The 54,631-nt window shown below is 67.5% G+C and carries 54 protein-coding genes and 3 pseudogenes (1 of these 57 cut by a window edge); 25 read left to right on the top strand and 32 right to left on the bottom strand.

The genetic code is table 11. From position 1 onward, the window contains the following. Positions 1–9: 9 nt before the first annotated feature. From AC1DYD_RS25115 to AC1DYD_RS25135, 5 genes and pseudogenes are all read left to right on the top strand, one after another. Positions 10–249 (top strand): annotated as a pseudogene (locus AC1DYD_RS25115) (IS701 family transposase); the annotation flags it as partial. A gap of 592 nt (positions 250–841) precedes the next feature. Continuing rightward, a complete protein-coding gene (locus AC1DYD_RS25120) occupies positions 842–2,032 on the top strand; it encodes a cation:proton antiporter (protein ID WP_478175478.1) in 1,191 nt (396 codons plus the stop codon). Between the two features lie 287 nt (positions 2,033–2,319). Further along, positions 2,320–2,472, top strand: coding sequence for a hypothetical protein (locus AC1DYD_RS25125; protein ID WP_478175479.1), 153 nt, complete (start codon positions 2,320–2,322; stop codon positions 2,470–2,472). Positions 2,473–2,625: 153 nt separating this feature from the next. Continuing rightward, a complete protein-coding gene (locus tag AC1DYD_RS25130) occupies positions 2,626–4,107 on the top strand; it encodes an arylsulfatase (protein WP_478175480.1) in 1,482 nt (493 codons plus the stop codon). A gap of 5 nt (positions 4,108–4,112) precedes the next feature. Continuing rightward, entirely contained in the window at positions 4,113–5,345 is a 1,233-nt protein-coding gene (locus AC1DYD_RS25135; protein WP_478175481.1) for a class I SAM-dependent methyltransferase, read from the top strand. Between the two features lie 125 nt (positions 5,346–5,470). On the opposite strand, the gene AC1DYD_RS25140 is transcribed toward AC1DYD_RS25135, so the two are convergent. The 5 genes from AC1DYD_RS25140 to AC1DYD_RS25160 form a co-directional block, all read right to left on the bottom strand. Beyond that, on the bottom strand, positions 5,471–6,343 hold the full coding sequence (locus AC1DYD_RS25140) for an ABC transporter ATP-binding protein (protein ID WP_478175482.1): 873 nt from the start codon (positions 6,341–6,343) through the stop codon (positions 5,471–5,473). Continuing rightward, on the bottom strand, positions 6,343–7,086 hold the full coding sequence (locus tag AC1DYD_RS25145; RefSeq protein ID WP_478175483.1) for an ABC transporter ATP-binding protein: 744 nt from the start codon (positions 7,084–7,086) through the stop codon (positions 6,343–6,345). The genes AC1DYD_RS25140 and AC1DYD_RS25145 overlap by 1 nt, the downstream gene beginning before the upstream one ends. Next, on the bottom strand, positions 7,083–8,063 hold the full coding sequence (locus tag AC1DYD_RS25150) for a branched-chain amino acid ABC transporter permease (RefSeq protein WP_478175484.1): 981 nt from the start codon (positions 8,061–8,063) through the stop codon (positions 7,083–7,085). The genes AC1DYD_RS25145 and AC1DYD_RS25150 overlap by 4 nt, the downstream gene beginning before the upstream one ends. Further along, the gene (locus AC1DYD_RS25155; RefSeq protein ID WP_478175485.1) at positions 8,060–8,944 is read right to left on the bottom strand and encodes a branched-chain amino acid ABC transporter permease; all 885 of its coding nucleotides are present in this window, start codon (positions 8,942–8,944) and stop codon (positions 8,060–8,062) included. Before AC1DYD_RS25155 ends, AC1DYD_RS25150 begins: the two co-directional genes overlap by 4 nt. Positions 8,945–9,016: 72 nt before the next feature. Next, complete coding sequence (locus tag AC1DYD_RS25160) at positions 9,017–10,255, bottom strand: amino acid ABC transporter substrate-binding protein (protein ID WP_478175486.1); 1,239 nt, start codon at positions 10,253–10,255, stop codon at positions 9,017–9,019. A gap of 172 nt (positions 10,256–10,427) precedes the next feature. Here AC1DYD_RS25160 and AC1DYD_RS25165 point away from each other — a divergent pair, with 172 nt between their 5' ends. From AC1DYD_RS25165 to AC1DYD_RS25190, 6 genes are all read left to right on the top strand, one after another. Then, complete coding sequence (locus tag AC1DYD_RS25165; protein ID WP_478175487.1) at positions 10,428–11,063, top strand: TetR/AcrR family transcriptional regulator; 636 nt, start codon at positions 10,428–10,430, stop codon at positions 11,061–11,063. A 109-nt stretch (positions 11,064–11,172) separates the two neighbouring features. Continuing rightward, a complete protein-coding gene (locus AC1DYD_RS25170) occupies positions 11,173–11,571 on the top strand; it encodes a VOC family protein (protein WP_478175488.1) in 399 nt (132 codons plus the stop codon). Between the two features lie 122 nt (positions 11,572–11,693). Next, positions 11,694–15,359: a PAS domain-containing sensor histidine kinase gene (locus tag AC1DYD_RS25175; protein ID WP_478175489.1), complete on the top strand. Its 3,666-nt coding sequence runs from the start codon at positions 11,694–11,696 to the stop codon at positions 15,357–15,359. Beyond that, a complete protein-coding gene (locus AC1DYD_RS25180) occupies positions 15,359–15,985 on the top strand; it encodes a response regulator transcription factor (RefSeq protein WP_478175490.1) in 627 nt (208 codons plus the stop codon). The genes AC1DYD_RS25175 and AC1DYD_RS25180 overlap by 1 nt, the downstream gene beginning before the upstream one ends. A gap of 107 nt (positions 15,986–16,092) precedes the next feature. Then, entirely contained in the window at positions 16,093–16,473 is a 381-nt protein-coding gene (locus tag AC1DYD_RS25185) for a response regulator transcription factor (RefSeq protein WP_478175491.1), read from the top strand. A gap of 37 nt (positions 16,474–16,510) precedes the next feature. Further along, positions 16,511–16,759, top strand: coding sequence for a hypothetical protein (locus tag AC1DYD_RS25190; protein ID WP_478175492.1), 249 nt, complete (start codon positions 16,511–16,513; stop codon positions 16,757–16,759). Between the two features lie 15 nt (positions 16,760–16,774). On the opposite strand, the gene AC1DYD_RS25195 is transcribed toward AC1DYD_RS25190, so the two are convergent. The 9 genes from AC1DYD_RS25195 to AC1DYD_RS25235 all read right to left on the bottom strand — a co-directional run bounded on the left by AC1DYD_RS25195 (position 16,775) and on the right by AC1DYD_RS25235 (position 28,306). After that, a complete protein-coding gene (locus AC1DYD_RS25195) occupies positions 16,775–18,253 on the bottom strand; it encodes an NAD-dependent succinate-semialdehyde dehydrogenase (protein WP_478175493.1) in 1,479 nt (492 codons plus the stop codon). A 38-nt stretch (positions 18,254–18,291) separates the two neighbouring features. Continuing rightward, on the bottom strand, positions 18,292–19,380 hold the full coding sequence (locus tag AC1DYD_RS25200) for a tartrate dehydrogenase (protein WP_478175568.1): 1,089 nt from the start codon (positions 19,378–19,380) through the stop codon (positions 18,292–18,294). 11 nt (positions 19,381–19,391) lie between these two features. Then, on the bottom strand, positions 19,392–21,020 hold the full coding sequence (locus AC1DYD_RS25205; protein WP_478175494.1) for an ABC transporter ATP-binding protein: 1,629 nt from the start codon (positions 21,018–21,020) through the stop codon (positions 19,392–19,394). Beyond that, positions 21,020–21,925 (bottom strand): ABC transporter permease, encoded by a 906-nt coding sequence (locus AC1DYD_RS25210; RefSeq protein ID WP_478175495.1) that lies wholly within the window; start codon positions 21,923–21,925, stop codon positions 21,020–21,022. The genes AC1DYD_RS25205 and AC1DYD_RS25210 overlap by 1 nt, the downstream gene beginning before the upstream one ends. A gap of 15 nt (positions 21,926–21,940) precedes the next feature. Then, positions 21,941–22,897: an ABC transporter permease gene (locus tag AC1DYD_RS25215; protein WP_478175496.1), complete on the bottom strand. Its 957-nt coding sequence runs from the start codon at positions 22,895–22,897 to the stop codon at positions 21,941–21,943. A gap of 28 nt (positions 22,898–22,925) precedes the next feature. Continuing rightward, entirely contained in the window at positions 22,926–24,548 is a 1,623-nt protein-coding gene (locus AC1DYD_RS25220; RefSeq protein WP_478175497.1) for an ABC transporter substrate-binding protein, read from the bottom strand. Positions 24,549–24,621: 73 nt separating this feature from the next. Beyond that, positions 24,622–25,917, bottom strand: a complete 1,296-nt coding sequence (locus AC1DYD_RS25225) for an NAD(P)/FAD-dependent oxidoreductase (protein WP_478175498.1) — start codon at positions 25,915–25,917, stop codon at positions 24,622–24,624. A gap of 31 nt (positions 25,918–25,948) precedes the next feature. After that, the gene (locus AC1DYD_RS25230) at positions 25,949–26,614 is read right to left on the bottom strand and encodes a haloacid dehalogenase type II (protein ID WP_478175499.1); all 666 of its coding nucleotides are present in this window, start codon (positions 26,612–26,614) and stop codon (positions 25,949–25,951) included. 210 nt (positions 26,615–26,824) lie between these two features. Further along, positions 26,825–28,306 (bottom strand): aldehyde dehydrogenase family protein, encoded by a 1,482-nt coding sequence (locus AC1DYD_RS25235; protein WP_478175500.1) that lies wholly within the window; start codon positions 28,304–28,306, stop codon positions 26,825–26,827. Positions 28,307–28,527: 221 nt separating this feature from the next. Here AC1DYD_RS25235 and AC1DYD_RS25240 point away from each other — a divergent pair, with 221 nt between their 5' ends. From AC1DYD_RS25240 to AC1DYD_RS25270, 7 genes are all read left to right on the top strand, one after another. Next, complete coding sequence (locus tag AC1DYD_RS25240; protein WP_478175501.1) at positions 28,528–29,406, top strand: GNAT family N-acetyltransferase; 879 nt, start codon at positions 28,528–28,530, stop codon at positions 29,404–29,406. A gap of 7 nt (positions 29,407–29,413) precedes the next feature. Continuing rightward, on the top strand, positions 29,414–30,349 hold the full coding sequence (locus AC1DYD_RS25245) for a 2-hydroxyacid dehydrogenase (protein WP_478175502.1): 936 nt from the start codon (positions 29,414–29,416) through the stop codon (positions 30,347–30,349). Positions 30,350–30,525: 176 nt separating this feature from the next. Beyond that, positions 30,526–31,929, top strand: a complete 1,404-nt coding sequence (locus tag AC1DYD_RS25250; protein WP_478175503.1) for an aminotransferase class III-fold pyridoxal phosphate-dependent enzyme — start codon at positions 30,526–30,528, stop codon at positions 31,927–31,929. A gap of 75 nt (positions 31,930–32,004) precedes the next feature. After that, positions 32,005–32,499 (top strand): Lrp/AsnC family transcriptional regulator, encoded by a 495-nt coding sequence (locus tag AC1DYD_RS25255; RefSeq protein ID WP_478175504.1) that lies wholly within the window; start codon positions 32,005–32,007, stop codon positions 32,497–32,499. Positions 32,500–32,519: 20 nt separating this feature from the next. After that, positions 32,520–32,900, top strand: coding sequence for a (2Fe-2S)-binding protein (locus tag AC1DYD_RS25260; RefSeq protein WP_478175505.1), 381 nt, complete (start codon positions 32,520–32,522; stop codon positions 32,898–32,900). Beyond that, the gene (locus AC1DYD_RS25265; RefSeq protein WP_478175506.1) at positions 32,897–34,300 is read left to right on the top strand and encodes an FAD/NAD(P)-dependent oxidoreductase; all 1,404 of its coding nucleotides are present in this window, start codon (positions 32,897–32,899) and stop codon (positions 34,298–34,300) included. The genes AC1DYD_RS25260 and AC1DYD_RS25265 overlap by 4 nt, the downstream gene beginning before the upstream one ends. Next, a complete protein-coding gene (locus tag AC1DYD_RS25270; protein ID WP_478175507.1) occupies positions 34,297–35,454 on the top strand; it encodes an NAD(P)/FAD-dependent oxidoreductase in 1,158 nt (385 codons plus the stop codon). Before AC1DYD_RS25265 ends, AC1DYD_RS25270 begins: the two co-directional genes overlap by 4 nt. A gap of 25 nt (positions 35,455–35,479) precedes the next feature. On the opposite strand, the gene AC1DYD_RS25275 is transcribed toward AC1DYD_RS25270, so the two are convergent. Then, positions 35,480–35,833, bottom strand: a complete 354-nt coding sequence (locus AC1DYD_RS25275; RefSeq protein ID WP_478175508.1) for a cupin domain-containing protein — start codon at positions 35,831–35,833, stop codon at positions 35,480–35,482. Further along, positions 35,833–36,531 (bottom strand): HAD-IA family hydrolase, encoded by a 699-nt coding sequence (locus AC1DYD_RS25280; protein WP_478175509.1) that lies wholly within the window; start codon positions 36,529–36,531, stop codon positions 35,833–35,835. Before AC1DYD_RS25280 ends, AC1DYD_RS25275 begins: the two co-directional genes overlap by 1 nt. Before the next feature lie 282 nt (positions 36,532–36,813). Here AC1DYD_RS25280 and AC1DYD_RS25285 point away from each other — a divergent pair, with 282 nt between their 5' ends. Beyond that, on the top strand, positions 36,814–37,020 hold the full coding sequence (locus AC1DYD_RS25285) for a hypothetical protein (RefSeq protein ID WP_478175510.1): 207 nt from the start codon (positions 36,814–36,816) through the stop codon (positions 37,018–37,020). A 25-nt stretch (positions 37,021–37,045) separates the two neighbouring features. On the opposite strand, the gene AC1DYD_RS25290 is transcribed toward AC1DYD_RS25285, so the two are convergent. The 15 genes and pseudogenes from AC1DYD_RS25290 to AC1DYD_RS25360 all read right to left on the bottom strand — a co-directional run bounded on the left by AC1DYD_RS25290 (position 37,046) and on the right by AC1DYD_RS25360 (position 49,029). After that, positions 37,046–37,525, bottom strand: a complete 480-nt coding sequence (locus AC1DYD_RS25290) for a hypothetical protein (RefSeq protein WP_478175511.1) — start codon at positions 37,523–37,525, stop codon at positions 37,046–37,048. Then, a complete protein-coding gene (locus AC1DYD_RS25295) occupies positions 37,525–37,845 on the bottom strand; it encodes a (2Fe-2S) ferredoxin domain-containing protein (protein ID WP_478175512.1) in 321 nt (106 codons plus the stop codon). Before AC1DYD_RS25295 ends, AC1DYD_RS25290 begins: the two co-directional genes overlap by 1 nt. A 123-nt stretch (positions 37,846–37,968) precedes the next feature. Further along, positions 37,969–38,268, bottom strand: a complete 300-nt coding sequence (locus AC1DYD_RS25300; RefSeq protein WP_478175513.1) for a ferredoxin family protein — start codon at positions 38,266–38,268, stop codon at positions 37,969–37,971. Further along, positions 38,265–39,575, bottom strand: a complete 1,311-nt coding sequence (locus tag AC1DYD_RS25305; protein WP_478175514.1) for an FAD-dependent monooxygenase — start codon at positions 39,573–39,575, stop codon at positions 38,265–38,267. Before AC1DYD_RS25305 ends, AC1DYD_RS25300 begins: the two co-directional genes overlap by 4 nt. Before the next feature lie 24 nt (positions 39,576–39,599). Beyond that, positions 39,600–40,700 (bottom strand): electron transfer flavoprotein subunit alpha/FixB family protein, encoded by a 1,101-nt coding sequence (locus AC1DYD_RS25310; RefSeq protein ID WP_478175515.1) that lies wholly within the window; start codon positions 40,698–40,700, stop codon positions 39,600–39,602. Beyond that, the gene (locus tag AC1DYD_RS25315; RefSeq protein ID WP_478175516.1) at positions 40,697–41,545 is read right to left on the bottom strand and encodes an electron transfer flavoprotein subunit beta/FixA family protein; all 849 of its coding nucleotides are present in this window, start codon (positions 41,543–41,545) and stop codon (positions 40,697–40,699) included. The genes AC1DYD_RS25310 and AC1DYD_RS25315 overlap by 4 nt, the downstream gene beginning before the upstream one ends. A gap of 12 nt (positions 41,546–41,557) precedes the next feature. Next, positions 41,558–41,896: a nitrogenase stabilizing/protective protein NifW gene (gene nifW, locus AC1DYD_RS25320; protein ID WP_478175517.1), complete on the bottom strand. Its 339-nt coding sequence runs from the start codon at positions 41,894–41,896 to the stop codon at positions 41,558–41,560. A gap of 6 nt (positions 41,897–41,902) precedes the next feature. Further along, on the bottom strand, positions 41,903–42,673 hold the full coding sequence (gene cysE / locus AC1DYD_RS25325; RefSeq protein ID WP_478175569.1) for a serine O-acetyltransferase: 771 nt from the start codon (positions 42,671–42,673) through the stop codon (positions 41,903–41,905). 29 nt (positions 42,674–42,702) lie between these two features. Then, positions 42,703–43,861, bottom strand: a pseudogene (nifV, locus tag AC1DYD_RS25330) (homocitrate synthase). 418 nt (positions 43,862–44,279) lie between these two features. Further along, the gene (locus AC1DYD_RS25335) at positions 44,280–44,615 is read right to left on the bottom strand and encodes a 2Fe-2S iron-sulfur cluster-binding protein (protein ID WP_478175518.1); all 336 of its coding nucleotides are present in this window, start codon (positions 44,613–44,615) and stop codon (positions 44,280–44,282) included. Between the two features lie 10 nt (positions 44,616–44,625). Then, entirely contained in the window at positions 44,626–46,500 is a 1,875-nt protein-coding gene (gene hscA, locus AC1DYD_RS25340; RefSeq protein ID WP_478175519.1) for a Fe-S protein assembly chaperone HscA, read from the bottom strand. Between the two features lie 18 nt (positions 46,501–46,518). Continuing rightward, positions 46,519–46,842 (bottom strand): iron-sulfur cluster assembly protein IscA, encoded by a 324-nt coding sequence (gene iscA / locus AC1DYD_RS25345; protein ID WP_478175520.1) that lies wholly within the window; start codon positions 46,840–46,842, stop codon positions 46,519–46,521. Positions 46,843–46,855: 13 nt separating this feature from the next. Continuing rightward, the gene (gene erpA, locus AC1DYD_RS25350) at positions 46,856–47,233 is read right to left on the bottom strand and encodes an iron-sulfur cluster insertion protein ErpA (RefSeq protein ID WP_478175521.1); all 378 of its coding nucleotides are present in this window, start codon (positions 47,231–47,233) and stop codon (positions 46,856–46,858) included. A 48-nt stretch (positions 47,234–47,281) separates the two neighbouring features. Then, on the bottom strand, positions 47,282–47,731 hold the full coding sequence (gene iscU / locus AC1DYD_RS25355) for a Fe-S cluster assembly scaffold IscU (protein ID WP_478175522.1): 450 nt from the start codon (positions 47,729–47,731) through the stop codon (positions 47,282–47,284). Between the two features lie 53 nt (positions 47,732–47,784). Continuing rightward, a complete protein-coding gene (locus AC1DYD_RS25360) occupies positions 47,785–49,029 on the bottom strand; it encodes an IscS subfamily cysteine desulfurase (protein WP_478175523.1) in 1,245 nt (414 codons plus the stop codon). Between the two features lie 317 nt (positions 49,030–49,346). Between AC1DYD_RS25360 and nifA the strand changes: the two genes are divergently transcribed. After that, a complete protein-coding gene (gene nifA / locus AC1DYD_RS25365; protein ID WP_478175524.1) occupies positions 49,347–51,053 on the top strand; it encodes a nif-specific transcriptional activator NifA in 1,707 nt (568 codons plus the stop codon). Between the two features lie 7 nt (positions 51,054–51,060). Here the strand turns inward: nifA and AC1DYD_RS25370 are convergent. Then, positions 51,061–51,177 (bottom strand): annotated as a pseudogene (locus AC1DYD_RS25370) (cysteine synthase B); the annotation flags it as partial. Positions 51,178–51,356: 179 nt separating this feature from the next. On the opposite strand from AC1DYD_RS25370, the gene nifB reads away from it, so the two are divergent. The 5 genes from nifB to AC1DYD_RS25395 all read left to right on the top strand — a co-directional run. Next, entirely contained in the window at positions 51,357–52,952 is a 1,596-nt protein-coding gene (nifB, locus tag AC1DYD_RS25375; RefSeq protein ID WP_478175525.1) for a nitrogenase cofactor biosynthesis protein NifB, read from the top strand. A 35-nt stretch (positions 52,953–52,987) separates the two neighbouring features. Further along, positions 52,988–53,182, top strand: a complete 195-nt coding sequence (locus AC1DYD_RS25380) for a 4Fe-4S binding protein (protein WP_478175526.1) — start codon at positions 52,988–52,990, stop codon at positions 53,180–53,182. 93 nt (positions 53,183–53,275) lie between these two features. Further along, positions 53,276–53,689: a HesB/IscA family protein gene (locus AC1DYD_RS25385; protein WP_478175527.1), complete on the top strand. Its 414-nt coding sequence runs from the start codon at positions 53,276–53,278 to the stop codon at positions 53,687–53,689. 16 nt (positions 53,690–53,705) lie between these two features. After that, positions 53,706–54,278 (top strand): hypothetical protein, encoded by a 573-nt coding sequence (locus AC1DYD_RS25390; RefSeq protein WP_478175528.1) that lies wholly within the window; start codon positions 53,706–53,708, stop codon positions 54,276–54,278. Next, on the top strand, positions 54,275–54,631 hold the 5' portion of the coding sequence (locus AC1DYD_RS25395; RefSeq protein ID WP_478175529.1) for a 4Fe4S-binding leucine-rich repeat protein. Its footprint extends 465 nt past the window's final position; only the first 357 of its 822 coding nucleotides appear in the window; its start codon is at positions 54,275–54,277; the stop codon falls past the right edge of the window. The genes AC1DYD_RS25390 and AC1DYD_RS25395 overlap by 4 nt, the downstream gene beginning before the upstream one ends.

The following is a 54,631-nucleotide window of genomic DNA, read 5'->3' on the forward strand; positions in this document are numbered from 1 at the left end:
TCCTGATGCCTGATGGCCGAACGCCTGATCGCCGACAAGCCAGTCGGCGGTAAAAAAAACTTCATCGAACGCCAAGTGCCTGCGTTTCCCGCGAATTACATCCCCCGCGGCAGTCCTGCGCGCGCAGCGCCACGTGGACCATTCGATCACGACACTGCGACTCAGCCTGAGCTATCTACTCATCGCTCGCCTCGGGCAGTGCCCTTGCTGCGGCAAGGCAAGCGCAAAGCTACTCTTGTGACACAGTAAGACTAGGGATGGTGTTCAAAAGGCATTGTCACGTTGTCGACAGGTCGCGGATCTCGTCGTCGACGGTCTCCATCCGCTTCGGGTAGAGCGTGCCCTCGATTACGCCTTGCGCGCGATGCACGCCGATTGAGTTGGATCAATTGCCGACGGGAGGCCGTTCTTGTTGGTCTTCACGAACGCTGTGACGTACTGGGGACTATCAAACGGTTTCCGCGCGGTGACTTGCAAGGACGGCCACAAGCGACAGGGAGGCCGCGGCGACGCAACGCTCCTGCTCCTGGCTTCGGCGACTGGCGCGATGTGGTGTGGGAATCGGAAGTCGCGCTCGCGGTCAAATCCGCGCATGCCAAATTCGTCAGATCGACGACGCAGTTGATCTTTGTCAACTGCCAAGTCGTCGCGCGATTCACGATGAAGTCCTTTCAACCAATCCAGACCGAGGAAGCTGCAGCAACTTCCGCCCACCACACGCCAGGGGTCGATGCATGACAGTCAGGTTCCGATCAGGTTGGTTGGCCTCGGCCGCTTTCGCTGCAGCAATGGTGCACGCATCGGCGCATGCAGAAATGAGCGTTTCCCGAAATAGATCGAGATGACGACCGGCCATCCTGTTTTCTGGCTGCTGCTGGTCGCAGTGGCCGCGCCGCTACTGGCTGAGATTCCGCTCGGCGTGCGCGTGCCGACTGTCGTGCTCGAAGTGCTGCTCGGGATCGTGATCGGCCCGGAGGTACTCGATCTCGCACGCTTCGAGGGATTCATCGCCACGATGTTCAGCTTCGGCATGGCTGTCACGCTCTTCATGGCTGGGATGGAACTTGACTTCAAGGAGGTCAGCGGCCGCCCCCTGACGTTGGCCCTGGCCGGCTGGATGCTCTCGGCGCTGCTCGCCCTCGTTGCGATCGCGTTGCTGCATGTCCTGCCGCAAGTGCATTCGCCGTGGCTGGTCGCGGTCGGGTTGTCTACAACCGGAATCGGAGTTCTCATTCCGATCTTTCGCGACAGCGGCCAGCTCGATACGTCGCTCGGGCGGATGGTGCAGGCTGCGGGCGCCCTGGGGGAACTCGGACCGATCATTGCAATGTCACTGGTGCTTTCGACGCGCTACAGCACTTGGCAGGAGATGGGATTCCTGGTCGTGTTCCTTGCGATCGTTGGCGCCGCGACGACAATCGGGGTGCGCGCGAGGCCGCCGAAGCTTCTGACAATCCTGAGCCGCCATCTCCACGCGAGCACGCAGTTGCCCGTGCGACTTTCGCTTCTGCTGCTTGGGGGCCTGTTCCTCCTTGCAGATCGGTTCGGATTCGACAGCATGTTGGGCGCCTTCGCGGCCGGGATGATCATCGGCCAGGCCACGCACGGCGAGTCCGGCGAGTCATTCCGGGAGAAGGTCGACGCCGTGGCGTTCGGCTGGTTTTACCCGTTCTTCTTCGTCGGCGCGGGCATCAAGTTCAACGTCGCGGCGCTCGGCGCCGATCTGACGACGATCCTCCTGGTGCCCGCGTTCACGGCGCTGTTCCTGCTCGTTCGCGGCGCGCCCGTACTGCTTTACCGTCAAGCGCTCGCAAAGGGCGAGCGCTTGACGTTCATACTGTCCTCGGCGGTTCCGTCGCTCTCCATCGTCATCGTCATCACCGAATTGGGTGTCCAGACCAAGGCAATGAACCCAGACATCGCCGCCGCGATGATCGCAGCCGCCTTGCTTGCGCTGCTGCTGTTCGCGGCGATCGCGAGCTCCCTGTTGGCTGCTCCGGCGGCCGGCCCCGTGAGGGCGAGCGACGAGTAGTTGCCCATCCCGTTGGACTGAACCGCCGCACGACGGTGGTGCTATGGGTATTGAATCAGCCGGGGCGTGGCCAGGCCCGGGAGTTCAAAAGCAAGAGGCGTGCCCGGCCGATGCTGGAATGAGCTTCGAGTTGCCCAGGCGCGTGCGATGAATTCCGACCGCGCCGCCACGTACGTGGCGTTGCGTGCGCGCCGGGATGGCGCAAGGCATGGCGACGGGCAAGAATGCTGCGCATGGAGTCGCCGCGCGCGAAGACTGTGTGCGATCTGTCGCAAGGAAAACGTCAAATGAAGAGCTTCCACTTCGGACTCGCCGCACTCGGCGCCGTCCTGGCCATTTCCGGACCATCGATCGCTCAGCAATCCTCGCAGAAGCCGATGCGGGTGAGGGGCGCTGGCGGCATGGTGAAGCCGCCGCCGGAGCCACCGGGCAGCAGGTAGGGGCAATGACGCCGCGTCTCCACTTGATCCAATCGTGCGATTCAGTCAGGAACTGCGCTCGGCTGGAGCGCGGTCACAGGGGGGATGCGGAACGGAGAGCAAGGCTGAACGACCTTGCCATGCACTTCAACTTCTCAACCGAAAGGTATCGACATGGCCACGAAGAAACCCAACATCCTGATTCTCTGGGGCGACGACATCGGCTTCTGGAACATCAGCCACAACAGCCGGGGCATGATGGGCTACAGGACGCCCAACATTGACCGCATCGCGGAAGAAGGGGTGACCTTCACCGACTACTACTCGCAACAGAGCTGCACGGCGGGTCGCGCCTGCTTCATCACTGGCCAGAACCCGATACGCACCGGCCTGACAAAGGTCGGCATGCCCGGCGCCACCGTCGGCTTGCAGAAGGAAGACCCGACCATCGCCGAGCTGCTCAAGCCGCTGGGCTACGCCACCGGCCAGTTCGGCAAGAACCACCTGGGCGACCGCGACGAGTTCCTGCCGACCGTGCACGGCTTCGATGAGTTCTTCGGCAATCTCTATCACCTGAATGCCGAGGAGGAGCCGGAGCTTCCTGACTACCCGAAGGATCCTGAGTTCAAGAAGCAGTTCGGCCCCCGAGGCGTGCTTCACTGCATTGCCGACGGCAAAGGCGGGCAGACGATCAAGGACACCGGCCCGCTGACCAAGAAGCGCATGGAGACCATCGATGAGGAGATCACCGACGCCGCGATCTCCTGGATGGAGAAGCAGGCGAAGGCGGACCAGCCCTTCTTCCTCTGGTACAACGCGACGGCCATGCACTTCCGCACCCACGTCGCGGAAAAGAACCTCGGCAAGAGCGGGCAGGACCCCTACAGCGACCGCATGGTCGTCCACGACGAGCAGATCGGCCAGATCCTGGCCAAGCTCGACGAACTCGGCATCGCCGACAACACCATCGTCATGTACTCCACCGACAACGGCCCGGAGAACGACACCTGGCCCGACGGCGCCAGCACCCCGTTCCGCGGCCAGAAGGACTCCAACTGGGAAGGCGGCTGGCGGGTGCCGTGCATGATGCGCTGGCCGGGCAAGATCAAGGCCGGCTCGGTGCTGAACGGCATCGTCTCCCACATCGACATGTTCCCGACACTGCTCGCGGCCGCCGGCAACGCGGACGTCACGAAGCAGCTTTACGACGGCTGCAAGGTGGGCGACAAGACGTTCAAAGTCCATCTCGACGGCTACAACCAGATACCCTACCTGACCGGCGCGGCGAAGGAGAGCCCGAGAAACGTCATCGTGTACTTCAGCGACGACGGCGACGTGATTGCGGTGCGCGTGGGGGACTACAAGTTCCATCTGGCGATGCAACGCGCCAACACGATGAGGCAGTGGGCCGAGCCTTTCGTGAAGCTGCGCGTGCCGTACATCATGAACCTGCGCCGCGACCCGTTCGAGCGGGCCGAACTGAACTCGAACACTTACATGGACTGGATGGTCGACCACGTGCCCCAGATGTACCAGATGCAGGCGGTGATCGCGGGGCAGATCGCGGATTTCGCCAAGTTCCCGCCGCGCCAGAAGCCCGCGTCGTTCAACCTGGACGCGGTGCTGGCGCAGGTGTCGGGTCACGGCAACTCCTGAGCGCGATGGGTGACCGCAAGGTGGCGCAGGAGGTGAGCGCTTTCTACGAGCGCCACCCCTACCCACCGCCGGTCGACGACCTGGAGCGCTACCGGCCATCGGGGAGCGATGACCGGCGGCGCAGCGATACCCTGCTGTTCTGGCCGGATGAGCCCTTTCGCGATGACCGGACGATCCTGGTCGCCGGCTGCGGCACGTCGCAAGCCGCCAAGCATGCGATGCGCTGGCCGCGCGCGAAGGTGGTCGGCCTCGATGTCAGCGCGACGAGCATCGAGAAGACCGGCGTGCTCAAGCGCAAGTACGGCCTCGACAACCTGGAGCTCCACCAGCTCCCGGTGGAGCGCGCGGCCGAGCTGGGTCGCACTTTCGAGCATGTGGTCTGCACCGGCGTGCTGCACCATCTGCCGGACCCCGACGCGGGCCTGCGGGCCCTTCGCAATGTGCTGGCGCCGAGCGGCGCGATGCACCTCATGGTCTACGCGCCCTACGGCCGCGCCGGCGTCTATTTGCTGCAGGACTACTGCCGCCGGCTCGGCATCGGCACGACGGCCGACGAGATCAAGGCGCTCGCGGCGAGTCTTCGTGCGCTGCCGCCGGACCACCCGCTGATGCCGCTGCTGCGCAGCGCGCCCGACTTCAAGAGCGAGGCGGGAATCGCCGACGCGCTGCTCCACCCCCAGGACCGGGCCTACTCCGTCCCGCAGCTGTTCGATTTCCTGCGAGCCGGCGGCTTGCGCTTCGGCCGCTGGCTGGGGCAGGCGGCCTATCTGCCCGAGTGCGGCGGCCTGGCGTCCTCGCCGCACCAGCCACTGCTGTCCCGGCTGCCGAAGGAAGATCAGTACGCCGCCGTCGAGCTCTTTCGCGGGTCGATGGTCCGGCACAGCGTGGTGGCATACCGCGACGACGGGCCGGACCATGCCCCTGTCAGCTTCCAGGGCGATGCATGGCTGGACTACGTGCCCTTGCGCCTGCCCGACACGGTCATGGTCCAGGAGCGGCTGCAGCCGGGCGCGGCCGCGGTGCTCATCAACAGGCACCACGCGTTCACCGATCTCTATCTTCCCGTCAATGCGCAGCAGAAGAAGCTCGTGGAAGCCGTCGACGGCCGGCGCACCATCGCCGAGATCGCGCCGGAGCCCGCACTGCGCAACGTTGCGCGCGTGCTGTTCGAGGGGCTCTGGTGGTACGACCAGGTCGTGTTCGACCGATCACGTTCTCGCATCAGGACGCAGATGTGACAGGCACCGGTTTCTCGACCCGCTGGGTCGCCGACCCGTATGCCTTCCTGACGTGAAGGACTTCAGCAGCGCCCTCTGGGTGCTCTACACCGGCCAGCTCCAGTCAACACCACCCGCGGTTGCGATCAGGAATCGGTCGACCGGGCGCCGAGAAACAGGCGCCCGACGTCCGGATTTTCGAGCAGCTCGGCGCCCGTGCCCGCGATGGCCACCGACCCCGAAACCAGCGCGTAGCCGATGTCGGCGAATTGCAGGCCCTTCTTTGCGTTCTGCTCGACGATGATGATGGCTTTGCCTTCGTCGCGTTGCAGGTCGGACAGGATTTCAAAGACCATATCGATGAAGCGCGGCTCCAGCCCGATCGAAGGCTCGTCCACCAGCAAGATGTGCGGATTCATCACCAGCGCACGCGAGATTTCGAGCAGACGCCGCTCTCCGCCCGATAGCACGCGCGCCGGCTGGTGGCGGCGATGGGCCAGGTTGGGGTACTTCGCAAACACGCGTTCGACGGCCTCCCTGGCCTGGTCGGGATGCGCCAGCAGAAAGCCTCCCATCAGGAGGTTTTCCTCCACCGACATGTCGGGGAACACCGAGTTGTCCTGAAGGACGTAGGCGATGCCGGAATGCTTGAGCTTCTGGTTCGGCGACATGCGCGTGATGTCCTCGCCGTTGACATGGATGCTGCCGCCGGTGATGCGCGTGAAGCCGTAGATGGAATGCAGCACCGTGGATTTACCGGCGCCGTTGGGGCCGATCATGCACAGCGACTGACCGGCGGCCACCTGCAGGTTCACGCCGTGGAGAACCTCCATCTTGCCGTAGCCCGCATGGAGGTTCTCGATAGACAGCTGCGGCTTGCCGCCGGCCAGCTCGGCGATGCGCTCGCGCGAAGGCCCCTCGCCGACCAGGAGCGCAGCCTCCCGCGCGACGTCATCGACCGAGAGCCAGTCTTCGTCCAGATCGGCGTCGTCGCGTTGCCCGTGCTTCTGGGTCGCCATCAGCGCGCCCCCAGGTAGGCGTCGATCACCCGCTGATCATTCTGGATGGCCTCAGGCTGTCCCTGCGCAAGCAACTCGCCATGCGCGAGGCAGTAGATGTATTCGGCCAACCGCATGATCACCCGCATGTTGTGTTCGATGACGAACAGCGTGACTCCGAACTCGCGGTTCACTCGGCGCAACTGGCTGATCAGGCCGTTGATCAGTGTCGGGTTGATGCCGGCCGTGGGCTCGTCGAGCAGCAGCATCCTGGGTTCGCTCATGAGCGCCATGGCGAACTCGAGCAGCTTCTGCTGTCCGAAGGAAAGCTCGCCCGCTTGAAGCTGGCGTTTGGCGTACAGGCCGACGAACTTGAGCAGATCCTCGGCCTTGCCGGTCTCGGCGGGCGAAACGCGGCGAAACATCGAGCGCCATCGATCGCCGGACTGAGGCACGCTGATGACCATGTTTTGAATGCAGGTCATCCTGCCGTAGATGCGCGTCTGCTGAAAGGTGCGCAACAGACCGAGACGGGCGATTTCGGGCACACGCAAACGAGAGATCTCGCGCGCCTGAAAGCGGATCGAGCCGGCGTCGATCGGGTGATGGCCGACGATCGAATTGAACAGCGTGGTCTTGCCGGAGCCGTTGGGGCCGATCAACCCGACGATCTTGCCCTCGGGCACGTCGAGACTGATCCCGTTGTTGGCGAGCACGCCGCCGAATGTCTTGCGCACGCCCTGGATGCTGAGGATCGCCGTCACTGATGGACCTCCGATCCTTCGATCCGGTGACCGAAGCGCTCCGGCCAGCGCTCGTGCACCCACCCGAGAATTCCGCGCGGGAAGAACACCACGATGATCACGATCAGCAAGCCCAGCGCCACGCGCTGCCAGCCGAGCAAGTAGGTCCAGAACACCTCCTTGGTCAGATGGAAGATCACCGCACCGATCACGGGGCCCCAAAGCGTTCCCTTGCCGCCCAGGATCGCCATCAGCACCATCCACACGCCGAAGGTCGTGCCGGCGAACGCGACCTCGCGCGCATCGATGAAGCCGATCATGTTGCCCACGGCAGCGCCGGAAAGTGCCAGAAACAACGCCGAGATGCACCACGCCGTGGTCTTGTACCGCGTCGTGCGCAGGCCCATCGCTTCGGCCTTGTCTTCATCGTCGCGGATGGCGTTGATCGCAAGGCCAAAGCGACCGGCGTACAACCAGCGCAGGAAAGGAAGGGTGATGGCCGCAAGGGCCAGGCAGAGGTAGTAGAAGAAGTTCTCGCGCCCGCCGATCGCGCCCGGGAACAGCGGCGGAACCATGCCCGCGCCGGCGCCGATGAACGCCCAGCCGCCGGCAAGTTCGCCCGCGGCAATGCCCAGACCCAGCGTGCCGATGGCGAAGTAGTGTCCGCGCAAGCCGAGCATGCCGGATCCGAGCAGTGCGGCCACGGCGACCGCAAGCACGGCGCCCGCGCCCATGCCAAGGAACAGCGCCGGAAAATAGCCGAGACCGGAGTCCCGCTGCACCACGGCACAGGCGTACGTGCCGATGCCGAAGAACAGGATGTTGCCGAAAGAGTTGTAGCCCATCTGGCCGCCTTGCAGGTCCCAGGTGAGCGCGAACACGATCATCACCCACAGGAACGCCAGCTGCGTGCGGTAGCCGGGCACCAGGATCGGCGCCAGCAGCGCCAGGACCGCGACGCCGGCATAGAGGGCCGGACGGGTGAACGCCGAGTTCATCGCAGGACCCTCCGCTGGCGACCGAGCGAGAACCGCCGTCCTACGAGAATGACGACCAGGAGCCCATAGACAAAGGCCGCCTGGTATTCGGCACCGAGGATGAACCCGGCGAAATTCTCGGCCGCGCCGAGCCCGAGCGCGGCGACGAACACGGCCATCACATTGCCGAGTCCGGCGAGGATCACGATCATGAACGAGCGCACCGTGTACGGCAGGCCCAGGTACGGATGCACGACCCAGGTCATTGCCACCAGGGCGCCGGCCGCCCCGCAGATCGCCGCGTTGATGCCGAAGGTCCAGGCGTACACGGCGTCTGTATCAACGCCCATGATGCGCGCGGCACGCGTGTTCTGGGCCGTGGCCCGGATCGCCCGTCCCATGCGCGAACGCTTGAGAAACCCCATCAACGCGGCCCCGACCGCCAGGGCCGCCACGAATGAAACCAGCTTGATCTCGGCGACAGTGACCCGCCCGCCGAACAGGAACAAGGTTCCGAAACCTGACTCGGCCGTGCGCAGATTCGCGCCGAACAGGCCGTTGGCGAGTTGCTGCAAGAGAATGCTGAGGCCGAAGGTGGCGAGGATGGAGATGAACAGATCCTTGTCCACGACGCGGAAGATGACGCTGCGGTACAGCGCCCAGCCGAAAAGGAACATCAGCAGCGCGGCCAGCGGAATGCCGAACAATGGGTGGACGCCGGCGGCATACAGGAAGAACGCGACGTACCCCCCGAGCATGACCAACTCGCCCTGGGCGATATTGATCAGGTTCATCACGCCCCAGACGAGCGCCATGCCGTAGGCGGGGAGCGCAAAGATCGCTCCGATCCAAATGCCGTCGAGCAGCAACTGCACCGACAGCACGGGCGCGTCGAACAGCAACTGGAGGTTGTTCATCTCGCCATTCACCTCTCCCAGTCCCGGGCCGCCGGACCGGGGAACGGGACGCCGCCGCTACGGCGCGACCCTTCGCGGCCAGACCAGCTTGGCCTCGGCCCATCGGGTCGGGGCCACCACCTTGTAGTGTCCGTTCTGCACTTGGTAAAGCACCATGGGCTTGGCGGTGTTCTTTCCGCTCGGGTCGAACTTGATCGGCCCGTAGAAGGTCATCATGTCGGTGCTGGCGATGGCGTCGCGCACCTTCTCGGGATTGAAGGACTGGGCGCGTTCGAAGGCGTCCACAAAGACCAATACCGACGCCGTCGACTCGGCCGCCTGGTAGGGTGCTTCGTAGCCGAACTCCTTCTTGAAGAGCTGCGCATACTGCTCGGCGGTACCGAACCACTTGTCCCGATAGTTCAGGCTGCGGTCCCACTGCGAAGCGCACAAGAGCGACTCGGCGAGCTTGCCCAGCGTCTCCGCAACCTGGGCCGAGTCGCAGTGCGTCGTGGCGATCATCGGGACGTCTATCTTCATCTCCACCGTCTGTCGCACCACGAGGGTCGCGCCCTTCTCGTGCCCGGACACGATGAGCAGATCGGGTTTGAGGGCCCTGACCTTGGCGAGCGTCGCCGCCATGTCGTTCAGGTCGGGCGGCAGCTTGTCGTCGATGACGACCTTCATGCCCTGACGCGTGGCGTCTTCCACGACGCCGTCGCGCACGTCCAGGCTGAACGGATCATTCTCGAAAGCCATCGCGACCTTGAGCGTCTTCGGGTCGCGACCGTTCTGCCTGGCGACTTCGGCCGCCAGATTCACCGCATCGCGCAAGTAGTAGTCCGAAGTGGACAGGACGGCAAAGAGGTAGCGATAGCCTTGGGTGAACAATTCGCGCGCTGCGCCGTTGCCTTCGACGTGCGGAACCTTGTATTTTTCGGTCACCGGCGCGATCGCCTTGGTCAATCCCGAGCTGTAGGCGCCGAGCACGAACTTCACTCCGTCCTGGGCAATCAGGCGCTCGGCGAGCTGCGCCCCGCGCGCCGGCGTGGATTCATCGTCGTAGTAGACGATCCTGAATTTGTAGCTCTTGTCGCCCACCTTGACGCCGCCGATTTCGTTGGCGCGCTTGACCGCAAGATCGTAGCCGTCTTTCGTGTTCTTGCCGTTGACGGAATACTTGCCGGTGAGCGACACCGCCGCGCCGAGAACGATGGAATCGGCTTCGACCTTGTCGGCGCCCTTCGCTGCCGTCATCAACAGCAGGGCGCAGGCGCCCGCGGTCGGCAGGAGTGTCATGGCGGACGTTTTCAGCATGATTGTCTCCTTCTGCGTCCCCTCCTATGGCGTGTCGGTGCGGCACGCTCAATATAGCGCTTCGATACACCCAATGGGACAGTGGGCATATCGGTGCCGAGTCGAGCGCGAGATGACCCTCAGGGTCGAGTGTCTTGACACCATACCGACTGGTACGGTACGGTTCGACCCCATGGACACCGCTCCTCAAGACGCCAGAACCAGACTGCTCGACGCTGCGCTGCAGGTCATCCGCAGCAAGGGCTACACCGCGACCACGGTGGATGACGTCTGCGCCGCGGCCGGGGTTACCAAGGGCAGCTTCTTTCACCACTTCCCAAGCAAGGAAGATATGACCCTGGTGGCGGTGGCGCACTGGAACAGCACCACCGGCGCCCTGTTCGAGCGCGCGCCCTACCAGCGGCTGACCGACCCGCGCGACCGGGTGCTGGGCTACATCGACTTGCGCAAGCAGCTCCTGCGCGGCGACGCGCCGGACTACAGCTGCCTGCTGGGCACGCTCGTGCAGGAGACCTTCGAGACGCATCCGCGTCTGCGCGCCGCCTGCAACGAGGGCATCGCGCTGCATGCTCAGACCGTCGGCCGCGACATCGCGGCTGCCAAGGCCCTCTACGCGTCCGACGCCGCGTGGGATCCGCAGGTGCTGGCGCTGTTCACGCAGGCCAGCTTGCAGGGCGCATTCATCCTGGCCAAGGCGCAAGGCGGTGCCGCCATTGCGCGCCAGTGCGTCGACCATCTGCGACAGCATGTCGCCAACCTGCTGGGTGCCAAGCCGCATCCGGCTTCTTCGAGGAAGCCCAAGCCATGAGCGATCACGAACTCGTTCCGACCCGCCTGATCGACGTGCCGCAGCCGCACGCGCTGCACGGCCCAGGCCGCCACGCTCTGAGATCTTCATCGACCGAAAGGGAGTTGCCATGAACCCCGTTGTTCACTTCGAAATGCCCTACGACGACGCCAGCCGCATGGCGCGCTTCTACGAGACGGCCTTCGGCTGGCAAACCCGGCAGCTCGGCGCGGAGATGGGGGGCTACGTCACGGCCGCCACCGCGGAAGCCGGCCCGACGGGCCGCCCGGTGCAGCCCGGCGCCATCAACGGCGGCTTCTTCCCGCGCAAGGCCGACTGGCCCGCGCAGCACCCCTCGGTGGTCATCGCGGTGGACGATATCCGGGCCGCGATGAAGCAGGTCGCGGCGGCCGGCGGCACGGTGCTCGGGGAGCCGATGGAGATTCCGGGTGTCGGGCAGTACGTGTCATTCATGGACACGGAGCAGAACCGGGCGAGCATGCTGCAGCCTTTGCCGCGGGCGGCGTAGGCAGGGCGTTCCCGAACCGCGAGCGTCAGAGACCGCGCTCCATGTCACGCGAATCCAGCAGCAGATCGAAGCGGCGATCGGCATAGAACTCGGGCTGGCGCGGGCTAGCGCCTGACTGCGCCGTGACAGCGGTCACGAGGACGTTCAGAATAGCGTTTGCCACCGCCCAAGGAGGAGCTGGCCCTACCACCGGCGCTGCGCGACATGCTGCGGCCCACATGCCGCGACGCCTATCGGAGTCGCTTGTGACAAAACGTAAAAGCGACGAAACGCTGTTGCGCCCGGCGCGTCAGCCTTTCGAGCGACAGGCGCAAGCCTCGCCGCGCGAGCACGCCGACCTGCTGAATCTCACGCATGACGCCATGTTCGTGCGCGACATGAAAGCAGCGATCAAGTACTGGAACCGCGGCGCCGAGGAGATGTATGGATGGACGGCTGAAGAGGCGCTCGGCAAGTCCGCGTCCGAGCTGCTGAAGACCCTCTCCGCCGTGCCGCTCGAGCAGATCGATTCGCAGGTGCTGAGCACCGGGCGCTGGGAAGGCGAGCTGGTGCATCACAGGCGAAACGGAACACCGGTGGTCGTGGCGAGCCGCCTGGCATTGCAGCGAGACGAGCAGGGCGAGGCGGTGGCGATCCTCGCGACCAATACCGACATCACGCAGCACAAGCGGGCCGAGGAGGCTCGGCAGGATCTCGAGGAGCAATGGAGAGCCGCCTTCGAAGCGAATCCCACGATGTACTTCATCATCGATGCGGCCGGCGCGATCCTGTCGGTGAATCCCGTCGGCGCAGAGCAGTTGGGTTGGCGCGTGAGCCAGCTGATCGGCCAGCCGGTGCTGAACGTGTTCTACGAAGCCGATCGGGCGTTCGTCCAGGGAAAGGCCGAGCAGGCTTTCCGGCAGCCGGGGCGCGTGATGCGCTGGAAGGCGCGCAAGGTCCGCAAGGACGGCACGGTGCTGTGGGTCCGGGAGTCGGCGAACGCGGTCGTGCTGAGGAGCGGGCCGGTGCTGCTCGTGGCGTGCGAGGACATCACCGAGCGCAAGCACGCCGAGGAGGCGTTGCGCGAGAGCGAGGAGCGCTTTCGCACGCTGGTGAAGTTCTCTTTCGACGTGTACTGGGAGAGCGACGCCCAGCATCGCTTCACCCGGCAGGAGTATTCCGCACAGTTCGACCGCGCGCCGGCGCCGGGCTCGGAGATCGGCAAGACGCGATGGGAAGTGCCCTATCTGGAGCCGGACGAGGAGGCTTGGCGCCAGCACCGCGCAGCACTCGATGCCCATGTCCCGTTCCGCGACTTCGAGCTCGCCCGGGCGACGTCCGACGGCGGCATACGCCATGTGTCGGTATCCGGGCTGCCGATGTTCGACGAGGCGGGGCGCTTCACGGGCTACCGGGGCGTCGGGCGGGACATCACCGAGCGCAAGCGCGCTGAAGATGCCGTCCGCCGCAGCGAGAAGGAGCTTCGGGAGGTGCTCGAGACGATGCCGGCGATTGCCTTCGTCACCGACGCCGATGGCTCCGGTGTGCTCGTCAACCGGCGCGGGAGCGAATACACGGGCTTCTCGCTCGCCGATGCGAACTGGCTGGCTGCAATTCATCCCGAAGATCTGCCCGGCTACATGCAAGCACGGGCGCATCACATGGCGACGGGCGAGCCTTTCGAGCAGGAAGCGCGTGTTCGTCGCGCGGACGGCGAATACCGCTGGTTCCTGAGCCGCGCCGTGCCGATGCGCGGCGAAGGTGGAAGGATTCTGAAGTGGTATGGAATCCTTACCGACATCGAGGACCTGAAGCGCGCGGAAGAGGAACGGCGCGCGCATCTGTGGTTCCTGGAAAGCATGAATCGCGTCAACCGCGCCATGCAGGGAACCAACGACCTCGAGAAGATGATGAGCGATGTGCTCGATGCAGTCCTCGACATCTTTGCTTGCGACCGGGCGTGGCTCACCTATCCGTGCGATCCGGAGGCTGAGGGCTGGCGCGCGGTCATGGAACAGACTCGGCCCGAGTTTCCCGGCGCGTTCAGCCTGGGCGCCGAGCTGCCCCTCGATGCGGATGTCGCCACGGTGTTCCGGACCGCGCGCGCTGCGAACGCAGCCGTGTCATTCGGTCCTGGCTGCGAGCTTCAGCTGCCGGCGCAGCTGGCGGAAAGCTTCAGCATCCGATCCGTGCTCGCCATGGCGCTGTACCCCAAGGCCGATCAACCTTACCTCTTCGGGCTGCACCAGTGCTCGCGCCCGCGCGCCTGGACGGCGCAGGAAAAGCGGCTGTTCGAGGAGACCGGACATCGGCTTGCCGACGCGCTCACCAGTCTGCTCATCTTCCGCAGCCTGCGCGAAAGCGAGCGCAAGCTCGAGGAGGCGCAGCGCATGGCGCATCTCGGTCATTGGGAAGCGGACCTGGACAGCGGTCGCGTGACCGCTTCGGAAGAGGCCTTCCGCATCCACGGCCTGCAGTGGCCCGAGTCCGGGCAACTGGCAGGCCGGTTGCTGGACCTCGTTCATCCGGACGACCGGAAAAGAGTGGAGCAGGCCAATGAGGCCGGCGTGCAGGGCGGACCGCGCTTCGACATGGAATACCGGGTGGTGCGTCCGGATGGCGAGGTGCGCGTGGTCCACAACAGCGCCGACGTGGCGCGCGATCCCTCCGGCCGGCCTCGGCGCTTTTTCGGCATCGTGCAGGACATGACGGAACTCAGGCGGGCCGAGTACCTGACGCGGCAGATCTTCGAGAGCGCCTCCGATGGCATGGCCGTGATCGGGCGGGATTACCGCTATCAAAGGGTCAATGCGGTCTATGAGCGCAATTGGAGGATACCGGCCGGGCAGATCGTCGGCAGGCATGTCGCTGAATTCTTCGGGACCGGCTTCTTCGAGCGTGCCGTGAAGCCGAGGCTCGACCGCTGTCTCGCCGGCGGGCAGTTCACGTTCGAAGATTGGTTCGCGACCGATCGGGGGCGCCTCTACCTGTCGGTGTCCTACTCGCCGCTGCGGCTCGATTCGGAGCGCCTGAAGGCAGCGCTTGTGATCACGCGCGATCTCACTGAGCATGTCCTCGCGTCGGAAGCCCTGCGCGAGGCGCAGGCGGCGCTTGCGCGAGTCAACCGCGTGACCACGCTCGGCGTGCTCGCGGCCTCGATCGCGCACGAGGTCAACCAGCCGCTCGGGGCCATGGTCGCGAGCGCCGGGTCCTGCGCGCGCTGGCTCGCGGCCCAGCCGCCCGAGCTCGAAAAGGCACAGCGCTCGCTCGAACGCATTGCCAGGGACGGCAAACGCGCGGGCGAAGTCATCGACCGCATCCGCGCCCTGGTCATGCGCCAGCCGCCGCGGCGGGACCGCGTCGACGTCAACCAGGTCATTCTCGACGTGATCGCGCTCACGCGCGACCAGCTGCGCCGCAACGACATTGCGCTCGAGAAGACGCTTGCCGACGGCCTGCCGCCCGTGTGGGGCGACAGGGTGCAGCTCCAGCAGGTGCTCCTCAATCTGATCGTCAACGCCATCGAGGCCATGAGCGCGCCCGGCCATCGCCCGCGACAGCTGGTCGTCGGCGCAAGCGAAGCGGAGGGCGGCGTGTGCATCGAGGTGCGCGATTCGGGCCCCGGCGTCGCGCCCGCGATCGCGGACAAGCTCTTCGAGCCCTTCCATACCTCCAAGGCGCAGGGCATCGGCATGGGGCTTTCGATCAGCCGGTCGATCGTCGAGGCGCATGGCGGGCGGCTCTGGACCGCGCCGAACCGGCCCCACGGCGCCGTGTTCCGGTTTTCGCTGCCGATCGGAGGGCCGTAGTGGCAACCGAGCGGCCCGTCGTCTTCGTGGTCGACGACGACCTGGCCATGCGCGAGGCGCTCCAGGATCTCCTCGCCTCCGTCGGCATGGACGTGCGCCTTTTCGCCTCGACGCAGGACTTCATGCAGGCGCAGCGCCCGGACGCGCCCGGCTGCCTGGTGCTCGACGTGCGCTTGCCCGGCGCAAGCGGATTGAGCTTTCAGGAAGAACTCCCGCGAGCGGGCGTCGATCTGCCGGTGATCTTCATTACCGGGCACGGCGACATTCCGATGACGGTGCGCGCCATGAAGGCCGGCGCAGTCGAGTTCCTGAGCAAGCCCTTCCGCGACCAGGAGCTTCTCGATGCGATCGATGCCGCGGTCGAGCGGCACCGCGCGCAGCGCCGCGAGAAGGCACTCGTCGCGGAGCTCCGGCAACGCTTCGCGGCGCTCACCCAGCGCGAGCGCGAAGTGATGGCGCTGGTGAGCGCCGGGCGCGTGAACAAGCAGATCGCGGCCGAGCTGGGCATCAGCGAGGCCACCGTCAAGGTCCACCGGGGGCAGATCATGCGCAAGATGCAGGTGAAGTCCCTGGCGCAGCTCGTGCGCATCGCCGACACGCTCGGCCTCTCCCATCCAAAGCCTTAGGCGCCTAAACCAAAGTCGTAGCGCGCGCGTCGCACGTGCAATGGTCTTGCGCGCGCCATCGGCCTAGTCTCGCGTCAACGCTCAAGAAGAGCTGCAAGGAGATCCAAGTGCGCAACAACCCGACCGTAGCGATCGTGGACGACGATGCATCGGTCCGAGACACGACGAGGGATCTGCTCGACTCCGCCGGCTTGTCCGCTGCCACCTTCGACTCGGCAGAGAACTTCCTGCAATCGAAGGGCACGTGCACCATCCGATGCCTCATCGCCGACATGCGCATGGCGGGGATGACCGGGCTCGAGCTGCACGGCCGCCTGGCCGCCGCCGGCACCCCGATTCCCACGGTCCTCATCACCGCCTACCCCGACGAACAGGCGCGCGCGCGCGCCTTGAAGACGGGCGTGATCTGCTTTCTCGCAAAGCCCTTCAGTGCGGAAGACCTCCTCGCCTGCATCGAGACCGCCCTGCGCGGACGCGATCCTGCGTAAGGCGCACGACCCTGTTTCCCGGAGCTGCTTCATCGAAATGAACCACGAGGACACCGCCATGCACGCCGCCCGCAACTCATCCGTTGCACAGTCCGCCTTCGAGCTACGCTTTCCCTCTCTCCGCGGCACGGGGCGCGCCCTGTCGTTTCCCTGCGATGCCAGCGGCTCGGTGCACATGGACAGCTTGAGCGCGCGCGCGCTGAACAACTACCTTCTTGCGCGCGCGCTGACGGGCCGCGACTACGGGTGGCCTAGCGTGCACGCCTCGTGCCAAGTGCAAACCTGAAGCGAAGGAGCAGGCTCAGATCCCCCCCCAACACAGGTACTTGACGTGCATGTAGTCGTCCAACCCGTGCACCGAGCCTTCGCGTCCATAGCCGGACTCCTTGACGCCACCGAAGGGTGCGGCCTCCGCGGCCAGGGCGCCTTCATTGATACCGACGATGCCCGACTCGAGAGCATCCGCCACGCGCCAGATGCGGCGCACGTCGGTCGAGTAGAAGTACGCCGCGAGACCGAAGGGTGTGTCGTTCGCGGCGGCGATCACTTCGGCCTCGCTGTCGAAGCGCGTGACCGGGACCACCGGCCCGAAGGTTTCCTCGCAACTGCACTCCATCGTCGCGTCGGCGTTCACCAGCACGGTTGGCGCGTAGTAGTTGGGGCCGTCGCAGCGCTCCGTGCGCTGCCGCTTGCCGCCGACGGCGATGCGCGCACCCTTTGCGACGGCATCGCGCACATGACGTTCGATCTTGTCGACCGCGCGCGCGTTGATCATCGGTCCGATCTGCGAATCGGGATCCGTGGCCGGGCCGACCCGGAGCGCACCGACCCGCGCGGCCAGCTTGTCGACGAAGGCATCATGCACGCGGGCCTGCACGAAGACGCGATTCGGGCACACGCAGGTCTGGCCGCCGTTGCGGAACTTGGCTGCCATCAAGCCTTCGACCGCAGCATCGACATCGGCATCGTCGAACACGATGAATGGCGCGTTGCCGCCGAGTTCGAGCGAGAGCTTCTTCAGCGTGTCGGCCGATGCGCGCGCGAGGTGCTTGCCCACGGGTGTCGAGCCCGTGAACGAAACCTTGCGAACGCGCGCGTCGGCCAGCCACACGTCGACCACCTCGGGCGTGCGTTCACGCGAGGCCGTGACGATGTTCAACACCCCCGGCGGCACGCCGGCTTCCTCGGCAAGCTTCACCAGAGCCAGCGAAGTGAGCGGCGTATCTTCGGCCGGTTTGCACACCACGGTGCATCCGGCCGCGAGCGCCGGAGCGATCTTGCGGGCGATCATGGCGGCCGGGAAGTTCCACGGCGTGATCGCCGCGACCACGCCCACCGGCTCCTTCAGCGCCAGCATGCGGCGACCCGGCACGGGCGCCGGAATCAGGTCGCCGTTGGCACGCGTGGTTTCCTCGGCGAACCACTCGACATAGCTGGCCGCGTAGGCCACCTCGCCGCGACCTTCGGACAGCGGCTTGCCCTGCTCGCGCGAGACGAGGCGGCCCAGGTCTTCCTGGTGCGCGAGCATGAGGTCGTTCCAGCGCTTGAGGATCTGGGCGCGTTGCTTCGCAGGCACCGCGCGCCAGGCGGGGAAGGCGGCATGCGCGGCATCGACCGCGGCGCGCGCATCGGCTGCGGTACCGTCCGGCACGCTGGCAAACACGGTGTCGGTGGCGGGATCGGCCACATCGAGGCGGCGGGCATCGCTCGCATCGCGCCACTCGGCGCCGATGAGATGGCGGCCGGGCATCAGGTCCTGGCGTTCGAGGGTGAGTGTCATGGTCGGAACGTTCTCTGTGGCGTTGGGCAACAAGGGCATCAGGAGACCATGACGCGCTCGGCGATGGCGATGCCCAGTTCGGTGGTCGAGGCCGTGCCGCCCAGGTCGCGCGTGCGTGGCCCCTCGCGCAGCACCGCCTCGATCGCACCCAGGATCGCGTCGTGCGCGGCGCGTCCGGCGCCCTGGCCCTGCGTGAGGAAGTCCAGCATCAGCGCACCCGACCAGATCATGGCGATGGGGTTGGCGATGTTCTGCCCGTAGATGTCCGGCGCCGAACCGTGCACGGGTTCGAACAGGGATGGGAAGCTGCGCTCGGGGTTGAGGTTGGCCGACGGCGCCAGTCCGATGGTGCCGGTGGTCGCAGGGCCGAGGTCCGAGAGAATGTCGCCGAACAGGTTGCTCGCCACCACCACGTCGAAGCGCGTGGGCTGCAGCACGAAACGCGCCGACAGGATGTCGATGTGCTGCTTGTCGATCTTCACGTCGGGGTAGTCCCGAGCGACCGCCTCGGCCCGGCCATCCCACCAGGGCATGCTGATCGCGATGCCGTTGCTCTTGGTGGCCACCGTCAGATGCTTGCGCTGACGAGCGTTCGCGGTCTCGAAAGCGTACTTCAGCACGCGATCGGTGCCGTGGCGCGAGAAGACGGACTCCTGGATCACGATCTCTCGCTCGGTGCCTTCGTACATCACACCGCCGAGCGCGGTGTATTCGCCCTCGGTGTTCTCGCGCACCACGAGGTAGTCGATGTCGCCGGGCTTGCGGCCGGCCAGCGGACAGGGCACGCCTTCGAAGAGCCGCACTGGCCGCAGGTTGATGTACTGGTCGAATTCGCGACGGAACTTCAGCAGCGATCCCCACAGCGACACGTGATCCGGCACGGTCTGCGGCCAGCCAACGGCGCCGAAGTACAAGGCATCGACGCCTTGCAGCTGCTCCTTCCAGTCGTCCGGCATCATCTGGCCGTGCTCGGCGTAGTAGTCGCAACTGGCCCACTCGATGGTGCGGCAGTCGAGTGCGAAGCCGAAGCGCTCCGCCGCGGCCTGTATCACGCGCAGGCCTTCGGGCATCACTTCCTTGCCGATGCCGTCGCCGGCGATCAGTGCGATTCGAAACGTCGGGGTCATGTCTGTGTTGCTCATGGTGCGGTTGCCGTCATGTGCCGGTCCATCTCGTCCAGCCAGCCCTGGCGCAGCTCGGGCACGGAACGTTCCAGCAGTTGGTAATAGGGGTGGTGCGGCCCGCGCTCGTAGTCGGCGCGCGCGACCTGCGCGAGCTTGCGGCCGTGCTGCATCACGACGATCTCGTCGCACACGGCGCGCACCGTGTGCAGGTCGTGGCTGATGAACAGGTAGGACACGCCGAGCTCGCGCCGCAGCTCGGCAATCAGGTCGAGCACCGCCGCGCCGACCACGGTGTCCAGGGCCGAGGTCACCTCGTCGCACAGGATCAGGTCGGGCTCGGCCGCGAGCGCGCGCGCCAGGTTGACGCGTTGCTTCTGCCCGCCTGAAAGGCCGTTCGGCAGGCGGCCGGCCACGGTCTGCGGCAGCTTCACCAACTCCAGCAACTCGCGGATGCGCCGCTGCAACGGCTCGCCGCGCAAACCCTTGTAGAACTCCAGCGGCCGCGCCAGGATGCGCTCGATGGTCTGCGACGGATTGAGCGCCGTGTCGGCCATCTGGAACACGATCTGGATCCGGCGCAGCTCTTCCTTGTCGCGCTGCGCCAGCGACGGCTTCAGTTCATGGTTGTTGAACAAGATGCTGCCGTGGCAAGGCGCCAGCAAGCCGGCGACGGCGCGCGCCAGCGTGGTTTTCCCGGAACCCGACTCGCCGATGACCCCGATGGCCTGGCCGCGATAGAGCTTGAGGTTGATGTCCTCGAGGATCAGCTTGGCCGGACGGCCGTGCGCGTCGACGGGGCCGTAGCCGGCCGAGAGCTCGCGCACCTCGAGCAGCAGTTCGCTATCGCCCGAACTCTGGCCGGAGGCGCGCGTTGCCGGCCGCGCGGCGGCCAACAGGCATTTGGTGTAGGCGTCGACAGGGGCAGAGAGGATCTGCCCGGTCGCATTGACCTCTTGCATCTTCCCGTTGCGCAGCACCAGGATGTGGTCGGCCATCTGAGCCACCACGGCCAGGTCGTGGCTCACGTACACCGCGGTGGCGCGGCGTTCGCGCACCACGCGGCGGAAGGCGCGCAGCACTTCGATCTGCGTCGTCACGTCGAGCGCGGTGGTCGGCTCGTCGAGGATCACGAGCTCGGGGTCGCCGATCAGTGCCATCGCGGCCATCAGCCGCTGCAACTGGCCGCCCGACACCTGGTGCGGATAGCGTGCGCCGATGGTTTCCGGATCGGGCAGCGCCAGCTCGCGGAACAGCTGCACCGCCTTCGCCTCGGCCTCGGCCCGCTTGCAGAGGCCGTGGATGACGGTCGGTTCGATCACTTGGTCCATGATCGTGCGCGAGGGATTGAAGGAGGCGGCTGCGCTCTGCGCGATGTAGGCGACCGTGCGACCGCGCAGTGCGCGCTGCTGCGCCGCATCCAGCGACAGCACGTCGGTGTCGCCGATCTGCACCCGGCCCGCCGAGATGCGGCAGCCGTGGCGCGCATAGCCCATCAGCGCCAGCGCGGTGGTGGTCTTGCCGGAGCCCGACTCGCCGATCAGCGCCAGCACCTCTCCGGGCTGGATGGAAAAGCTCAAGGCATCGACCAGCGTGCTGTTGCCAGCCGTGATGCTCAGGTTCTTCACGGTCACGGGTGCGCCCATCAGCGTGCTCCTCTTTCTCGTGCCGAACGGCCCGGAAGGTTGTCGATGACCAGGTTGACCGCGATGGTCAGGCTCGCGATCGCCAGCGCCGGCACGATCACCGAGGCGCCGCCCATGGCCAGTGCGCCGATGTTTTCGCGCACCAGGGAGCCCCAGTCGGCCACCGGCGGCTGGATGCCCAGGCCGAGAAAGCTCAGGCTCGCCAGCAGCAGCACGACGTAGACGAAGCGCAGGCCCAGGTCCGCCAGCATCGGTCCGACGATGTTGGGCAGGATCTCGCGCAGCATGATGTAGAGCGTGCCTTCGCCGCGCGTGCGTGCCACGGTCACGTAGTCGAGCGCATTGATGTTGACGGCCAGCGAGCGCGCGATGCGGTAGGCGCCCGGCACATAGATGATGGCGGCGGTGCCCACCAGCATCGGCACCGAGGAGCCGAAGCCTGCCACCATGATGAGCGCGAACATCTTGCTCGGGATCGCAGTCAGCGTGTCCAGGCCGCGGCTCAGCACCGCGTCGATCCAGCGGCCGCTGGCGGCGGCCAGCAGCGCCAGCGTGGTGCCGGTGCCGCTGGCCAGGAGCGTGGCGAGCAGCGCGACACCGACCGTGTAGCGCGCGCCCTCGATGACGCGCGCCAGCATGTCGCGGCCGAGGTAGTCGGTGCCCAGCCAGTGCGCCGCACTGATGGGAGCGAAGACGTTGTTGCTGCCCATGGCACCCGTGCTGTGCGAGAGGAGCCAGGGTCCGAACAGCGCCGCGAGCAGCCAGAACAGCAGCACCGCGAGTCCGAGCAGGCCGGACGGGCCGAAGCCGGCGAGCCAGCGCAGCCGGCCGCGGTGCCGCTCGGCGAGCGGGGCCGAGACGGAGGCCGTCGCGTTCCCGGCCGATGTTGAGGTCGATGATTCCATTTGGCTGCCTCTTGTTCAGCGGTGGCGCAGCCGCGGGTTGGCGACGATGCCGCAGATATCGGCTGTCGTCACCAGGATCAGGTAGGCGCAGCAGAAGATCATGGCGCAGGTCTGCACCAGCGGCATGTCACGCTGCGAGACGCCGTCGACCATCAGCTTGGCGATGCCCGGGTAGTTGAAGATGGTCTCGACAATGATCACGCCGCCGAGCAGGTACGAGAGGCTGAGCGCCACCGCGTTGGCGATCGGCCCCACCGCATTGGGCAGCGCATGTGCCAGCACCATGCGCATCGGCGAAGCGCCCTTGAGCCGAACCATCTCGATGTAGGGCGCCTCGAGCTGGTCGATCACCGCGGCGCGCGTCATGCGCATCATCTGCGCGACGATCACGCAGCACAGCACAAGCACCGGCATGGCAAACGCGCGCAGCAACTGGCCCAGCGACTCGATCTCGTTGACGAAGGAAAGCGCCGGCAGCCAGCGCAGCTTGACCGCGAACACAAGAACCGCCAGCGTCGCGACCAGGAACTCCGGCACCGAGACCACCGCCACGGCCGAGGTCGAGGCAGCGCGATCGAACCAGGAGCCGCGCCACACCGCCGAGGCGATGCCGAGCGCCAGCGCGATGGGCACCGAGAACAGCGCCGTCACTGCCGCGAGCAGCAGCGAGTTGGGCAGGCGGCTGGCCACCAGTTCGGCCACCGGCATCTGCGTCGTGGCCGAGCGGCCGAGGTCGCCCTTCACCATGCCGAGCAGCCAGTGCAGGTAGCGCTCGGGCGCCGGCACGTCCAGGCCCATCTGCGCGCGCAGCGCGGCGACGGCCTCGGGCGTGGCGTCCTGGCCGAGCTGCTCCTGCGCGGCATCGCCGGGCAGCACTGCGGTGATCGAGAACACGATCACCGACACCACCAGCAGCGACAGCAGCGCCAGCGCGATCCGCTGGCCGAGGAGCTTGAGGATCACCCTGTTCATCGTGGGTCTCCGGGCAATTGCTTGAGTCTCACGCCTCGAGCCACACGTTTTCCGCGAAGTTGTAGCCCATCAGGCCGCCCAGTGGAATCGGCGTCAGGCCCTTGAGCTTGGACGTATGGCCGTCGATGCTCGCGAGGAACAGCGGAATGCCGATGCCGGCCTCCTGGTGAATCATCGTCTGCATGTCGGCATACATCTGCTTGCGCTTGGCCAGGTCCGTTTCGGCACGCGAGGCCAGCAGCAGCTGGTCGAACTTCTCGCTCTTCCAGCGCGACTCGTTCCAGGCCGCGCCCGACTGGAAGAACTGCGTCAACAGCACGTCGGCGCTCGGGCGCGGGTTCACGTTGCCGAAGCCGACCGGGCTGTTGAGCCAGTGGTTCGACCAGTAGCCGTCGGCCGGCATGCGCTTGATCTCGAGCTCGAGGCCGGCGCGTTGCGCGGTCTGCTGCAGCATGAGCGCGATCTCCACGGAGTACAGGGCCGCCGGAGAAGCCACGACCGGCACCTTGCCGGTGACGCCGGACTTCTGCAGGTGGAACTTGGCCTTGTCGAGGTCGAAGGGCCGCTGGGGCAGGCCGGCGAAGAAGAAGCGGTTGGTCGGATCGATCGGTTGGTCGTTGGCGACGACCGCATAGTCGAGCGCGATGGTCTTCTTCATCTGCTCGCGGTCGAACAGGTACTTCATCGCGAGGGCGAAGTCCGGGTTGGCACCGGGGCCCATGTCCTTGCGCATCACCAGGTCGGAGTACTGGCCCGACTGCGTCGTGAAGATCGCATAGCCGGGCGTGTCCTTCACGCGCTCGACCGAGCGAGGATTGACCGAGCCGACCAGGTCCATGCCGCCGGACAGCAGCGCATTGACGCGCGCGCTCTCGTCGCCGATGCCCACGAACTCGATCTCGTCGAGGTAGGGCTTGCCGGGCTTCCAGTAGGCGTCGTTGCGCACCACCAGCGAGCGCACGCCGGGCTTGAATTCCTTGAGCTTGTAGGGGCCGGTGCCGATGCCGGCGTTGAAGTCGGTGGTGCCTTCCTTGACGATGTGGAAGTGGAAGGTACCCAGGATGACCGGCAGGTCGGCGTTCGGTGCGCTGAGCACGAAGGTCACCTCGTTGGGGCCGGTGGCCTTGGCGCTGTCGATCTGGTCGGCCAGCACCTTGGCCTTGGAGGCGGTGGCCGGATCCTTGTGGCGCATCACGGAGTACACCACGTCGGCCGGCGAGAGCGCCTTGCCGTCATGGAACAGCACGCCCTTTCGCAGCGTGAAGACCCAGGTCTTCGCATCCTTGGTGGTGAACGACTCGGCCAGCGAGGGCTGCGGCGTCAGGCTGCCGTCCAGCGAGGTGAGGCCGTTGTAGATCATGTTGCAGCGCGAGTAGTCGGTCTGGTTCGACTGCTTGGCCGGATCGAGCGTGTCGGTCGCCGCGGCGGTCGCGCCGGCGACCCGGATGCGGCCGCCGCGCCGGGGCGTCTGCGCATGGGCGCTCACCGCCATGCCCGCCAGGCCACCGGCAAGGGTGGCCTGCATGCCGCCGGCCATCAGCATCGTGAGGATGTCGCGCCGCGTGGCGCCGCGCTTGATCGACTCCATGACACGAAGGCTTTCGCCGGGACCGACGAGGCAATCGAGCCTCTTGTTGCTGCTGTCGCTCATGGTGGGGTACTCCTGGGGGGTCGATGGCAAGGTTTGAGGAACACGGAACGAAAACGCGGTCTCGAGGGGATGGTCAGGCGGCCATCCTGTCCTTGAGCGTGTAGTAGAGGCCCACCGCCGGCAGGAACCACGGCGGGCCGAAGTGGCCGGGAATGGCGGGCCAGTCGCGGCCCTGCCAGGGATTGGCGCTCGCATCGCCGCCCATCACGGCGGCCATGCGCTCGCCCATGTGGACCGACATCTGCGTGCCGTGACCGCTGTAGCCCATCGCGTAGTACAGGCCTTCGCGCTCGCCGGCGTGGGGCAGGCGGTCCTGCGTCATGTCGACCAGGCCGCCCCAGCAGTAGTCGAGCCGCACGGCGCCGAGCTGCGGAAAGGTCTCGGCCAGGCCCGCGCGCAGGATCTCGCCGCTCGCGGCATCCATGTGCGGACTGGAGACCGCGAAGCGTGCACGCCCGCCGAAGACCAGCCGGTGGTCCGCTGTGAGGCGGAAGTAGTGGTGGATGTTGGCCACCGTCACGTAGGTGCGCCGGGCCGCGAGCAGGGCGTTCGCGCGTTCGGCGCCGAGGGGCTCGGTGACCACGATGAAGCTGCCGATCGGCACGATGCGTCGGCGCAGCCAGCCGAAGCTGCCGTAGCCGCCGTGGCGCGTCGCGCCCGTCGCCAGCAGCACCTGCTGCGCGGTGACGGTGCCGCGTTCGGTGTGCAGCTTGTGTGCGTGGCCCTGGCCCAGGCGTTCGATGCGGCACACGCCGGTGCCGGTGTGGATCTGCGCGCCGTTGCGCTGCGCCGCCGCGGCCAGGCCCTGGGCGAAGCGGCCCATGTGCATCTGGCCGCTGCGCTTGTACAAGAGGCCGCCATGGAAGCGGTCGCTCTGAACTTCGGCGCGCACGCGTGTCGCGTCGAGGATCTCGACGTCGGTGTCCACGCCATCGTCGATCAGGCGCTGCGCGCTGCGTTCGAGCGCGGCCATCTGGTTCGCCCGCGTGGCGAGCTTGAGCTTGCCGTGGCGCAGGAAGTCGCAGTCGATGGCTTCGTCGCGCACCAGCCGCGCGACCGTGTCCACCGCGTCGTCGTAGGCGCGATACCAGGCACGGGCGCGCTCGACCCCGGCCTTGGCGGCAACGTCGGCGTAATCGACCGCGAGCCCGTTGTTGACGTGCCCGCCATTGCGGCCCGAGGCCTCGGCCGCCACGCGTTCGCCGGCTTCGAGCACGACGACGCGGGCGCCGCGCCGAGCCAGTGCCAGGGCCGCCGACAGGCCGGTGAAGCCGCCGCCCACGATCGCGACATCGACCTGCGCCGGCAGTTCGTGTCGCTCGGGGGCGAACGCGGGTGCCGAATCGGTCCAGTAGGAGTCGAGTTTCATGGCGCGGGGCGGGTGGGGCCGGTTAGGGAAATCAGAGGCCGACGACGCCGGGAAGGCCGCCGATGTCGGAAATCTCGACGTAGCGGTAGGCGGGATTGCCCGGACCATGGCCACGGTTGACGAATACCTTGTTGACGATGCCGATGTCGTCCGCCGACATCAGGTCGTAGCGCAGGCTGGAGGACACGTGCAGCACGTCCTCGGGGTTGCAGCCGAGCGAGTCGAGCATGTATTCGAAGGCCTTCAGTCGTGGCTTGTAGGCCTGGGCCTGCTGCGCGGTGTAGACGCGGTGGAACGGCGCGCCGAGCATTGCGACATTCTTTTGGATCTGGTCGTCCGACGCGTTCGACAGGATCACCAGCGGGATCTCCTTGGCGACCTTGGCCAGGCCGGCGGGCACATCCTCGTGCGGGCCCCAGGTGGGCACCGCGTCGTAGTACTTCTGCGCTTCGCTGTCGAGGTACTGGAGCTTCCACTTCCTGCACAAGCGCCGCACTGCGTTCTTCAGCACCACCTCGTAGGGCTGCCAGTCGCCCAGCACCTCGTCGAAACGGTAGGCAGAGAAGTCGGCGATGAACTGCTCCATGCGCTCGACCGGGATGCGATCGGCATAGATGTCGCGGGTCATCTCGCCCATGCGGAAACGCGTGAGCGTGCCGTAGCAGTCGAAGGTCACGTACTTGGGACGGAAGGTCATGGTCTCGAATCCTTTTTCAAACCGGTCACCGGCCGGGGCGGGCCGCCTGCCTTACGCGGCAAATGCGACAAACTCATTACGAAGTGATTGCAGCACGCAGTCGCACCAGAGAAATAGGGAAATGCGGCCCTTGCCGCACCAAAGCTGCGGTTTGCGGGGGGTGCGGCGGCATGCCATGCGGTCTGCCCTCGATGCGTGCGGCCATGCACCTCAGTGCGTCGCCGCGAAGTCGATGAGCACGCTCTTGAAGCGCAGGTTGGCCTCGACCGCCTGGCGCCCCAGGTCCTTGCCGATGCCCGACTGGTGGTAGCCGCCGGTGGGGATGACGAAGTCGGCGCTGCGCCCGTAGCGGTTGATCCAGACGGTGCCGGCCGAGATGCCGCGCATCGCGCGCAGCGCGCGGCCGATGTCCGCGGTGTGCACGCCGGCCGCGAGGCCGTAATGCGCGTGGGCGGCGAGCGCCAGGCCTTCCTCCTCGTCGCCGAAGGTCTGGACCGTGAGGACCGGGCCGAAAATCTCCTCCTGCACGGCCGGATTGGTTGCATCCACGTCCTCGATCAATGTCGGCTGGAAGTAGCCGCCGCCGGGGCCGGCGTCGTACAAGCCGCCGCCGCTGCGGATTCGGCCGCCGGCGGCGCGCGCCCGGTCGACGACGTCGCGGATGCGCCCCGCCTGCAACGCCGAGATGATGGGTGGCAGCGTGGCGGCGTCGTCCCAGGTCGCACCTGGGCGCATGGCGGCGAAGCGCGCAGCGACGCGTTCGACCAGCGCATCGGCGATGCCGCGCTGCACGATCAGCCGCGAACCGGCCACGCAGACCTGGCCCGCATTGCCGGTGATCGCGCCGGCGATCATGCCGGCCAGGCGGTCTACGTCGGGCGCGTCGTCGAACACCAGTTGCGGGCTCTTGCCCCCCAGCTCCAGCGTCACCGGCTTGGGGCCATGCAAGGCACAGGCGGACATGATCGCGGCTCCGGTGCGCGTGGAGCCGGTGAAAGTCATTTTCGAGATCAGCGGATGCCGCGAGAGCGCGTCGCCGGTGGTGTGGCCATCGCCCTGGACGATGTTGAAGAGCCCCGGTGGCACGCCGGCCGCGATGGCCAGTTCGGCCAGCCGCAGCGCGGAGTAGGGCGTCAGCTCGGAAGGCTTGAGCACCACTGCATTGCCTGCGGCCAGCGCGGCGCCGACCTTCCAGGAGACCATGACCAGCGGGAAATTCCAGGGCGTGATCGCGCCGACGACGCCATAGGGCTCGGCCACGACCATGCCCAGGTGGTCGTGGCGCGTCGCGGCGACCTCGCCGCCGAGCTTGTCTGCGTACTCGGCAAAGAAGCGCAGTCCTTCCGCCGTGAACGGGACGTCCCAGGCCATGGCATCGCGCACCGGGCGCGTGGAACACACGGCTTCCAACGGGCCCAACGCTGCCGCGGAGGCCTCGATCAGATCGGCCCAGCGGCGCATGACACGGGCGCGGTCGCGCGGTGCGCGGCGTGCCCAGTCGCTGTGGCGCCAGGCGGTCCATGCGTTGCGCACGGCGGCGTCCACCGTCCCTGCATCGCCCAGCGGGATTTCGCCATGCGGCTGCGCGTCGGAAGGCCGTTTCACGACGATGCGGCCCGCCTCGGGCACGAGGCGCCCGCCGATGAAATGGCCCGAGGGCACGTGGATCTGTTGAGGGTCGAAAACTTGCATGTCGCCAGGGTTCCTGTGGTGCCGAAAGAGCGGCGATCGATCCTAGGCAGGATGTCGCAGCATTTGTGTGCGTAAGCGGGGCCCCTGCCGCAGCGAATTGCAAAATCCGGACCCCTGGCAGCCGATGCTTGCAAGTTGCGAAGAAGCTTGATTTCGGTCTGGTGTCGCGCGCCGATGTCGTCCAAGATCGACGCGTCGTTCCCTTCGCAGAGACTTTCCCAATGCCCGATCACACCCAGAATGCCTCCGCCGTGGATGGCGTGGCGCTGAGACCGATGACGCCGGCCGACCTTCCATTCGCGCATGCGCTGTCGGCCGAGTTGCGCTGGCCGCACCGCCTGGCGGACTGGTCGCAGGTGTTCGCGCACGCCGAAGGGTTCGTCGCCGAGCGCGACGGCGAGCTCATCGCCACCGGGCTGCGCTGGCGCTGGGGCGATCGCCACGCCACCATCGGCCTCGTGATCGTGACGCCGGCCTGCCGGGGCCGCCGTATCGGCCACCGGCTGATGAGCGCGCTGCTCGATGGCCTGGACGCGCACACGGTGCTGTTGCATGCAACGGCGGACGGGCGAGGCCTTTACGAGCGGCTGGGTTTCGTGCGCACCGGCGAGCTGCGGCAGCACCAGAGCGTCGCGCAGCCGGCGCCGCTGGTCGCGCTGCGGCCGGGCTGGCGGCTGCGGCCCGCCGGGCTGAACGAGACTGCAGCGCTGCAGGCGCTCGACGCCGCGGCGCGCGGCATGCCGCGCGATGGGCTGATCGCCGACCTGCTGTCCACCGCGGATGCCTGCGTGGTGCTCGACCACGACAGCGAGCCGCGCGGCTTCGCCATGCTGCGCCGCTTCGGACGGGGGCATGCCATCGGTCCCGTGGTCGCACCCGACGTGCAGGGCGCGAAGGCATTGATCGCGCATCTGGTCGGCCTGAACGCCGGCCACTTCACGCGCATCGACATCGACTTCAACAGCGGCCTGGCCGATTGGCTCGAAGACATCGGCCTGCCGCGCGTGGACGCGCCGACGACGATGGTGCGTGGCGCGCCACTCGCCATGCCGCCCGGCGGACCGGCACTGTTCGCCATCGTTTCCCAAGCCGTTGGCTGAGGCCACGATGGGCACGACCACCTTCCTCTACAAGTCCGACCCGGTGCGAGGCCGCCAGTGGGCCGAGGTGTTCCAGCGCCGCGTGCCCGAGATCGACTTTCGCATCTGGCCTGATGTCGGCGACCCGGCGCAGGTGCGCTTTCTCGCGGCCTGGGAGCCGCCGGACGACCTGGCGGCGCGGTTCCCGAATCTCGAGGTGCTGTTCTCCTCGGGCGCCGGTGTCGACCAGTTCGACTTCGCGGCGCTGCCGGCCGAGCTGCCGGTGGTGCGCATGGTGGAGCCCGGCATCGTGCGCGGCATGGTCGAGTACGTGACTCACGCGGTGCTCGGCCTGCATCGCGATATGCCGCAGTACCGTCGACAGCAGGAGGAAGGACAGTGGCGTCCGTTGCCGGTGCGACCTGCGGGCGAACGATGCGTCGGCGTTCTCGGCCTCGGTTCGCTCGGGCAGGCCGTGCTGGCGCAGCTCGTCGGCATGGGTTTCGATTGCGCGGGATGGAGCCGGTCGCGGCACGCGTTCGACGGCGTTCAATGCCATGCGGGCGCCGACGAACTGCCCGCGTTCCTCGGGCGCACCGACATCCTCGTGTGCCTGCTGCCACTGACCGCTTCGACGCGGGGCTTTCTCGATGCGCGGCTGTTCTCGATGCTACCTTCCGGCGCCGGTCTCGTGCACGTGGGCCGCGGGCCGCACCTCGTCGAGGGCGACCTGCTGGCCGCGCTGGCAAGCGGACAGATCGGCGATGCCGTGCTGGATGTGACCGATCCCGAACCGCTGCCGCCGTTGCACCCGTTCTGGCGCCATCCCCGTATCCAGCTCACGCCCCACATCGCGAGCATGACGCAGCCGCTGAGCGCGGTGGAAGTGGTGCTCGACAACCTGCGCCGCTTCGAGGCCGGTGAATCGATGGTCGGCCTGGTCGATCGCGCGCGAGGGTATTGAGTGCACCCGCAACGTCGAGCCGCCCCGGCGTCAGGACAACAGGATCTGCTGTTGCGGCGCAGATAACCGCAGCGTGCTTCGCGCAACGCCCCCAAAGCAGCACCAGACCCGAAGGCGCGCGACATAAGCTGAGGGCATCGGAAGCTTCCTCTGCTCTCGCTCCATCCAACACCGCCATGACGCACCCCACCGCATTGCCCAACCAAGCCGCGCTCGACGCGATTGACCGCGCCCACTTGATCCACCCCGTCTCGCCCTGGCGCGCGCACGAGCAGCGCGGCCCCACCGTCCTCGCCTCGGGCCGCGGCGCGTGGCTGACCGACAGCCATGGCCACGAACTGCTCGACGCCTTCGCGGGCCTGTGGTGCGTGAACGTGGGCTACGGGCAGGAGAGCGTGGTGCAGGCCGCGGCCGAGCAGATGCGCCGCCTGCCCTATGCGACCGGCTACTTCCACTTCAGCAGCGAGCCGGCCATTCGCCTGGCGGAGAAGCTGGTTCAGCTCACGCCGGCATCGCTGACCCGCGTCTACCTCACGCTCGGTGGTTCCGAGGCGGTCGATGCCGCCGTGAGGTTCATCGTGCAGTACTACAACGCGATCGGCAAACCCTCGAAGAAGCAGTTCATCGCGCTCGAGCGCGGCTACCATGGGTCCTCCTCCACGGGCGCGGGGCTGACCGCGCTGCCGGCCTTCCATCGCGGCTTCGATCTGCCGCTGCCCACGCAGCACTACATCCCGTCACCCAACGCCTACCGCCACCCGGCAGGCGCCGAGCCGCAGGCGCTGATCAGCGCGTCGGTCGCGGCTCTGCGCGCCAAGGTCGCCGAGCTGGGTGCGGACAAGGTGGCCGCCTTCTTCTGCGAGCCGATCCAGGGCTCGGGCGGCGTCATCGTGCCGCCCGAGGGCTGGCTGAAGGCCATGCGCGAGGCCGCGCGCGAGCTCGACATCCTCTTCGTCGTCGACGAGGTCATCACCGGCTTTGGCCGCACGGGCCCGATGTTCGCGTGCGAGGCCGAGGGCGTGGAACCCGACCTGATGACCATGGCCAAGGGCCTCACCGCAGGCTACGTGCCGATGGGTGCGACCATGATGTCCGAGAAGGTCTACGCCGGGATCGCCGACGGCGTCCCGGCCGGCGCGTCGATCGGTCATGGCGCGACCTATTCGGCGCACCCGGTCAGTGCCGCGGTGGCGCTCGAGGTCCTGCGTCTGTACGACGAGGGCGGCGTGCTCGCCAACGGCCAGCGCGGCGCGGCGCACTTCGCGGCCGGGCTGGACACGCTGCGCGTGCACCCGCTGGTGGGCGATGCGCGTCACCGCGGCCTGCTGGGCGCGCTCGAGCTGGTGAGCGACAAGGCGAGCAAGCGCGGCTTCGATGTGGCGCTCGGGCTGTCCGACCGCATCTTCGCCGCCGGCTATCGCAACGGCCTGGTGTTCCGCTCCTTCGCTGATCACATCCTCGGATTCGCGCCGGCGCTCACCTACACCGAAGACGAATTCGCGCAAATGTTCGCGCGCCTGAAGAGGACGCTCGACGAAGTGCTCGAGGCTCCCGATGTTCGCGCGGCGCTGGCGGCCTGAGAGAAAGAGCGCACACCGCCCGCACCGCTCCCGGACCGACGCAGAATCGGACTCTCTTCGACTTTCGGTACCGCCATGACAGAAGCATTCAAGATCGATCGACTCGACCTGCGGATCCTGGCCCAACTGCAGAAAAACGGCCGCATGACCAATGTGGACCTGGCGGACGCCGTCGGCCTCTCGCCCAGCCCCTGCCTGATCCGCGTCAAGCGCCTCGAGCAGGCCGGCTACATCGCCGGCTACGGCGCCCACCTGCGGCTCGAGAAGCTCGGCGACACGCTGACCGTGTTCACCGAGGTCACGCTGTCGGATCACCACCGCGAGGACTTCGTGCGCTTCGAGGCCGCCATCCGCGAGGTCGACGAGGTGCTCGAATGCCACCTGGTCAGCGGCGGTTACGACTACCTGCTTCGCTTCCTGACGCGCGGTGTCAACCACTACCAGGAGGTGATCGAGGAACTGCTCGAACGCAACATCGGCATTGCGAAGTACTTCAGCTACATCGTCATCAAGACGCCGTTCATCAAGACGCACTGTCCGATCGAACGGCTGTTTCCCCACCCGCGCTGATTGGCGCCTTCGTTCCGTCCATGCACGACACCACGCCTCGCTCCCAGCCGCCCGCCCGCTTCGTCAGGCTGGCGGAGACCGACAGACCCTCGCTCACGCTGCAAATCGACGGCCAGGCGGCCACGGCGCTCGTCGGCGACACGCTGCTGGTGGCGCTGCTCAGCCACGGTCGCCGCGTGCGCGACAGCGAGTTCGGCGACGGGCCGCGTGCCGGCTTCTGCCTGATGGGCGCGTGCCAGGACTGCTGGGTGTGGACGCCGGCTGGCGGGCGCTTGCGCGCCTGCTCGACGATCGTGGAGGCGGGCATGTCGGTGCTCACGCGCCCGCCCGCCCAGCATTGGCCGGCCACCCCCGATCTGCAGCGCGCGCTGGCACGCCGGGCCGTGGGAGCCGAGGCATGACCGCTGGATCGGATTCCGCCCCGCGCGTCGTCGTGATCGGCGCCGGCCCTGCCGGGGTGCGTGCGGCCCAGGCCCTGGTGCAGGCCGGGTTGCGGCCCCTCGTGGTCGACGAAGGGCTGCGCGACGGCGGCCAGATCTACCGCCGCCAGCCCGAGGGATTCAAACGCCCCTACGCCAAGCTCTACGGTAGCGAAGCCGCGAAGGCGCAGGCGCTGCATCGCGACTTCGACGCCCTGCGCGGCCAGATCGACTACCGGGGCGACACGCTGGCCTGGAACGTGAGCAAGGGCTCACTGCACGTCGTGCGCGCCGGCGAGCCGCAGACCCTGCCCTTCGACGCCTTGCTGGTGTGCTCAGGCGCCACCGACCGGCTGATGCCCGTTCCCGGCTGGCATCGCGCCGGCTGCTACAGCCTGGGCGCGTCGCAGATCGCGCTGAAGGCCCAGGCCTGCGCGATCGGCGCGCGCGTCGTCTTTCTCGGTACCGGGCCGCTGCTGTACCTGGTTGCGTCCCAATACGTGCAGGCTGGCGCCCAAGTGGCGGCGGTGCTCGACACCGCGCCGGCCGCCAAGCCCTGGGGTGCGGTCGCCGGTCTTCTCGCGCGGCCACGTCTCGCGCTGCGCGGGCTGGCGCTGGTGCGTGGGCTGCGCCGCGCCGGCGTGCCGGTGCTGCAGGGCGTGTCGCCCTTGCGCATCGATGGCGACGACAGCCTTGGCGCGCAAGCCGTGTTCGTGCGCGACGCCCACGGCCGCGAGCAGCGCTTCGACTGCGACGCGGTCGGCCTCGGCTGGCACCTGCGCGCCGAGACGCAACTGGCCGATCTCGCGGGCTGCGAGTTCGACTTCGAGCCGGTGAGCCGGCAATGGCTGCCGCGCATCGACGCCGACGGACGCAGCAGCACGCGAGGCGTATACCTCGCCGGAGATGGCGCCCGCATCCTCGGGGCCGATGGTGCCGAGGCCGCGGGACGGCTGGCGGCGCTGGCGGCGCTGGCCGACCTGAAGCATGAGCCGGGCCGCGCCCTGTACCACGCCGAGTCCGCCGCGCTGCGGCGCACGCTGGCACAGATGGACCGCTTCCGCGAAGGCCTGGCGCGCGCCTTTCCATGGCCGTACGCGCAGGCCGCGGCGCTGCCCGACGATGCGGTGGTGTGCCGCTGCGAAGCCGTGACGGTCGGCGAGCTGCGGCGCTGCGTCGATGCGTTGGGCAGCCGCGAAGTCAACCGCGCCAAGGCCTTCAGCCGTGTCGGCATGGGCCGCTGCCAGGGGCGCTTCTGCGGCCACGCGGCGGCCGAGATCGTCGCGCAGTCCTGCGGCGTGCCGATCGAACAGGTCGGGCGCCTGCGCTCGCAGGCGCCGGTCAAGCCGCTGATGATGAACACGCGCGAGGTCACCCAATGAGCGAATCGACGACAGTCACCGACGTCCTGGTGCTGGGCGGTGGCCTGATGGGCACCACCGCTGCCTTCTTCCTGCGCCGGCACCACGGTCTCTCGGTCACGCTGCTCGAGCGTGAATTGGTGGGCCGCCAAGCCAGCGGCACCAACTTCGGCAACGTGCGCCGCCAGGGGCGCGCGCTGGCGCAGATGCCGCTGGCCAACCGTGCACGCGCCGTCTGGGGGCGTGTGAGGGAGTTGCTGGGCGAGGACCTGGAATTCGTACCTTACGGCCACCTGCGCGTCTGCTACACCGACAAGCAGGCGGCAGTGCTCGAGCAGCATGCGAAGGACGTGAAGCCGCTGGGCCTCGACCTGGAACTGTTCAATGCCGAGCAGTTGCGCCGGCGCTGGGGCATCTTCGCGCCGGAGATCGTGAGCGGCTCGCTTTCGCCGAACGACGGCCATGCCAATCCGCGACTGGCGGGCCCGGCCTTCGCTCGGGCGGCGTGGCGCGCGGGCGCGAACATCGTCGAGCACGCCGAGGTCATGCATGTCGAGCGCGACGGCGCAGGCTTCGTCGCACACACGGCGGACGGCCGGCGCTATCGCGCGCCGCAGCTGCTGGTCGCCTGCGGCGCCTGGTCGAACCGCATGGCCGAGCAGTTCGGCGAGGCCGTGCCGATGGATGCCCGCGGACCGCAGATGGGCGTGACCGAACCGCTGCCCTATGCCATCGGCCCGTCGATCGGCGTGTCCTCGCCGGTCGAGCATGAAGGTCTGTACTTCCGGCAGATCGCACGCGGCAACATCGTCTTCGGTGGTGGTCTCAAGGGACCGGCCGACACGGAGTCGATCCGCGCGTACGTCAAGCCCGACAACGTGCTGCGCCAACTGCGCGAGTTGCGCCGCTTCGTGCCGGCCTTCGAGAACGTGCAACTGATCCGCGTGTGGAGCGGCATCGAAGGCTACACCGGCGATTGGCAGCCGGTGATCGGGCCCAGTGCCCGCGTGCCCGGCCTGCACTACGCGTTCGGCTTCAACGGCGAGGGCTTCGCGATCAGCCCCGGCGTGGGCGAGACGATGGCCGAACTGATGGCCACCGGCCGCACTTCGACGCCGATCGAGAGCTTCTCCATCGAGCGCTTCGCGCCCGAGTTGACGAAGCAGGTGGCCTGAAGCGGACGGTGCGTCCCTTCGGGGCTCACATCGCCATCACGACGAACACCTTGCGCAGCGTTTGGTGCACCTGCCATTCGCCGGTGGTGTGCGCGGGAAAGAACAGCGTGTCGCCGGTGCGGATCTCCAGCGCCGGGCCACCGGTTGGCGTGAAGGTGCATGCCCCTGCGAGGATGTGCATGACTTCGGCATTCGGCAGCTGGCGCTCGAAGCGCCCGGGCTCGCATTCCCACAGGCCGCTGTTGTTGCCGCCCGCGCCCGCGAGTTCGATGTCGATGCCGCGCAGGCGGCAAGGTGGCTGGCTCAGTGGGCGCGCAGGGGTCCCCTGGTCTTGCAGGCCGCCGACGGTGGCCGATTGGTGAAGAACGGTGATGCTCATCAACGACCGGCCTCGACGGCGTCGGCCAGCTCGGCCAAGGTGTGGAAGTGATAGTCAGGCTGTGTATGCCTGGATTCGATCGTGCCGCCGGAACCCTGCTGCGCATGGCGCCGCTCGATCCAGCAGGTGGTGATGCCCAGCTGCTTGGAAATGCCGATGTCGTGATACTGGCTCTGCGCCACGTGCAGGTTGTCGGCCTGCTTGTAGCCCCAGGCGCCTTCGAAGCGGCCGCGGGCATAGGCGAAGTACCGTGCGTCGGGCTTCTCGCACAGCGCGTCGTCGCAGCTCAGCAGCATGTCGAAGGGGGAGCCCAGCGTCCGGTCGAAATGGGCCAGCGCCCACTGCTGGGCATTGGTCATCGTCACCAGCTTGAAGCGCTTGCCGAGTCGCTTCAGCGCTTCCACCGAATCCGGAAACGCCGGCCAGTTCGCCACCGAATCGCGCAGGCCGCGTGCAATCGCATCGGTGTCGGGCAGACCCAGTTCCGGTGCGATGGCGTGCCAGCAGCGCTCCAGGTCGTCGGGATACCAGCCGGCCTTGCCGTCGGCGCGCGCGCGGCGGTAGGCGGCCAGGAAGTCGTCGTCGGTCACGCGGGATTCGGGCGCCGCGGCGCGCAGGTAGGCGAGCATGCCGCCCTCGAAATCGATCAGCGTGCCGACGACGTCGAACGTGAGAACCTTGAAATCTTGCAGGGACATGGGATTGCTCCAGTGATGACGGGGATGGAGGACGGCGCGCGCCGTGATGCAGAGGAGCATAGGCGGCGCTCTTTGCATGCCCGAACCGAACTGTGTACGCGCAATGGCACAGAATTTCGTTGTCGGCGTCGCGTCGGCATCTTCTTCGGCGCCCGCATGGCGGGGAGGAAGATGTCCGGTCGGCCAATCCCAGTCCGAGCTGCTTTTGCTTTCTCGAGAGAGTGAAACAAGATTTACACCTCATGCGGCGACATCTGCCGTGCGAGGCGTAGCATTTTGAGAATGGAACCCCATCGAAATCCCATCGAGATTTTCGCTGATCTGGCTGTGATGTCTGGCCTGCTCAAGCCTGGAGAGGCTATCCCGGCCGCTGTGCAGACCTTTGCTGAAAGCGTGGTCGCTGAATGCGCGGTGCTCGGCGATGGATACGGCACCGAAGACGAGACAGCAGGCGACCAGATACGCGCCAGCCTTCTAAGCGAGGACTAGGGCCCGTTCACACTATTTCTGACCTTCAGGCCGATTCGTGCAGCAGCGACTCGACCACGCTGCCACCGAGCTGATCGGCCGGGTCGAGCCGGAGCAACTGCGCCACGAAGCCTTGCGCGGCCGCGCGTTCGCCACGGCGCAGATGGATGAAGGCCAGCGCCTTCAGCGTGAAGAGCCAGAACCGCGCCGGGCCGGGCGCGCTGAAGTCGGCGTCGCCGGGCTGCACTGCGCGCCAGTCCGGCGACAGTGCCGCGGCCCGCGTCGCCTCTTCCAGTCCCTTGCGGGCGGCGCGCAGTGCCTCGTCGAGCTCGCCCAAGCCACTGTGCAGCTTGTAGAGCAAGTAATAGATCGGCAGGCTTCGCGGCGCGCTGAGCGCGGCGGTCCACAAGGTCGCTGCGACCTGTTCGCGCGGTGCGAGGCGCGCCTGCTCGACCAGGTGTTGCACCGCCGTCGACACCTCGCCGCCGAAGAGCTCCGTCGACTCGGTGCCGGTGAACAGATTCATCAGACCGTCTCTGCGGGACGCAGGCGCTCGACCGGTACGCCCCCTTCGAGGTGGCTGGAAAAGATCTCCTCGACGTCGGCCGGGGTCACTCCGCTGTAGAGAATGCCCTCCGGGTAGACCAGCACATTGGCGCCCTGGTCGCAGGGGCCGAGGCAGCCCGAATAGGTGATCGCGACCTGCTCGTAGGCCTGGCGCTTCTGCAATTCGGCCCAGAAGGCCTGCAGCAGGGCGGTCGAGCCCTTGCCGGCGCACGAGCCGCGGGGATGCTGCGGTGGACGGGTCTGGGTGCAGACGAAGACGCGACGGGCAGGGCTGGCCATGGGGACTCCTTGTTGTGGGGGATGAAAGGGCGATGAACAGGTCCTAGGCAGCCTGCTGGCGGGCGGCGTCGCGTTCGAGCTGGATCGCGTGGACGAGGAAAAGGCGGATGTCGTCGATCATGTTCAGCCGAACTTGAACAGGATGCCGTGCCCGCCGCGCGGATACTCCCATTCGATGTTGGCGTGCTCGCTGCAGAGGATGCGGCAGCTGCCGCACTCCAGGCACCCGTCGGTGATCAGCGTCACGCTGCCGTTGCCCTCGGTCTTGTAGCAGGAGGCCGGGCAGACGAAGGTGCAGCTCTTCACGCCGCAGTCGTTGGTGCAGACATCGGCGTTCTTGATCCGGATGTGGGGCCGCCCGGCGTCGACCCGGTAGCGGTTCTGGAACAGTTTGTCCTCGACGTTCACGGTGATGGGGTTCATCGAAAAGCCCTCCAGAGTTTGTAGGCGTCGCCGACCAGGCCGGTGAGTTTCCGGCTGCTGCGGAAGCTCGAGAAGATCTCGCGCTCCTTGGTCTTCTTGTCCACGCCGTCCACGGTGATCATGGTGCGGGCGGCCTTGGCGACGAGGTCGGGGTAGCTGGTGAAGAACTGCGGGTTCTTGTGCAGCACGCCCGGCATGTCGCGGTACTTGTGCAGGTCCTTCATCACGAAGCTGGCGTCCAGCGCGGACTTGTAGGCCTTGAGCGCGCCGGCGCGCCAGCCGCTGCCGCCGGCCCGGCATTGGATGACCGTCTCGGCGGCGAGCCGTCCGGTGGTCATCGCCAGGTTCGAGCCTTCGCGGTGCGCCGCGTTCACGAAGCCGCCCGAGTCGCCCACGATCATCCAGCCGTTGCCGTAGACCTGCGGGATCGCATGGAAGCCGCCCTCGGGGATCAGGTGGGCGCAGTATTCCTTCATCTCGCCGCCCTCGATCAGCGGCGCGATCGAGGGATGGCGCTTCATCTGTTCGAGCAGCACATAGGGGCTGGTGCGGCTCGGGTTCTTCGCGAAGTCGCTCAGCATGCAGCCGACGCCGATCGTCAGCGATTCCTTGTTGGTATAGAGGAAGCCGGTGCCCAGCATCCCGTCGGTGATGCGGCCGACCATCTCGATCACCACGCCGGACTCCTCGCCGACGTTGAAGCGCTGGCGAATCGTTTCCTCGGGCATGAAGAGGATCTCCTTCACGGCCAGCGCCACGTTGCCGGCCTCGATCTCGCCGTGGAAGCCCGCCTTGCGCGCCAGCGTGGAGTTCACGCCGTCGGCCAGCACCACCACGTCGGCATAGACGTCGCCGTGCTCGCGGTCGCACTGCACGCCCACCACCTGGTCGCCGTCCAGGATCAGCTGGTTGACCGTGGTCTCGCAGATCAGCAGCGCGCCGGCCTCGCGCACCTTGGCGCTGAACCACTTGTCGAACTGCGCGCGGATGATGGTGTAGCGGTTGTAGGGCGGCTTGTTGTAGTCCTCGCTGCGGATGTGCGTGCCGACGAAGGAGGTCTCGTCGAGCATCCACATACGCTGCTCGATGATGTGCCGCTCCAGCGGCGCGTCGTCGCGGAAGTCCGGAATGATTTCCTCCAGCGCCTTGGCGTAGAGGATTGCGCCCTGCACATTCTTGCTGCCGGGGTATTCGCCGCGCTCGATCTGCAGCACCTTGAGACCGGCCTTGGCCATGGTGTAGGCGCAGGCGTTGCCCGAGGGCCCCGCGCCGACCACGATGGCGTCGAATTGCGATGTCTTTTTCATGGCATGCCTTTGTCGTGAGAGAGATCAGGCGGCGCGGCGCGCGTTCTGCGAGAGGTGCGCAGCAAAGGCCTGAGTCAGCGCCGGCAGCACCTGCAGCGCGTTGCCGACGATGCCGTAGTGCGCGAAGTCGAAGATGGGCGCGTTCGGGTCGGTGTTGATCGCCACGATCACGTCCGACGCTTCCATGCCCACGCGGTGCTGGATCGCGCCCGAGATGCCGGCGGCGATGTAGAGCTTGGGCCGCACCGTCTTGCCGGTCTGGCCGACCTGGCGGTCCGCGTCGACCCATCCGGCCTGCACGCAGGGCCGCGTGGCGCCGACCTCGCCGCCGAGCACGCGCGCCAGTTCGAACACCAGCTTGAAGTTCTCCGGGTTCTTCATGCCCTTGCCGCCGCTCACGATCACGTCCGCGTACGGCAGGTTGACCTTGTTGCTCTGGGCGTCGGCGATGAAGTCGAGCAGCTTGGTGACGATCTGCGTCTCGACCATGCCGAGCGTGTCCCGCACGATCTCGCCGCTGCGGCTGGCGTCGGCCGGCGGGGTGGCCATGACACGCGGGCGCACGGTGGCCATCTGGGGCCGGTAGGCCAGCGTCATGATCGTGCACAGCAGCGAGCCGCCGAAGGTCGGCCGCGTCGCGGCCAGCGCGCGCGAGCTGGGGTCGATGTTGAGCTCGGTGCAGTCGGCCGTCAGGCCGGTGAGCAGCGTGGTCGCCACCGAGCCCGCGAGGTCCCGGCCCATCGAGGTCGCGCCAAGCAGCAGGATCTCCGGCTGGTACTTGTTCACCAGGTCCGTCAGGCCCTTGGTGAAAGGCTCGTTGCGGTAGCCCGTGAGGACCGGGTCGTGAACGATGTAGGCCGTGTCGGCGCCGAAGCCGAAGGCCTCCTGCGCGAACTTCCCGAGCGGCTCGTCCGGTCCGCCGAGCAGGATCGCGCCGACGCTGCTGCCCAGCTTGTCGGCCAGCTTGCGCGCTTCGCCGAGCAGTTCCCACGAGACGCTGTGCACGTGGCCGCGCTCGTGTTCGATGAAGACCCAGACACCCTTGTAGGCCTTCAGGTGCTCGGGCAGTTCGACGTTGCGGCGGCCGGCAGGGCGCTTGGCCGCTGGGGCGGGGGCTTCGCTCATGACATCTCCTTCATCAGCAGTTCGGACTCCAGCGTCGGATGGCGCGTGAAGACCTTCTGCAGCAGGTTCAGTGACAGGTCGCGCAGATTCGAGATCTCCAGATCGAGCATCTCGGCCTTCTCGCTGCGCGGCGTCGGCCCGAAGACCTTGCTCACCACCGTGGGAGAGCCCTTCAGGCCGATCTTCGCGATGTCCTCGATGCCGGCCTGCTCCTTGTTCCACTTGCGCACCGGATGGCCGGCGGCGTGGATCATGGCGGGCAGCCCCGCGAAGCGCAGTTCGTTGGTGTTCTCCAGCATCGTGATGAGGCAGGGCAAGGCCGTCCGGAGCACCTGCACGCCGCCTTCGGCGCGCCGCTCGACGGTGATGGTGCGATTCACCAGATCGGTCTCGACGATGCGCGAGACATAGGTCAGCAGTTGCAGTCCCATGCGCTTGGCGATGCCGGGGCCGACCTGCGCGGTGTCGCCATCGATCGTCTGCTTGCCGGTGAAGACGATGTCCACCGACTGTTCGCTCGCGATCTGGCGGATGCCGGCGGCCAGCGCGTAGGAGGTGGCCAGCGTGTCGGCGCCGGCGAAGGCCCGGTCGGTCACCAGCACGGCATCGTCGGCGCCGTAGCTGATGCACTTGCGCAGCGCGTCTTCGGCCTGCGGCGGGCCCATGCACAGCATCGTGACCTTGCCGCCGAACTTGTCCTTGAGCCGCAGTGCCTCCTCGAGCGAGAACAGGTCGTACGGATTCACGATCGCCGGGACGCCCTGGCGCATGATGGTGTTGGTCACCGGATGGACGCGGATCTGCGCCGAATCCGGAACCTGCTTGATACAGACGACGATGTGCATGGCGCTCTCCGCTCAGGCCGCTGCGCGCATGGGCATCGACGCCTTCAGGCTGTCGAGCGTCACGTGCTGCTTGCCGTCGGTGTCCTGGAACACCTTGAACACCTTCTCCTGTGCCGGCGTGGATCTCACGAAGTCGCCGTACGCCCTGACCAGCAGGCCGCGGTAGACGGTGAACATCTGCAGTTCATCGGCCTGCGTCAGCTTCGTCTCCTGGCGGATGTACTGGAAGAAGCGCTTGAGGATGTGCAGCCGGCTGACGTTGACCACCTTCGGGTCGAACGGGACGGCGAAGAACTGCAGGAAGTCCTCGGCCGACGAGAGCGCCTTGAGCTGTTGAAGGAAGTTTTCCATCGGTACCTACTCCTCGGTAGAGGGTTGAAGAAGGGATTCGAAACCGGGCTCGGTGCAACGGTCCTCGCAGGGCCCGCAGGCGGCGTCGGAACCCGACGTCTGCGTCCCGGGCTGCAGCCGTTCGAGTTGCGCGACGCGTTCCAGCAGGCAGGCGATCGCCTTGCCGACCGGGTCGGGGATCAGGTGATGGTCGAGGTCGAAACCGTGCGTCGTGCGCCGGACCGGCGCCACCACGCGGCCGGGGATGCCGACCACCGTCGCATCGGCCGGAACGGCGTCGATGACCACGGAATTGGCCGCGATCCGTGCGCGGTCGCCGACGGCGATGGGCCCCAGGATCTTGGCGCCGGCGCCGACCACGACGTGGCTGCCGAGCGTCGGATGGCGCTTGCCGGCGGCCCAGCTCGTGCCGCCCAGTGTCACCCCGTGATAGAGCGTGACGTCATCGCCGATTTCCGCCGTTTCGCCGATCACGACACCGGCGCCGTGGTCGATGAAGAAGCGCACGCCGATCCGGGCGCCGGGATGGATGTCGATCTGCGTCAGCCAGCGTGCGACGAAGGAGATCCAGCGCGGCAGGTAGCGCCAGCCGCGCCGCCAGCCGGCGTGTGCCAGCCGGTGCAGCGCCACCGCCTGGACCCCGGGATAGATCGTCCAGACCTCGAGCATGCTGCGCGCGGCCGGATCGCGTTCGCGCACGCAGCGCGCGTCCTGGCGCAGCAACGACCACCACGAAGGCCCCTGCGCGCCCGGCTCACCGACGGGCAGCGCGGGCATGGATCCGGAGTTCGCGTTCACGTCGGGCCTCATGCCGCCTGGAAGCCGGTGCGCGCCGGTGCGGCGGGGCGCGACGCCTGCAGAAAGCGCCGCAGGTCTGCGGCGGTCGGCGCGTGCTTGACGCGCATCGCGTGGTCGCGGATCTGCGCGAGCAGCTGCCCCGTCAGTCCGTCGTCGTCGAGCATGAAGCCCAGCGCACGGTAGGCTTGCCGCACCGCCTGCGAACCCGAGTGCTTGCCGAGCACCGTCCGCCGCTCGCGGCCGAGTTCCGAGGGATCGAAGCTCTCGTAGGTCGACGGGTTCTTGAGCAGGCCGTCGATGTGGATGCCGGACTCGTGCGTGACACACGGCCTCGCCGACGATGCTCTTGTTGAAGGCCACGCTGCGGCCGGAGGCCCGCGCCACCAGGTGCGAGATCCCGACCAGCGCCTGCGTGTCGACGCCGCAGTCGGCGCGGTGCAGATGGCGCAGGCCCATCACCACTTCTTCGAGTGCGGCGTTGCCGGCGCGCTCGCCCAGGCCGTTGACGGTCGTGTTGGCATGGGTGGCGCCACCGCGCAGCGCGGCGAGCGTGTTGGCGGTCGCGAGCCCGAGGTCGTTGTGGGCATGCATCTCGATCTCCATGTCGACGGCGTCGCGCAGCCGCGCGATGGCCTCGTAGGTGGAGAAGGGGTCGAGGACGCCCAGCGTGTCGGCAAAGCGCACGCGGCTGGCGCCGCAGTCCTCGGCGCGCCTGGCGACCTCGGCGAGGAAGCCGGCGTTGGCGCGCGACGCGTCCTCGGCGCCCAGCGACACCTTGCGGCCGGTCGCGGCCGCCGCCGCGATCACCCGCGTGACCTGCGCCAGCACCCATTCGCGCGATTGCCGGAGCTTGTGGCGCAGGTGGATGTCCGACACCGGGATCGAGAGATGGACGATGGCTGCGTCGCAGCGCATCGCGCTCGCCAGATCGCCATCGGTCAGGCGACCCCACACCATGAGCTGGGCATCGAGACGAAGCGATGCGATGGCGTCGATGCAGGCGATCTCCTCGTCGCCCATCGCCGGAATGCCAATCTCCATCTCGCGCACGCCGGCACTCGCCAGTGCGCTGGCGATGGCGCACTTCTCGTCGACCGTGAAGGCCACACCGGCGGTCTGTTCGCCGTCGCGCAGCGTGGTGTCGTTGATGACGAGACTGAGTGACATGGTGGGGTGTCCTTTGCCTTGTTATCGCAAAGTGCGTGCCACTGTTTTTTGTCGCTTTCCGGTGGGCCGGGACCTGTGCGGCGGGCGTGTTTGTCGCGTCTCGGGCGCGCGCTGCGTGGGCGCGCTGCGGTGGCTGTCGGGAATGTGTCGTTTCGAACAGGCGCGCCATTCGGCGCCAGCGGACCCGAGGTCGACTCAGTGCTTCACCACGTGATCGCGTGACCCGCGATGCATGAAACCGGCGCAGCAAAATGCCAGGGATACCGCGGAACCGCCTTTGCCGGGCCGCTGGTATCGTCCCCCTTGAGGGGCTGAGGTCCGCGGCTCCAAGCCTGCCTGCGCAGGCTTGGACGGAACCGAAGAGCCGCTGCCTCTGGCAGCGACTCGGGGCGCCGCAGGCGCTTCGGGGGGTGTTTCTCTAGTGTTCGCGCGCGTGGTTGCGCGTGTGGCGCGGAAGCTCGATCGTGAGGTCGGTGTCGCGCAGCTTCACGCAGCAGGCCAGCCGCGATTGGGCGTCGAGGCCCCAGGCGTTGTCGAGCTGGTCGCTCTCTTCGTCGTCGGGAGGGGCCAGCGAGGCGCCGCCTTCGCGCACATGCACGTGGCAGGTCGCGCAGGCCGCCACCATCTCGCAGGCATGTTCGAGCGCCACGCCCGACGCGAGCAGGCTTTCGCAGAGCGAGCTGCCGCGGCGCGCTTCGAGTTCGCGTCCGTCGGGGCAGAGATCGGGATGGGGCAGCACGTGGACACGGGGCATGGCGAGAGACCTAGGCGAGGCTGTCGAGCGCGCGGCCGGCCAGCGCGCGGCGGATCGAAGCATTCATCCGCCGGGCGGCGAATTCTTCCGTGGCCGCGGACAGCACGCGGACCGTGGACTGCAGCGCATCCACCGCGGCTTCGGTCTCGAGCATGTCGGCGACCATGAACATGGCGTGGCGTATCGCGGCCAGTTCCGAGGGCGACAGCAAGTCGGCGTCTTCGCCGATCGCGGCTTCGGTGGCGTCGACCAGGCGCCGCGCGTCGACCTGGGCCTCGCGCAGCGTTCGCAGCAGCATGTCGGCTTTCGATGCGCCGACCGCGGCCTGCAGCATGGCGGTGATCTCCGTGTCCCCCAGGCCGTACGACGGCTTGACTTCCACATGCGCCTCGACGCCGCTGGTCTGTTCGCGTGCGGTGACGGAGAGCAGGCCGTCCGCATCGATCTGGAAGCTCACGCGGATGCGGGCGGCGCCGGCCACGGCGGGCGGAATGCCGCGCAGTTCGAAGCGCGCCAGCGAGCGGCAATCGGCCACCGCTTCGCGCTCGCCCTGGACCACGTGCAGCGACATGGCGGTCTGGCCGTCCTTGAAGGTGGTGAACTCCTGGGCACGCGCAGTCGGCAGCGTCGAGTTGCGCGGGATGATCTTCTCGACCAGGCCGCCCATGGTCTCGATGCCGAGCGACAGCGGGCAGACGTCGAGCAGCAGCCAGCCATCGCCGGTGCCGTTGCCGGCCAGCACGTCCGCCTGCATCGCGGCGCCCAGCGCGACGACCTGGTCGGGATCGATGTCGGCCAGCGGCTCGGCACCGAAGAAGTCGCGCACGGCGGCGCGCGCGATGTGCATGCGCGTCGAGCCGCCGACCAGCACGACGCCGGTGACGTCGGCCGGTGCCACCCGGGCGTCGCGCAAGGCGCGCCGCGTGGCGGCCATGGTGCGGGCGACCAGGGGCGCGCCGAGTTCCGCGAACTCCGCGTGCGTCAGCGTCGCATCGAGTGCCAGTCCTTCGTCGAGGGCCAGGTGCAAGGTGGCCGCAGCGTTCTGCGACAGCGCTTCCTTCGCGGCCCGGGCCGCCGACAGCAGGCGGCGTTGCGCGCCGGGGGCCAGCACGGCCATTCCCTCAAGGCCGTGCAGCGCGCAGAACCACTGGGCGATGGCGCGGTCGAAGTCGTCGCCGCCGAGGGCCGAATCGCCGCCGGTGGCGAGCACCTCGAACACGCCCTTCGTGAGGTTGAGGATCGAGATGTCGAAGGTGCCGCCGCCCAGGTCGTAGATGGCGAAGGTGCCCTCGGCCGCCTTGTCCAGGCCGTAGGCGATGGCGGCCGCGGTGGGCTCGTTGAGCAGGCGCAGCACCGTCAGGCCCGCGAGCCGCGCCGCGTCCTTGGTGGCCTGGCGCTGGGCGTCGTCGAAGTAGGCCGGCACGGTGATCACCACGCCCGACAACGCGCCGCCGAGCGAGGCTTCGGCGCGATCGCGCAATGCGGCGAGGATCTCGGCCGACACCTGGATCGGCGAGCGTTCGCCCGCCACGGTCGCGAGTCCGACCATGCCGGGGCCATCCACGAAGCGATAGGGCAGGCCGGCCGCTTCGCTCAGGTCCGCCAGGCGGCGGCCCATGAAGCGCTTGGCCGACACGATGGTGTTCTGCGGGTCGTGCGCCTGGCTCGCCTGCGCTTCGCAGCCCACCACGGTGCTGCCGTCCGCAAGATAGCGCACGACGGAGGGCAGCAGCAGCGCGCCTTGTGCATCCGGCAGCGCGTGCGCCAGCGCGCTCTGCACGCTGGCGACCAGCGAGTTGGTGGTGCCCAGGTCGATGCCGGCCGCCAGCCGGTGCTGGTGCGGCGCGGCGCTCTGGCCGGGTTCGGCGATCTGGAGAAGTGCCATGGGAGCGTGCCGATGCGTTCAGACGGCGAAGCTCTCGCCGCACCCGCAGTTGGCGCGGGCGTTCGGATTGTTGAACTTGAAGCCTTCGTTCAGCCCTTCGCGCACGAAGTCGAGTTCGGTGCCGTCGAGCATGCCGAGGCTGCGCGGATCGACGATGACCTTCACGCCGAAGGTCTCGAAGCACCGGTCTTCCGCATTGACCGCATCGACGAACTCGAGCGCGTAGGCGAAGCCGGAGCAGCCGCTGGTCTTGACGGCGAGGCGCAGGCCGATGCCGCTGCCGCGCTTTGCCAGCGACTTCTCGACGTGACGGGCGGCGGCGGACGTGAGGGAGACACTCATGGCATGGGCCCTTTCAGACCGAGAAGGAGCTGCCGCAACCGCAGGTCGTTTGCGCGTTGGGGTTGTGGATCACGAAGCGCGAGCCTTCGAGCCCGTCCTCGTAGTCGACGCGGGCGCCCAGCAGGTACTGCTGGCTCATCGCATCGACCACCAGCGCCACCCCTTCCGTGACGATCGTCATGTCGTCCTCGGCGACCTGGTCGTCGAAGGCAAAGCCGTACTGGAAGCCGGAGCAGCCGCCGCCGGTGACGTACAGGCGCAGCTTGAGCGCGGGGTTGCCCTCTTCCTCGATCAGCGCGGCGACCTTGGCGGCGGCCTGTGCGGTGAACTCCAGCATGCCGGGCATGAATCCGGGCGCGGCGGCGGTGGCAATGGTCTGGGCTGCTTCCATCTTGGATACCTTCTTTCTGGGCTGTGGGGACGTGGGGTGATCGGCGGCTCAGCGCGTGCCGGAGTCGCAGACCGGCTGTTCGACGAGCAAAGGCGGGTCGACGGCGGCCGCGCCCTGGACCGCATGGCGGGCCCGAAAGTCGGCGACGGCCGCCTTGATCGCGTCCTCGGCCAGGATCGAGCAATGGATCTTCACGGGCGGCAGCGCCAGTTCCTCCGCGATCTGCGAGTTCTTGATGGCCAGCGCCTCGTCCAGCGTGCGGCCGCGCACCCATTCGGTGACCAGCGAGCTGGAGGCGATCGCGGAGCCGCAGCCATAGGTCTTGAACCTGGCGTCCTCGATCACGCCCTGGGCGTTGACGCGGATCTGCAGCCGCATCACGTCGCCGCAGGCCGGCGCGCCGACCATGCCCGTGCCGATGTTCTGCTCGTCGCCCTCGAAGGCGCCGACGTTGCGCGGGTTGTCGTAGTGGTCGATGACCTTGTCGCTGTATGCCATGGGCTTTCTCCGTGGATCGAAGGGGGGTGAAGGACGTTTGAACCGGCCGGCGTTCAGTGCTCGGCCCACTGGATCGCGTCGAGGTCGACACCGGCCTGCACCATGTCCCACAACGGGCTCATGGCGCGCAGGCGCGCCACCACCTCGGTCACCTGGGCGATCGTGAAGTCGATCTCCGCCTCGGTGGTGAAGCGGCCGATCGAAAAGCGCACCGAGCTGTGGGCGAGTTCGTCGCTGCGCCCCATGGCGCGCAGCACATAGCTGGGCTCCAGGCTGGCCGAGGTGCAGGCCGAGCCGGAAGAAACCGCGACGTTCTTGATCCCCATCAAGAGCGATTCGCCCTCGACGTAGTTGAAGCTCACGTTCAGGTACTGCGCCGCACGCTGCTCGAGGTCGCCGTTGAGCGCCACGCAGTCCATCTTCGAGAGGCCGTTCCAGAGCCTGTCGCGCAGCGCCCGGATGCGCATGTTGTCGGCTTCCATGTTCTCGCGGGCCAGCCAGAAGGCGGCGCCCATGCCGACGATCTGGTGCGTGGCCAGCGTGCCAGAACGCATGCCGCGCTCGTGCCCGCCGCCGTGCATCTGCGCGTCGATGCGCACGCGCGGGCGCCGCCGCACGTAGAGCGCGCCGATGCCCTTGGGGCCGTAGATCTTGTGGGCCGACAGCGACATCAGGTCCACCGGCAGCTGCTCCAGGTCGATCGGCACCTTGCCGGCCGCTTGCGCCGCGTCCACATGGAAGAACACGCCCTTGGCCCGGCAGATCGCGCCGAGCGCCGCGATGTCCTGGATGACGCCGGTCTCGTTGTTGACGAACATCACCGAGGCCAGCGTGGTGTCCGGCCGCAGCGCGGCCTCGAAGGCGGCGAGGTCGAGCAGTCCGCTCGGCAGCACCGTCAGTACCGTCACTTCATAGCCCTCGCGCTCCAGTTCGCGCATGCTGTCGAGCACCGCCTTGTGCTCCGTCGCGACTGTCACCAGGTGGCGGCCCTTGGCGCGATGGAAATGCGCCACGCCCTTGATGGCGAGGTTGTTCGATTCGGTGGCACCGGAGGTCCAGACGATCTCGCGCGGATCGGCATTGACGAGGGCGCAGACCTGCTCGCGCGCCAGCTCCACGGCTTCTTCCGCGGCCCAGCCGTAGGCATGCGAGCGGCTCGCGGGATTCCCGTACATCTCGGTCAGGTAGGGAATCATCCGGCTCGCCACGCGGCGGTCGACCGGCGTGGTGGCCGCGTAGTCGAGATACACCGTGCGGGCGGTGCGGGAAGCGGCTTCGTCGCGAACGGGTTCCGGCATGGCGGGCTCCTGGAATGTGAGGAAGGACGCAGCCTGTTTCGCAACTTCGATGCCATGCGCTTTTTCCTGTCAAACAGGTGTTTCGGAGGACTGTTTGTTGGCTTTGTGCGCGGTCCGCGCGGCCGGTCGAAGCGCGCATGTCTCGTTTGTCGTAAATGTGTGTTTCACGGGCGCTCGGCGCGCGGGGTGTGCGATGCCGCTGGGTATGTTTCTTGCGTGAGACGCGGCCAAGGTTGTTGCGTTGTCAGGGCGTCCGTTTCCGGTGCGTTTCCTGGCTCGATGCAACAGGTCCGGTGTCGCACGAGAACGGGACTCCCATGATGAAGATGCAAGCGATTGAAGCTCGACGCGAGCTCGATGCGGTCTACGAGGTCAGCAAGACGTTGGCCACTTCGCTGGATGTCGCCAAGACCTTCCGCGAAGCCTTGAACTATCTGCTGCACGCCTTCGACTGGCGCCGCGCCTTTGTCGTGCTTGCCGAGCCCGATGGCAAGCTGCACGGCCTCTGTGCGGTCGGCCTCTCGCGCGAGGAGCAGGGACGCCTGCGCTTCGCGCCCGGCGAAGGCATCGTGGGCCGCGTCTACGCGAGCGGCATGCCGGCCATGGTGCCCGACGTGTGCGCCGAACCCCTGTTCCTCAACCGCACGGGGGGCGCCGACCAGATGCCGGGTGCCACCGTCGCGATGCTGGGCATGCCCATTCGCGCGGACCGCCGCACCGTGGGCGTGCTCGCCATCGACTGTCTCAATCCCGGCGAGCGGCGCGTCTTCGCGGATGAGCTGCAGCTGCTCAAGATGGTGGCCACGCTGATGGGCCAGGCGTTGCTGCTGCATCGCAGTGTCAGTGCCGCGCACGACGCCATGCAGGACGAGGTGCGCCGCATGCACAAGGTGCTCAAGCCCGGCCGCCAGCTGGACCAGGTGGTGGGCGTCTCCGCGCCGATGCAGGAAGTGTTCGAGCAGGTCCACCAGGTCGCGCCGGCGCGCACCACCGTGCTGCTGCGCGGCGAAAGCGGCACCGGCAAGGAGGTGATCGCGCGTGCCATCCACAACCTCTCTCCGCGCAAGTCCGAGGCCTTCGTGCGCGTCAACTGCGCGGCGCTCACCGAATCGCTGCTGGAGAGCGAGCTGTTCGGCCACGAGAAGGGCGCCTTCACCGGCGCCCAGGGCCAGCGCAAGGGGCGCTTCGAGATGGCGCACGGCGGGACCCTGTTCCTCGACGAGATCGGCGACATTTCGGCTTCGTTCCAGGCCAAGCTGCTGCGCGTGCTGCAGGAGCGCGAATTCGAGCGCGTGGGCGGCAACGCGGCGGTGAAGGTCGACGTCCGCCTGATTCTTGCCACCAACCGCAGTCTCGAGCGCATGGTGCAGGCCGGCGAGTTTCGCGCCGACTTGTACTACCGCATCAATGTGGTCAGCATCCAGTTGCCGCCGCTGCGCGAGCGGCGCGGGGACATTCCGGCCATGGCGCAGCATTTCCTGGAGCGCTTCAATCGCGAGAATTCGCGCAACGCCCGTTTCGACACGGCGGCGATGCGTGTGCTGACCAGCTGCTACTGGCCGGGCAACGTGCGCGAGCTCGAGAACTGCGTGGAGCGCACGGCCACCATGTCGCACGGCGATGTCATCACCGACCTCGCCTTTCCGTGCCAGGGAAACCGCTGTCTGACCCAGGTGCTGCATCACATCGATCGCGAAGACGCCGTGCGGCCCGGCCGGCTGGCCGATATTCCCGTCACCGAAGTGCCGATGGCGCCGCCGCGTTCCGGCGCCGATGTCGCGACACCGGGGGCCACCGAGCCGGTGCCGATGCCCGACGGCGAAGCTGCCGCGCAGGGCATCCTGCCGAATCCGGCCGCTCAGCCGGCCGACGATGGCAAACCCGAAGGCGAGCACGAACGCCTGATCTGGGCGATGGAGCATTCCGGCTGGGTCCAGGCCAAGGCCGCGCGCCTGCTGAAGATCTCGCCGCGCCAGATGGGCTACGCGCTGCGCAAGCACGAGATCGAGGTGCGCAAGTTCTGAGCGACCCCGGAAACACGCCCGTCGACCGATAGCGGTCGCCGCGGTCGCCGCGGTCGCACGCCATGAGCACGATGGCGGCGTTCTCCACCTGCGCGCTGATCCGCAGCGCGAGCCGGCAGGCGCCGGGCGTGCAGTGTGGCCTTTGTCGCATCGCTGACAGGGCTTGGCGCAATTGTGGGAGCTGTCGGGTACGACACACCCGACAAATCGTTCAGGCCATTGATTTCAAAGGACTTTTTACGTGGCACGAATTTGGCTTTAAGACCCTCATGCGGCCACCGTCGGTCGCGAGAAAAGGTCACCATGCAAGCCAGTACGCACGCCGGTTCCATGCCAGCCATGACCTATGTCGGCATCGGCCAGATCAAACCCCTCGGCGCCGCGATCGCGCTGCCTGAAACCGGCGGCGGCTGCGGCACGTCCGGCGGCGAAGGCAAGGCCAGTTGCGGCAGCTCCGGCGGGCCTGACGACATGCCGCAGGAGATCTGGGACAAGGTCAAGAACCATCCCTGCTATTCAGAAGAAGCGCATCACCACTACGCGCGCATGCATGTGGCGGTCGCGCCGGCCTGCAACATCCAGTGCAACTACTGCAACCGCAAGTACGACTGCAGCAACGAGTCGCGCCCCGGTGTCGTGTCGCAGAAGCTCACGCCCGAACAGGCGGTGAAGAAGGTCGTCGCGGTGGCCAGCGAGATTCCGCAGATGACGGTGCTGGGCATCGCCGGCCCCGGCGATTCGCTCGCGAGCCCGAAGAAGACCTTCGACACCTTCCGGATGCTGCAGGAGCAGGCACCCGACATCAAGCTGTGCCTGTCGACCAACGGTCTGGCGCTGCCCGACCTGGTCGACGAGATCTGCAAGTACAACATCGACCACGTCACGATCACCATCAACATGGTCGACCCGGTGGTGGGTGCCAAGATCTATCCGTGGATCTTCTGGGAGCACAAGCGCGTGACCGGCGTCGAGGCCGCGCGCATCCTGCACGAGCGGCAGATGCTGGGCCTGGAGATGCTCACTGCGCGCGGGGTGCTGACCAAGATCAATTCGGTGCTGATCCCCGGCATCAACGACGAGCACCTGATCGAAGTCAACCGCGAGGTGAAGAAGCGCGGCGCCTTCCTGCACAACATCATGCCGCTCATCTCGGAGGCCGAGCACGGCACGCACTTCGGGCTCACCGGCCAGCGCGGCCCGAGCGCGCAGGAACTCAAGGCCGTGCAGGACGCCTGCATGGGCGGCGCCAACCTGATGCGCCACTGCCGCCAGTGCCGCGCCGACGCGGTCGGCCTGCTGGGCGAGGACCGCAGCGAGGAGTTCACGCTCGACAAGATCGAAGAGATGGAAGTGGTCTACGACCTCGACCGCCGCCGCGCCTACCAGGACAAGGTCGAGGTCGAACGCCAGGCGCAGTTCGCCGCCAAGCGCGAGGCGCTGGCCGAAGCGGCAGCCATCGACGTGGCCGACGACCTGAAGGTGCTGGTCGCCGTCGCGACGAAGGGCGGCGGCCGCGTGAACGAGCACTTCGGCCACGTCACCGAGTTCCAGATCTTCGAGGTCTCGGCGGCCGAAGCGCTGTTCGTCGGCCATCGCCGCGTCGACCTCTATTGCCAGGGCGGCTTCGGCGACGACGAGCAGCTGCCGTCGGTGGTGCGCGCCATCAACGACTGCCACGCCGTGCTGGTCGCCAAGATCGGCGCCTGCCCGAAGGACGAACTCGCCCAGGCCGGCATCGAGCCGGTCGACCAGTACACAGGCGAGTTCATCGAGAAGGCGGCGCTGGCCTGGTTCAACGACTACCGCGGCCGCATCGCCAGCGGCGCCATCGTGCACCAGGACCGCGGCGACGCGCAGATCCGCCAGGGCGCCTTCACGGGCGTTGCCGAAGCGGCCTGAAATCCCCCCAGCCATCCCCCTCTCAGGAGAGCCACATGTCACTCAAGATCATCGCGTCCACCTGCACCGGCTGCTCCGCCTGCGAGCCGGAATGCCCCAACGTCGCCATCCGCGAGAAGAACGGCGTCTTCATCATCGACCCGGCCAAGTGCACCGAGTGCGAAGGCCACTTCGACGACCCGCAATGCGTCGCCGTGTGCCCGGTCGACGGCTGCATCGTTGCGGCATGACAACCACAACCGGTCTTCGCGCACTTCGCGTCGCATTGCTCGCCGCGACCTGAGGCTTTCCCCATTCCTTGTGACCCCTGGAGACGATTCGCCATGCTGCCCAAGCTGACCATCACCCCCGCCGCCGAAAAATTCATGCGCCGCATCGTGCGCTATTCAGGCCTTCCCGACGGCGCGGGTTTCCACCTGAGCGTGAGCGCCGGCGGCTGCTCGGGCTACAACTCGGAGTTCAGCGCGCAAGCCGCGCCGCAGCCGGGCGATGAAACGCTGGAGTTCAACGGACTGCGCATCTTCCTGCCGGCCGAAAGCCGGCTGATGCTCGACGGCTGCACGATGGACTTCGCCGATACGCCCACCAAGTCGGGCCTGAGCTTCGTCAATCCGAACCAGGCGGCCTGCGGCTGCAGCAGCAGCGCCGAAGTCGCGCCGCCGCCCGGCTTCGCGACGATCGAGATCAGCGCCATCGGGCGCGGCGGCCGCCCCGCGGTGCCGACGCTCGCTTCCTGAGCGCGGGACATCGGCCATGGAAGCAGCCAGCCTTGGTTTCGACGACGCGGCGGCGGCCTTTGCCGACGCCGCGATCGGCGGCGGGCTGAGTCCGCAGGCCGATGCGCTGATCACCCGCGCCGGGCTGCTGCGGCATCTTCCCGAAGAGGCGCTCGCGCTGCTGGTGCAGGCCCGCGCCGCCGCGCCGCGCCACGTCGTGCCGCTGATCGCGCTGTACCGCTTCCACTTCTACGGCCATCGCCTGGCCGAGGCGCGTGCCGTCGGCGAAGATGCGCTGGCCATCGCGCGCTCGGCGCTCGGCCCGGATTTCGGCGATGAGCCGCCGAGCGACGACGCGGCGCGGCACGATGCGGCGGTGCGCTTTTACCTCTTCACGCTGAAGGGACTGGCGTACCTGAACCTGCGCCTGGGCGCGTTCGAGGAGGCGCGCCTGATGCTCGGCGAATTGCGCCGGCTCGATCCGAAGGACCACGTGGGTGGCGCTCTGCTGCTGCACGTGCTGGCGCGCCACGAGGAGGGCGAGGATCCCGAAATGGGCGAATCGCGGCCCGCGCACCCGGTGCGCGGATGGAGCGGGGCCGGGCGATGAATGCAGCCATCGCGACCGCCGCACCCGCGCGTGCCGCCAGCCGGGCGCCGGCCGGCGACATTCCGTCGCAGCACTGGCGGGGCGGCCCGGTGGACTGCGCCGCCTGCGAGCATGCCGGCCTGCGCCAGCTGCCCGGCGAGCAGGGCTGCGAGCCGGGCCACGCCTGCATGCAGGATGCCTACGCGCGCCGCATCGATCGATTCTTCCGCTGGCATCCCGGGCAGGGCGATGCCCATCTGGCACATCCGTACTTCGAGGTGCGCGCGATCGCCGCGCGTCATGCCAGCGTGTTCCGGCTCGCCGCGCTGATCCACGATCCCGACGAGACGGTGCGCCTGCAGATCGCGCTGCGC

The sequence above is a fragment of the Variovorax sp. P4_B11 genome, from assembly GCF_056402355.1.

Excerpts from the sequence above, each read along its gene's own strand:
- AC1DYD_RS25120 (WP_478175478.1), top strand. The coding sequence starts at position 842 with ATGACGACCGGCCATCCTGTTTTCTGGCTGCTGCTGGTCGCAGTGGCC.
- AC1DYD_RS25125 (WP_478175479.1), top strand. The coding sequence starts at position 2,320 with ATGAAGAGCTTCCACTTCGGACTCGCCGCACTCGGCGCCGTCCTGGCC.
- AC1DYD_RS25130 (WP_478175480.1), top strand. The coding sequence starts at position 2,626 with ATGGCCACGAAGAAACCCAACATCCTGATTCTCTGGGGCGACGACATC.
- AC1DYD_RS25135 (WP_478175481.1), top strand. The coding sequence starts at position 4,113 with ATGGGTGACCGCAAGGTGGCGCAGGAGGTGAGCGCTTTCTACGAGCGC.
- AC1DYD_RS25140 (WP_478175482.1), bottom strand. The coding sequence starts at position 6,343 with ATGGCGACCCAGAAGCACGGGCAACGCGACGACGCCGATCTGGACGAA.
- AC1DYD_RS25150 (WP_478175484.1), bottom strand. The coding sequence starts at position 8,063 with ATGAACTCGGCGTTCACCCGTCCGGCCCTCTATGCCGGCGTCGCGGTC.
- AC1DYD_RS25160 (WP_478175486.1), bottom strand. The coding sequence starts at position 10,255 with ATGCTGAAAACGTCCGCCATGACACTCCTGCCGACCGCGGGCGCCTGC.
- AC1DYD_RS25165 (WP_478175487.1), top strand. The coding sequence starts at position 10,428 with ATGGACACCGCTCCTCAAGACGCCAGAACCAGACTGCTCGACGCTGCG.
- AC1DYD_RS25170 (WP_478175488.1), top strand. The coding sequence starts at position 11,173 with ATGAACCCCGTTGTTCACTTCGAAATGCCCTACGACGACGCCAGCCGC.
- AC1DYD_RS25190 (WP_478175492.1), top strand. The coding sequence starts at position 16,511 with ATGAACCACGAGGACACCGCCATGCACGCCGCCCGCAACTCATCCGTT.
- AC1DYD_RS25195 (WP_478175493.1), bottom strand. The coding sequence starts at position 18,253 with ATGACACTCACCCTCGAACGCCAGGACCTGATGCCCGGCCGCCATCTC.
- AC1DYD_RS25200 (WP_478175568.1), bottom strand. The coding sequence starts at position 19,380 with ATGACCCCGACGTTTCGAATCGCACTGATCGCCGGCGACGGCATCGGC.
- AC1DYD_RS25205 (WP_478175494.1), bottom strand. The coding sequence starts at position 21,020 with ATGGGCGCACCCGTGACCGTGAAGAACCTGAGCATCACGGCTGGCAAC.
- AC1DYD_RS25210 (WP_478175495.1), bottom strand. The coding sequence starts at position 21,925 with ATGGAATCATCGACCTCAACATCGGCCGGGAACGCGACGGCCTCCGTC.
- AC1DYD_RS25215 (WP_478175496.1), bottom strand. The coding sequence starts at position 22,897 with ATGAACAGGGTGATCCTCAAGCTCCTCGGCCAGCGGATCGCGCTGGCG.
- AC1DYD_RS25220 (WP_478175497.1), bottom strand. The coding sequence starts at position 24,548 with ATGAGCGACAGCAGCAACAAGAGGCTCGATTGCCTCGTCGGTCCCGGC.
- AC1DYD_RS25225 (WP_478175498.1), bottom strand. The coding sequence starts at position 25,917 with ATGAAACTCGACTCCTACTGGACCGATTCGGCACCCGCGTTCGCCCCC.
- AC1DYD_RS25230 (WP_478175499.1), bottom strand. The coding sequence starts at position 26,614 with ATGACCTTCCGTCCCAAGTACGTGACCTTCGACTGCTACGGCACGCTC.
- AC1DYD_RS25235 (WP_478175500.1), bottom strand. The coding sequence starts at position 28,306 with ATGCAAGTTTTCGACCCTCAACAGATCCACGTGCCCTCGGGCCATTTC.
- AC1DYD_RS25240 (WP_478175501.1), top strand. The coding sequence starts at position 28,528 with ATGCCCGATCACACCCAGAATGCCTCCGCCGTGGATGGCGTGGCGCTG.
- AC1DYD_RS25245 (WP_478175502.1), top strand. The coding sequence starts at position 29,414 with ATGGGCACGACCACCTTCCTCTACAAGTCCGACCCGGTGCGAGGCCGC.
- AC1DYD_RS25250 (WP_478175503.1), top strand. The coding sequence starts at position 30,526 with ATGACGCACCCCACCGCATTGCCCAACCAAGCCGCGCTCGACGCGATT.
- AC1DYD_RS25255 (WP_478175504.1), top strand. The coding sequence starts at position 32,005 with ATGACAGAAGCATTCAAGATCGATCGACTCGACCTGCGGATCCTGGCC.
- AC1DYD_RS25260 (WP_478175505.1), top strand. The coding sequence starts at position 32,520 with ATGCACGACACCACGCCTCGCTCCCAGCCGCCCGCCCGCTTCGTCAGG.
- AC1DYD_RS25265 (WP_478175506.1), top strand. The coding sequence starts at position 32,897 with ATGACCGCTGGATCGGATTCCGCCCCGCGCGTCGTCGTGATCGGCGCC.
- AC1DYD_RS25270 (WP_478175507.1), top strand. The coding sequence starts at position 34,297 with ATGAGCGAATCGACGACAGTCACCGACGTCCTGGTGCTGGGCGGTGGC.
- AC1DYD_RS25275 (WP_478175508.1), bottom strand. The coding sequence starts at position 35,833 with ATGAGCATCACCGTTCTTCACCAATCGGCCACCGTCGGCGGCCTGCAA.
- AC1DYD_RS25280 (WP_478175509.1), bottom strand. The coding sequence starts at position 36,531 with ATGTCCCTGCAAGATTTCAAGGTTCTCACGTTCGACGTCGTCGGCACG.
- AC1DYD_RS25285 (WP_478175510.1), top strand. The coding sequence starts at position 36,814 with ATGGAACCCCATCGAAATCCCATCGAGATTTTCGCTGATCTGGCTGTG.
- AC1DYD_RS25290 (WP_478175511.1), bottom strand. The coding sequence starts at position 37,525 with ATGAATCTGTTCACCGGCACCGAGTCGACGGAGCTCTTCGGCGGCGAG.
- AC1DYD_RS25295 (WP_478175512.1), bottom strand. The coding sequence starts at position 37,845 with ATGGCCAGCCCTGCCCGTCGCGTCTTCGTCTGCACCCAGACCCGTCCA.
- AC1DYD_RS25300 (WP_478175513.1), bottom strand. The coding sequence starts at position 38,268 with ATGAACCCCATCACCGTGAACGTCGAGGACAAACTGTTCCAGAACCGC.
- AC1DYD_RS25305 (WP_478175514.1), bottom strand. The coding sequence starts at position 39,575 with ATGAAAAAGACATCGCAATTCGACGCCATCGTGGTCGGCGCGGGGCCC.
- AC1DYD_RS25310 (WP_478175515.1), bottom strand. The coding sequence starts at position 40,700 with ATGAGCGAAGCCCCCGCCCCAGCGGCCAAGCGCCCTGCCGGCCGCCGC.
- AC1DYD_RS25315 (WP_478175516.1), bottom strand. The coding sequence starts at position 41,545 with ATGCACATCGTCGTCTGTATCAAGCAGGTTCCGGATTCGGCGCAGATC.
- nifW (WP_478175517.1), bottom strand. The coding sequence starts at position 41,896 with ATGGAAAACTTCCTTCAACAGCTCAAGGCGCTCTCGTCGGCCGAGGAC.
- cysE (WP_478175569.1), bottom strand. The coding sequence starts at position 42,673 with ATGCCCGCGCTGCCCGTCGGTGAGCCGGGCGCGCAGGGGCCTTCGTGG.
- AC1DYD_RS25335 (WP_478175518.1), bottom strand. The coding sequence starts at position 44,615 with ATGCCCCGTGTCCACGTGCTGCCCCATCCCGATCTCTGCCCCGACGGA.
- hscA (WP_478175519.1), bottom strand. The coding sequence starts at position 46,500 with ATGGCACTTCTCCAGATCGCCGAACCCGGCCAGAGCGCCGCGCCGCAC.
- iscA (WP_478175520.1), bottom strand. The coding sequence starts at position 46,842 with ATGAGTGTCTCCCTCACGTCCGCCGCCGCCCGTCACGTCGAGAAGTCG.
- erpA (WP_478175521.1), bottom strand. The coding sequence starts at position 47,233 with ATGGAAGCAGCCCAGACCATTGCCACCGCCGCCGCGCCCGGATTCATG.
- iscU (WP_478175522.1), bottom strand. The coding sequence starts at position 47,731 with ATGGCATACAGCGACAAGGTCATCGACCACTACGACAACCCGCGCAAC.
- AC1DYD_RS25360 (WP_478175523.1), bottom strand. The coding sequence starts at position 49,029 with ATGCCGGAACCCGTTCGCGACGAAGCCGCTTCCCGCACCGCCCGCACG.
- nifA (WP_478175524.1), top strand. The coding sequence starts at position 49,347 with ATGATGAAGATGCAAGCGATTGAAGCTCGACGCGAGCTCGATGCGGTC.
- nifB (WP_478175525.1), top strand. The coding sequence starts at position 51,357 with ATGCAAGCCAGTACGCACGCCGGTTCCATGCCAGCCATGACCTATGTC.
- AC1DYD_RS25380 (WP_478175526.1), top strand. The coding sequence starts at position 52,988 with ATGTCACTCAAGATCATCGCGTCCACCTGCACCGGCTGCTCCGCCTGC.
- AC1DYD_RS25385 (WP_478175527.1), top strand. The coding sequence starts at position 53,276 with ATGCTGCCCAAGCTGACCATCACCCCCGCCGCCGAAAAATTCATGCGC.
- AC1DYD_RS25390 (WP_478175528.1), top strand. The coding sequence starts at position 53,706 with ATGGAAGCAGCCAGCCTTGGTTTCGACGACGCGGCGGCGGCCTTTGCC.